Annotated in this window: 54 protein-coding genes and 1 pseudogene (1 of these 55 running past the window's edge); 20 read left to right on the forward strand and 35 right to left on the reverse strand. The window is 64.5% G+C overall.

Going from position 1 to position 54,419, the window contains the following annotated elements:
• The 3 genes in view from ACFQ2S_RS20110 to ACFQ2S_RS20120 are tightly spaced (at most 4 nt apart) and all read left to right on the forward strand, a layout consistent with a single transcriptional unit that may run on beyond the window.
• Positions 1-108 carry the 3' end of a response regulator gene (locus tag ACFQ2S_RS20110; protein WP_386077270.1) on the forward strand. 2,571 nt of this gene lie to the left of the window's left edge, so 108 of the gene's 2,679 nt are visible here — the last part of the coding sequence; the start codon falls outside the window, past its left edge; the stop codon is at positions 106-108.
• Complete coding sequence (locus ACFQ2S_RS20115) at positions 105-470, forward strand: response regulator (protein ID WP_386077271.1); 366 nt, start codon at positions 105-107, stop codon at positions 468-470. The genes ACFQ2S_RS20110 and ACFQ2S_RS20115 overlap by 4 nt, the downstream gene beginning before the upstream one ends.
• Positions 471-474: 4 nt before the next feature.
• A complete protein-coding gene (locus ACFQ2S_RS20120) occupies positions 475-1,995 on the forward strand; it encodes an adenylate/guanylate cyclase domain-containing protein (protein ID WP_386077273.1) in 1,521 nt (506 codons plus the stop codon).
• A gap of 91 nt (positions 1,996-2,086) precedes the next feature.
• Here ACFQ2S_RS20120 and ACFQ2S_RS20125 read toward each other — a convergent pair whose 3' ends face one another.
• The 3 genes from ACFQ2S_RS20125 to ACFQ2S_RS20135 are packed head-to-tail and all read right to left on the reverse strand — an operon-like array spanning position 2,087 to position 5,038.
• Positions 2,087-3,250 (reverse strand): M20 aminoacylase family protein, encoded by a 1,164-nt coding sequence (locus tag ACFQ2S_RS20125; protein ID WP_386077275.1) that lies wholly within the window; start codon positions 3,248-3,250, stop codon positions 2,087-2,089.
• A 2-nt stretch (positions 3,251-3,252) separates the two neighbouring features.
• The gene (locus ACFQ2S_RS20130; protein ID WP_386077277.1) at positions 3,253-3,720 is read right to left on the reverse strand and encodes an L-2-amino-thiazoline-4-carboxylic acid hydrolase; all 468 of its coding nucleotides are present in this window, start codon (positions 3,718-3,720) and stop codon (positions 3,253-3,255) included.
• 13 nt (positions 3,721-3,733) lie between these two features.
• Positions 3,734-5,038 (reverse strand): NAD(P)/FAD-dependent oxidoreductase, encoded by a 1,305-nt coding sequence (locus ACFQ2S_RS20135; protein ID WP_386077278.1) that lies wholly within the window; start codon positions 5,036-5,038, stop codon positions 3,734-3,736.
• 121 nt (positions 5,039-5,159) lie between these two features.
• On the opposite strand from ACFQ2S_RS20135, the gene ACFQ2S_RS20140 reads away from it, so the two are divergent.
• Positions 5,160-5,633 carry an Lrp/AsnC family transcriptional regulator gene (locus ACFQ2S_RS20140; protein ID WP_386077279.1) on the forward strand — a complete coding sequence of 158 codons (474 nt, stop codon included), beginning with the start codon at positions 5,160-5,162 and terminating at the stop codon, positions 5,631-5,633.
• 16 nt (positions 5,634-5,649) lie between these two features.
• Here ACFQ2S_RS20140 and ACFQ2S_RS20145 read toward each other — a convergent pair whose 3' ends face one another.
• The 12 genes from ACFQ2S_RS20145 to ACFQ2S_RS20200 all read right to left on the reverse strand — a co-directional run bounded on the left by ACFQ2S_RS20145 (position 5,650) and on the right by ACFQ2S_RS20200 (position 17,383).
• Positions 5,650-6,366 carry an ABC transporter ATP-binding protein gene (locus ACFQ2S_RS20145; protein ID WP_386077281.1) on the reverse strand — a complete coding sequence of 239 codons (717 nt, stop codon included), beginning with the start codon at positions 6,364-6,366 and terminating at the stop codon, positions 5,650-5,652.
• Complete coding sequence (locus tag ACFQ2S_RS20150) at positions 6,366-7,121, reverse strand: ABC transporter ATP-binding protein (protein WP_386077283.1); 756 nt, start codon at positions 7,119-7,121, stop codon at positions 6,366-6,368. The genes ACFQ2S_RS20145 and ACFQ2S_RS20150 overlap by 1 nt, the downstream gene beginning before the upstream one ends.
• Positions 7,118-8,116, reverse strand: coding sequence for a branched-chain amino acid ABC transporter permease (locus tag ACFQ2S_RS20155; RefSeq protein WP_386077284.1), 999 nt, complete (start codon positions 8,114-8,116; stop codon positions 7,118-7,120). The genes ACFQ2S_RS20150 and ACFQ2S_RS20155 overlap by 4 nt, the downstream gene beginning before the upstream one ends.
• Positions 8,109-9,023, reverse strand: a complete 915-nt coding sequence (locus tag ACFQ2S_RS20160; protein ID WP_386077286.1) for a branched-chain amino acid ABC transporter permease — start codon at positions 9,021-9,023, stop codon at positions 8,109-8,111. Before ACFQ2S_RS20160 ends, ACFQ2S_RS20155 begins: the two co-directional genes overlap by 8 nt.
• Positions 9,024-9,094: 71 nt before the next feature.
• On the reverse strand, positions 9,095-10,207 hold the full coding sequence (locus ACFQ2S_RS20165; protein ID WP_386077288.1) for an ABC transporter substrate-binding protein: 1,113 nt from the start codon (positions 10,205-10,207) through the stop codon (positions 9,095-9,097).
• A gap of 79 nt (positions 10,208-10,286) precedes the next feature.
• A complete protein-coding gene (locus ACFQ2S_RS20170; protein ID WP_386077290.1) occupies positions 10,287-10,808 on the reverse strand; it encodes an L-2-amino-thiazoline-4-carboxylic acid hydrolase in 522 nt (173 codons plus the stop codon).
• A gap of 94 nt (positions 10,809-10,902) precedes the next feature.
• The gene (locus tag ACFQ2S_RS20175) at positions 10,903-12,582 is read right to left on the reverse strand and encodes an aminotransferase class V-fold PLP-dependent enzyme (protein ID WP_386077291.1); all 1,680 of its coding nucleotides are present in this window, start codon (positions 12,580-12,582) and stop codon (positions 10,903-10,905) included.
• A gap of 493 nt (positions 12,583-13,075) precedes the next feature.
• Positions 13,076-13,657 (reverse strand): cupin domain-containing protein, encoded by a 582-nt coding sequence (locus tag ACFQ2S_RS20180; RefSeq protein ID WP_386077292.1) that lies wholly within the window; start codon positions 13,655-13,657, stop codon positions 13,076-13,078.
• A 23-nt stretch (positions 13,658-13,680) separates the two neighbouring features.
• The gene (locus ACFQ2S_RS20185) at positions 13,681-15,561 is read right to left on the reverse strand and encodes a TRAP transporter permease (protein WP_386077294.1); all 1,881 of its coding nucleotides are present in this window, start codon (positions 15,559-15,561) and stop codon (positions 13,681-13,683) included.
• Positions 15,562-15,625: 64 nt separating this feature from the next.
• A complete protein-coding gene (locus ACFQ2S_RS20190) occupies positions 15,626-16,552 on the reverse strand; it encodes a TAXI family TRAP transporter solute-binding subunit (protein ID WP_386077295.1) in 927 nt (308 codons plus the stop codon).
• A 69-nt stretch (positions 16,553-16,621) separates the two neighbouring features.
• The gene (locus ACFQ2S_RS20195; RefSeq protein ID WP_386077296.1) at positions 16,622-17,047 is read right to left on the reverse strand and encodes a hypothetical protein; all 426 of its coding nucleotides are present in this window, start codon (positions 17,045-17,047) and stop codon (positions 16,622-16,624) included.
• A 75-nt stretch (positions 17,048-17,122) separates the two neighbouring features.
• Positions 17,123-17,383 carry a hypothetical protein gene (locus ACFQ2S_RS20200; RefSeq protein WP_386077298.1) on the reverse strand — a complete coding sequence of 87 codons (261 nt, stop codon included), beginning with the start codon at positions 17,381-17,383 and terminating at the stop codon, positions 17,123-17,125.
• Positions 17,384-17,584: 201 nt separating this feature from the next.
• On the opposite strand from ACFQ2S_RS20200, the gene ACFQ2S_RS20205 reads away from it, so the two are divergent.
• From ACFQ2S_RS20205 to ACFQ2S_RS20255, 11 genes are all read left to right on the forward strand, one after another.
• The gene (locus ACFQ2S_RS20205; protein WP_386077299.1) at positions 17,585-18,118 is read left to right on the forward strand and encodes a cupin domain-containing protein; all 534 of its coding nucleotides are present in this window, start codon (positions 17,585-17,587) and stop codon (positions 18,116-18,118) included.
• A gap of 247 nt (positions 18,119-18,365) precedes the next feature.
• Positions 18,366-19,940 carry an ABC transporter substrate-binding protein gene (locus ACFQ2S_RS20210; protein ID WP_386077301.1) on the forward strand — a complete coding sequence of 525 codons (1,575 nt, stop codon included), beginning with the start codon at positions 18,366-18,368 and terminating at the stop codon, positions 19,938-19,940.
• 19 nt (positions 19,941-19,959) lie between these two features.
• On the forward strand, positions 19,960-20,934 hold the full coding sequence (locus tag ACFQ2S_RS20215) for an ABC transporter permease (RefSeq protein WP_386077303.1): 975 nt from the start codon (positions 19,960-19,962) through the stop codon (positions 20,932-20,934).
• A complete protein-coding gene (locus tag ACFQ2S_RS20220; RefSeq protein ID WP_386077305.1) occupies positions 20,934-21,839 on the forward strand; it encodes an ABC transporter permease in 906 nt (301 codons plus the stop codon). The genes ACFQ2S_RS20215 and ACFQ2S_RS20220 overlap by 1 nt, the downstream gene beginning before the upstream one ends.
• Complete coding sequence (locus ACFQ2S_RS20225) at positions 21,839-23,542, forward strand: dipeptide ABC transporter ATP-binding protein (protein WP_386077307.1); 1,704 nt, start codon at positions 21,839-21,841, stop codon at positions 23,540-23,542. The genes ACFQ2S_RS20220 and ACFQ2S_RS20225 overlap by 1 nt, the downstream gene beginning before the upstream one ends.
• A gap of 89 nt (positions 23,543-23,631) precedes the next feature.
• Positions 23,632-24,282 (forward strand): TetR/AcrR family transcriptional regulator, encoded by a 651-nt coding sequence (locus tag ACFQ2S_RS20230; protein ID WP_386077309.1) that lies wholly within the window; start codon positions 23,632-23,634, stop codon positions 24,280-24,282.
• A gap of 478 nt (positions 24,283-24,760) precedes the next feature.
• Positions 24,761-25,435: a CDP-alcohol phosphatidyltransferase family protein gene (locus ACFQ2S_RS20235; protein ID WP_386077311.1), complete on the forward strand. Its 675-nt coding sequence runs from the start codon at positions 24,761-24,763 to the stop codon at positions 25,433-25,435.
• 13 nt (positions 25,436-25,448) lie between these two features.
• Positions 25,449-26,636 carry an ABC transporter substrate-binding protein gene (locus ACFQ2S_RS20240; RefSeq protein ID WP_386077312.1) on the forward strand — a complete coding sequence of 396 codons (1,188 nt, stop codon included), beginning with the start codon at positions 25,449-25,451 and terminating at the stop codon, positions 26,634-26,636.
• The gene (locus tag ACFQ2S_RS20245; protein ID WP_386077314.1) at positions 26,633-28,348 is read left to right on the forward strand and encodes an ABC transporter permease; all 1,716 of its coding nucleotides are present in this window, start codon (positions 26,633-26,635) and stop codon (positions 28,346-28,348) included. The genes ACFQ2S_RS20240 and ACFQ2S_RS20245 overlap by 4 nt, the downstream gene beginning before the upstream one ends.
• Positions 28,345-29,007, forward strand: coding sequence for an ATP-binding cassette domain-containing protein (locus ACFQ2S_RS20250; protein WP_386077316.1), 663 nt, complete (start codon positions 28,345-28,347; stop codon positions 29,005-29,007). Before ACFQ2S_RS20245 ends, ACFQ2S_RS20250 begins: the two co-directional genes overlap by 4 nt.
• Positions 29,008-29,332: 325 nt before the next feature.
• Positions 29,333-30,367, forward strand: coding sequence for an alginate lyase family protein (locus ACFQ2S_RS20255; protein ID WP_386077317.1), 1,035 nt, complete (start codon positions 29,333-29,335; stop codon positions 30,365-30,367).
• An 11-nt stretch (positions 30,368-30,378) separates the two neighbouring features.
• On the opposite strand, the gene ACFQ2S_RS20260 is transcribed toward ACFQ2S_RS20255, so the two are convergent.
• The 8 genes from ACFQ2S_RS20260 to ACFQ2S_RS20295 form a co-directional block, all read right to left on the reverse strand.
• Positions 30,379-31,521, reverse strand: coding sequence for a M56 family metallopeptidase (locus ACFQ2S_RS20260; RefSeq protein ID WP_386077319.1), 1,143 nt, complete (start codon positions 31,519-31,521; stop codon positions 30,379-30,381).
• Entirely contained in the window at positions 31,511-31,903 is a 393-nt protein-coding gene (locus ACFQ2S_RS20265) for a BlaI/MecI/CopY family transcriptional regulator (RefSeq protein ID WP_089235532.1), read from the reverse strand. Before ACFQ2S_RS20265 ends, ACFQ2S_RS20260 begins: the two co-directional genes overlap by 11 nt.
• Positions 31,904-31,969: 66 nt before the next feature.
• Positions 31,970-32,245, reverse strand: coding sequence for a DUF2160 domain-containing protein (locus ACFQ2S_RS20270; RefSeq protein ID WP_386077320.1), 276 nt, complete (start codon positions 32,243-32,245; stop codon positions 31,970-31,972).
• A gap of 2 nt (positions 32,246-32,247) precedes the next feature.
• A complete protein-coding gene (locus ACFQ2S_RS20275; protein ID WP_386077322.1) occupies positions 32,248-33,045 on the reverse strand; it encodes a carbohydrate ABC transporter permease in 798 nt (265 codons plus the stop codon).
• Positions 33,046-33,055: 10 nt separating this feature from the next.
• Entirely contained in the window at positions 33,056-33,919 is an 864-nt protein-coding gene (locus ACFQ2S_RS20280; protein ID WP_089235534.1) for a carbohydrate ABC transporter permease, read from the reverse strand.
• The gene (locus tag ACFQ2S_RS20285) at positions 33,916-35,001 is read right to left on the reverse strand and encodes an ABC transporter ATP-binding protein (RefSeq protein WP_386077324.1); all 1,086 of its coding nucleotides are present in this window, start codon (positions 34,999-35,001) and stop codon (positions 33,916-33,918) included. The genes ACFQ2S_RS20280 and ACFQ2S_RS20285 overlap by 4 nt, the downstream gene beginning before the upstream one ends.
• A 7-nt stretch (positions 35,002-35,008) precedes the next feature.
• Positions 35,009-36,073 (reverse strand): ABC transporter ATP-binding protein, encoded by a 1,065-nt coding sequence (locus ACFQ2S_RS20290; RefSeq protein WP_386077325.1) that lies wholly within the window; start codon positions 36,071-36,073, stop codon positions 35,009-35,011.
• Between the two features lie 141 nt (positions 36,074-36,214).
• Positions 36,215-37,951 (reverse strand): ABC transporter substrate-binding protein, encoded by a 1,737-nt coding sequence (locus tag ACFQ2S_RS20295; protein WP_386077327.1) that lies wholly within the window; start codon positions 37,949-37,951, stop codon positions 36,215-36,217.
• Positions 37,952-38,191: 240 nt separating this feature from the next.
• On the opposite strand from ACFQ2S_RS20295, the gene ACFQ2S_RS20300 reads away from it, so the two are divergent.
• On the forward strand, positions 38,192-38,971 hold the full coding sequence (locus ACFQ2S_RS20300; protein ID WP_386077329.1) for a DeoR/GlpR family DNA-binding transcription regulator: 780 nt from the start codon (positions 38,192-38,194) through the stop codon (positions 38,969-38,971).
• Between the two features lie 284 nt (positions 38,972-39,255).
• A complete protein-coding gene (locus ACFQ2S_RS20305) occupies positions 39,256-39,393 on the forward strand; it encodes a hypothetical protein (RefSeq protein WP_386077359.1) in 138 nt (45 codons plus the stop codon).
• Positions 39,394-39,485: 92 nt separating this feature from the next.
• Here the strand turns inward: ACFQ2S_RS20305 and tkt are convergent, their stop codons facing one another.
• The 11 genes from tkt to ACFQ2S_RS20360 form a co-directional block, all read right to left on the reverse strand.
• Positions 39,486-41,495 (reverse strand): transketolase, encoded by a 2,010-nt coding sequence (tkt, locus tag ACFQ2S_RS20310; RefSeq protein ID WP_386077330.1) that lies wholly within the window; start codon positions 41,493-41,495, stop codon positions 39,486-39,488.
• 15 nt (positions 41,496-41,510) lie between these two features.
• Positions 41,511-42,464 carry a sugar phosphate isomerase/epimerase family protein gene (locus ACFQ2S_RS20315; protein ID WP_386077332.1) on the reverse strand — a complete coding sequence of 318 codons (954 nt, stop codon included), beginning with the start codon at positions 42,462-42,464 and terminating at the stop codon, positions 41,511-41,513.
• 29 nt (positions 42,465-42,493) lie between these two features.
• Positions 42,494-43,465 (reverse strand): D-2-hydroxyacid dehydrogenase, encoded by a 972-nt coding sequence (locus ACFQ2S_RS20320; protein ID WP_386077334.1) that lies wholly within the window; start codon positions 43,463-43,465, stop codon positions 42,494-42,496.
• Positions 43,466-43,598: 133 nt separating this feature from the next.
• Entirely contained in the window at positions 43,599-44,864 is a 1,266-nt protein-coding gene (gene otnK, locus ACFQ2S_RS20325; RefSeq protein WP_386077336.1) for a 3-oxo-tetronate kinase, read from the reverse strand.
• Between the two features lie 83 nt (positions 44,865-44,947).
• Positions 44,948-46,066 carry an isocitrate/isopropylmalate dehydrogenase family protein gene (locus ACFQ2S_RS20330; protein ID WP_386077337.1) on the reverse strand — a complete coding sequence of 373 codons (1,119 nt, stop codon included), beginning with the start codon at positions 46,064-46,066 and terminating at the stop codon, positions 44,948-44,950.
• Positions 46,067-46,082: 16 nt separating this feature from the next.
• Positions 46,083-46,730, reverse strand: a complete 648-nt coding sequence (gene otnC, locus ACFQ2S_RS20335; protein ID WP_386077339.1) for a 3-oxo-tetronate 4-phosphate decarboxylase — start codon at positions 46,728-46,730, stop codon at positions 46,083-46,085.
• The gene (locus ACFQ2S_RS20340; protein WP_386077341.1) at positions 46,727-47,524 is read right to left on the reverse strand and encodes an N-acyl homoserine lactonase family protein; all 798 of its coding nucleotides are present in this window, start codon (positions 47,522-47,524) and stop codon (positions 46,727-46,729) included. The genes otnC and ACFQ2S_RS20340 overlap by 4 nt, the downstream gene beginning before the upstream one ends.
• Positions 47,521-47,811, reverse strand: a complete 291-nt coding sequence (locus ACFQ2S_RS20345; RefSeq protein ID WP_386077343.1) for a putative quinol monooxygenase — start codon at positions 47,809-47,811, stop codon at positions 47,521-47,523. Before ACFQ2S_RS20345 ends, ACFQ2S_RS20340 begins: the two co-directional genes overlap by 4 nt.
• The gene (locus ACFQ2S_RS20350; RefSeq protein WP_386077345.1) at positions 47,811-49,322 is read right to left on the reverse strand and encodes a tripartite tricarboxylate transporter permease; all 1,512 of its coding nucleotides are present in this window, start codon (positions 49,320-49,322) and stop codon (positions 47,811-47,813) included. Before ACFQ2S_RS20350 ends, ACFQ2S_RS20345 begins: the two co-directional genes overlap by 1 nt.
• Position 49,323: 1 nt before the next feature.
• A complete protein-coding gene (locus ACFQ2S_RS20355; protein WP_386077346.1) occupies positions 49,324-50,073 on the reverse strand; it encodes a hypothetical protein in 750 nt (249 codons plus the stop codon).
• 68 nt (positions 50,074-50,141) lie between these two features.
• A complete protein-coding gene (locus ACFQ2S_RS20360; RefSeq protein WP_386077348.1) occupies positions 50,142-51,149 on the reverse strand; it encodes a Bug family tripartite tricarboxylate transporter substrate binding protein in 1,008 nt (335 codons plus the stop codon).
• Positions 51,150-51,335: 186 nt separating this feature from the next.
• On the opposite strand from ACFQ2S_RS20360, the gene ACFQ2S_RS20365 reads away from it, so the two are divergent.
• The 3 genes from ACFQ2S_RS20365 (at position 51,336) to ACFQ2S_RS20375 (ending at position 54,102) form a co-directional block, all read left to right on the forward strand.
• Entirely contained in the window at positions 51,336-52,367 is a 1,032-nt protein-coding gene (locus tag ACFQ2S_RS20365; protein WP_386077349.1) for a Gfo/Idh/MocA family protein, read from the forward strand.
• A 20-nt stretch (positions 52,368-52,387) separates the two neighbouring features.
• Positions 52,388-53,041, forward strand: coding sequence for a GntR family transcriptional regulator (locus tag ACFQ2S_RS20370; protein WP_386077351.1), 654 nt, complete (start codon positions 52,388-52,390; stop codon positions 53,039-53,041).
• Positions 53,042-53,187: 146 nt separating this feature from the next.
• Positions 53,188-54,102 carry an aldo/keto reductase gene (locus ACFQ2S_RS20375; RefSeq protein WP_386077353.1) on the forward strand — a complete coding sequence of 305 codons (915 nt, stop codon included), beginning with the start codon at positions 53,188-53,190 and terminating at the stop codon, positions 54,100-54,102.
• Positions 54,103-54,197: 95 nt separating this feature from the next.
• Here the strand turns inward: ACFQ2S_RS20375 and ACFQ2S_RS20380 are convergent.
• Positions 54,198-54,419, reverse strand: a pseudogene (locus ACFQ2S_RS20380) (hypothetical protein); the annotation flags it as partial.

Genomic DNA, 54,419 nt, shown 5'->3' on the forward strand with positions numbered 1-54,419 from the left:
GCGAGGGAGGTCGTCCAGAAGGGCGCGGACGGCCGGTCCGACCTGCTCGCTGCGATCCAGCGCCATGTCGGCCACGCCCCCGATACTGCAGGAGACACCCACCCATGACCAAGATCCTGATTGTCGAGGACAACGAGATGAATCTCGACATGCTGACACGCCGGCTGACACGCAAGGGCTTCGTCGTCGTCTCTGCCGGCGACGGCGCCGCCGGCGTCGCCCTTTGCCAGCAGGAAGCCCCTGATGTGGTGCTGATGGACATGAGCCTGCCGGTGATGGACGGCTGGACGGCAACCCGAACGCTCAAGGCCGACGCCGCGACCGCTGCAATCCCGGTCGTCGCACTGACCGCCCACGCAATGCAGGCCGACCGCGACAAGGCAATGGAAGCCGGTTGCGACGCCTTCGCCACCAAGCCGATCGACCTGCCGGATCTTCTGTCGACCATCGAACGCCTCGCGTCCGGCTGATCCCATGACCTTCGGCAACGAAATCCGCCGCAAGGCCCTTTTGATCCGCGTCGCCCAGCGGCTGTCCGGCCCGGCCGAGGCGATCGCCGGGTTCCAGGACATCGTGCTGGAGGAATTGCGCAAGTCCGGCCCCAACGACGCGCTGGCCGACGCGCTCAAGGTGCAGGTCGCCGCCCATGACCTCCTCGCCCGGGTCGAGGCCATCAAGAACGGCGACGAGCAGCCCACCGACAAGAACCGCCTGCGCCATGACCTTCGCACGCCGGTCAATGCGATCCTCGGCTATTCGGAACTGATCGTGGAGGATTTCGGCGACGAGATCTCGCCCTCTGTCCTGGCGGACATCCGCACCGTCATCGGCGAATGCGCCATTCTGGTGAGCCAGATCGACCGGGTGCTGGACGTGAATCCCGACAGCTCGATGACCGGGATCGACTCCCTGACCGCGCATTCGCTCGAACAGACCCTGTCGATCGCCCATCGCAACCGCGAGGAGATGAAGGGGCGCATCCTCGTGGTGGACGACACCGCCCAGAACCGCGACCTCCTGCAGCGCCAGCTGGTCCGGCAGGGCCACGAGGTGGTCGCCGCCGCATCGGGAACCGAGGCTCTCGCCATGGTCGCGCGCGAGGAATTCGACCTCGCGCTGGTGGACATCCTGATGCCAGACCTGAACGGAATCGAACTGCTGGCCCGCCTGAAGGCCAACGATGACTGGCGGCAGATCCCGGTGATCATGGTTTCGGGCCTCAACGAGATCCACGCCGTGACACGCTGCATCGAGGCCGGCGCCGAGGATTACCTCGAGAAGCCTGTCGACCAGGTTCTACTGAACAGCCGGGTGCGGGCCTGCCTGGAAAAGCGCCGCTGGCAATTGCGGGAACGGGAATACATCGCGCAGATCGAGTACGAGCGCGATCGCGCGGACGCCCTTTTGCACACCATGCTGCCAGCGCCGGTCATCCAGCGGCTGCGCGATGGCGAGGACGTGATCGCCGACAGGTTCGAAACCGCGACCGTCGTCTTTGCCGACATCGTCGATTTCACCCCGATGGCCGCCAGCATGCCACCGGCCGACCTTGTGAAGCGCCTGACCAGCGTCTTCCTCGCCTTCGACGACATCGCGCATCAGCACGGCATCGAGAAGATCAAGACCATCGGGGATGCCTATATGGCGGCCTGCGGCATCCCGGAACCTCGCGAGGACCACGCGCACCGTTCGCTCGACTTCGCCCGCGATCTCATCCGCGCAACCTCGGACCAGACCGAGGCCCTTTCGATCCGCGTCGGCATGCATTGCGGCCCGGTCATCGCCGGCCTCGTGGGCCGTGTCAGGTTCGTCTACGACATCTGGGGCGAAACGGTGAACCTCGCCAGCCGGCTGGAAGCCACCGGCGTGCCAGGGCGCATTCACCTGTCGGCCCCGGCATTTCGCCTTGTGGAGGACGCATTCGAAAGCGCCCCAGACACACGGGTGCAGACCCTGAAGGGCATCGGCGAGATTCAGACCTTCGTGGTCGATTGAGAGCGCCTCGCAAGGCCAGGGTCCGCACCGCGAGTGGGCACCTTCTCCGCTGGCCTCTGGATTGCGCCATGATCCGGACCGGCGGTCGAGGTCAGTTTCCGTTCAACCGGTCTCGAACGAGTTGCACCCAGTAGGAGCAGCCCCAGCCGATCACCGCGTCATTGAAGGCGTATTCCGGGTGGTGCAGGTTGGCGGACGAACCATTGCCGACGTTGATCATGCAGCCCGGCACCTTCTGCAGCATGAAGGCGAAATCCTCGCCCCCGAGGGTGGGTGTCATGCTCAGGGAAACGTTCTCAGCCCCAGCTACCGTGCGCGCGGCCTCGGCGGCGAATTCCGTCTCGAGGTCGTGGTTGACCAGAACCGGGTAACTGCGTTCGTAGCTCACCTGTCCTATGCAGGCATTGCCCGCCGCGATATTCTCCACGATCGTGCGCACCCGCGCTTCGACATGGTCACGCACCGTTTCGGACAGGGTCCGCACCGTCCCCTTCACCGTGATCTGCTGCGGAATGACGTTGAATGCGTCGCCCCCCTCAACGACACAGAGCGACACGACATGGGAATCGAACGGGTCGATGGAGCGTGCGCTCATCCCGTGAATCGCCTGGACGATGCCGGCCAGCGCGGGCATCGGGTCGACCGAATGGTGCGGCTGGGCGGCGTGCCCGCCCTTGCCGGTGATGGTGATGTCCAGCATGTCGACCGCGCCCATGTTGGGGCCCTTGCAGGTCGTGAACTGGCCCAGCGGCAGATTCGGCATGTTGTGCATCCCGTAGACCTCGTCGCAGGGCCAGCGGTCGAAGAGCCCGTCCTCGATCATCGCGAGCGCCCCTGCCCCGCCCTCTTCGGCCGGCTGGAAAATCACGATCACAGTGCCGTCGAAGGCCCGCGTCTCGGCCAGATGCCTTGCGGCGCCGAGAAGCATCGTAGTGTGGCCGTCATGGCCGCAGGCATGCATCTTGCCCGGCACCTTCGATGCAAAGGGAAGCCCCGTCGCCTCCTGAATCGGCAGGGCGTCCATGTCGGCGCGCAGCCCGATCGTCCGGCCCGCAGCCCGCCCCCGGATCACCCCCACGACGCCCGTCCGGCCGATCCCCTCGATCACCTCGTTGCAGCCCGCAGCGCGCAGGGCTCCAGCGACCTTGGCGGCGGTGCGGTGGGTCTCGTAGAGCAGCTCCGGATTTTCATGCAGATCGCGGCGAAAGGCCGTCAGCTCCGCGATCTCGCGCGATACCCAGTTCTCGACGGCCATGGTTATTTTCCCTTCATCCGATAGCGGAAATCACAATGGCTCGCGCCCTTCATGATCGTCTGCGTCCGGGTCAGTTCGATCTCGGGGTTGTAGCCCACGCAGAAGTCGCCATCGCGGTTGCACGAGAGCAGATGACCGATGTCTCCCACTCCCATTTCCTTGTACATCTCGGCGTAGCGACAGCGGGTGACGTTGAACTCCATCCGGTCGGGTTCGGTGACCATGACGTCCAGTTGCAGCGCGTCCTCCCTCGTCCAGTTCGGCAGGATCGCGGCGAAGTCGGCGAGGTCGGGCGCATGGTCCAGATCCTCAGCCATGCTCTTGCCCTGCTCGATGGCCGAGCGGGAGCAAGTCTCGCCGATCACTGCCTCGGCCTCCTCCTTCCCGGACCGTTCGACGAGCACGTCGTAGACATGTTTCAGGATCATCGCCTCGATCCGGCGGCGGACAAGAATGGGTATATCGTTCATCGAAGGGCTTTCCTCAGAGTTTCGGCTCGACACGGTCCTTCTGCTGCATCCAGAGCAGGTAGAAGGGAGCGACGCGTCGGGCGATCGGGTGGAATGGCAGCGGGCTCAGCTCGGTAAGGGGCAAGGCAAGGCCACGCGGGTCTTCGCCCTCGACAGCGCGGGCAATCTCGCGCCCGAGCGCGGTGCCGAGCGCCACCCCTCGCCCATTGCAGGCAAGCCAAGTCCAGCCATCGGGGCCGAGCTTGTGAACCCGCGGAAAGCGGTCCCAGTTCATCGAGAGGTAGCCGGACCAGACATGGGTCATCCTGGGCGGTGCGAGCTGCGGCAGGCTGTCGGCGAGGTTGTGCGCGGCCTTCTTAGCGACCCGCGCCGCGACATCCCCGCCACCGAGGATCGCGCCGCCCGTGATCAGGCGATTGCGTGCGTCATAGCGAAAGAACCGCAGGTCGCCGCGGGTATCCGACACGGCCTGCCGCCCCGGCAGCAAGGTGGCGCGCACTTCGTCCCCAAGCGGCTCGGTGGACATCTGCCAGGAGTGAACCGGCACGATGGAATGGGCGAGCCTGCGGGCGAGCGTTGGCACCAGTTCCCCGGTGTAGGCGTTGGTCGCAAGGATCAGCGCTCGGGCAGTGAGTGTACCACCCGGCGTCGTCACCACCCATTTCGCGCTGTCGTGGCGGAAATCCTGCACAGCGGTCTGTTCGTGGATCGCGCCGCCGCGCGCCTCCACCGCCGCCGCGAGGCCGCGAACATAGGCGAGCGGGTTGATGTGTCCGCCGCTTGGCGCAAGCATCCCGCCATACCATCTATCGGACCCAAGAAGGGCCGTGCTGGCCGCGTGGTCGAGATACTCGACCTCAAGCCCGAACCGTCGCCAGGCCGCGACGCGCTTCTGACTGAGCCGGGTGCGTCCCGGACTGTGGGCCGGCTGATACCAGCCGGTTTGTTCCGCCTCTGCGGCGATCCCCTCGTCGCGGATCAGGTCGAAGACCAGGCCTGCCGAGGCGCCGACCATCTCTGCAAAGCGCCGCCCGGTATCGCCGAAACGCTCCACCCACATGTCCGGCTCCGCGGCGGTGAGCGTGGGGATGACCTGGCCGTTGTTGCGGCCCGAGGCGCCCCAGCCGACGGCCTGCCCCTCGAGCAACGTCACCGCGCGTCCGGCCTTGGCAAGGTGCAACGCGGCGGAGAGGCCGGTGATGCCGGCGCCGATGATGACGGTGTCGCACTCTGCCGTGCCTTGGAAAGCGGGGGCCGGCGCACGCTCGGGCGCTGTGTCGATCCAGATCGAGCGGGGATGTTCTGCGGGAGTTGTCATGTCCTCAGCTTTCGTCAGACTCTGCCCGAGAAGTCCAGAATTTCGCCACTTCCCGGAAAATACTTCTATTCCGTCACCGTTCCATGGCAGGAACTGGTGGCGCCAAGCAGCGAGGGACCATATGAACGACGCCCGGTTCGACGAGATCGATCAACGCATCCTCCAGATTCTCCAGACCGACAGCGACGTGCCCATCGCCGAGATCGCCGACCGCGTCGGCCTGAGCCAGACCCCTGTCTGGCGTCGGATCAAGCGGATGGAGGCCACGGGCCTCATTCGCGCGCGGGTTGCCCTCGTCGATCAGAAACTCGTGGGTGTGCCGATGACGATCTTCATCGGCGTCACGGCCCCGCGCCACGCCATGGAATGGCTGGAGCAGTTCCGCACCCTGATCGAGGACATTCCCGAAGTGGTGGAAGCCTACCGCCTGACCGGGTCCACCGATTACATCATGAAGGTGGTGGTCCCCGACATCGCCACCTACGACGCGGTCTACAAGCGGCTGATCGACAGGCTGGAGTTCTCCACGGTCAACTCCTCCATCTCGATGGAAGAGCTCAAGTTCACAACGGCGGTGCCGACCCGGTATCTCTAACCCCGGCCAGCGGCTCTCACGCGGTCTCATGGACATGGCCGCCCAGATAGGCCTCGGCGATGCGCGGGTCGTCCGCGAGCGCGCTGGCCTCGCCCTCGATCACGATCCGGCCGTGCTCGATCACCGAGACATGGTCCGAGATCCGCAACGCCGCCTTGACGTTCTGCTCGACCAGCAGCACCGAATAGCCCTCTGAGCGGATCCGGGAGATCAGCTGGACAATCATGCTGACGAGCTTGGGCGCGAGGCCCAGCGAGGGCTCGTCGAGCAGCAGGACCTTCGGCTTGCGCATCAGCGCGCGACCGATGCAGAGCATCTGCTGCTCACCGCCCGACATGGAGCCTGCCTGCTGTTTCAGCCGCTCTTCCAGGCGCGGAAAGAGCGCGAGCACATGGTCCAGTTCCCGGCGCCCAAGCGGCCCGCCGCCGATCAGGAGGTTCTCCAGCACGGTCATGTTGGAGAAGATCTGCCGTCCTTCGGGCGCCTGCAGCACCCCACGATCGACGATCTCGTTGCTCTTGAGCTTGGAGATGTCCTCGCCCTCAAACAGGATTTCGCCGCCGGTGGCGTGGTAGATCCCCGAAATGCAGCGCATGAGGGAGGTCTTGCCGACCCCGTTCGCACCAAGCACCGAGACGATACCCTTTTCCGGCACGCGCACCGAGACGTCGCGCAGGATGTCCTGAACGCCGATCTTGAGGGAGAGGTTCCTGACCTCGAGAATGTCGGCCATCAATCGTCTCCTCCAAGGTAGGCTTCCAGCACGGCGGGATCCTTGCGGACCACGGCCGGCACGTCGTCGGCTATCTTGCGCCCCGAGGCCAGCACCACCAGCCGCTCGCAGACGCTCATCACCAGCCCCATGTCGTGCTCGACCAGCATGATGGTGAGGCCCTCGTCCTTGAGGCCGCGGATGAACCGGGCAAGCTCCGCCGTCTCCGCGTCGTTCATCCCCGCAGCCGGCTCGTCGAGGATCAGAAGCTCGGGCGCCATCGCCAGCGCGCGGGCGATCTCGAGATATTTCCGCTTGCCGTAGGAGAGGTTGGCCGCCAGATCGTCGGCATTGTCCGCAAGGCCAACCTTTTCCAGCATCTCCCAGCTCCGCTCGGAGATTTCCCGCGCCGTCTCCCCACCCCCGAAGAGCGCGGAGAACGGCCCGGTGCCGAGCATACCCAGTGCGCCGACGGAAATGTTGTCGAACACGGTCATGTTCGGAAACACCCGGAGATTCTGGAAAGTGCGCGACATGCCGCGATGGGCGATCTTGTGCGTCGGCAGGCCGGTGATCCGTTCGCCCTTGAACCGAACCTCGCCCGAGCTCGGCGGGGTAAAACCGGAGATCAGGTTGAACAGGGTCGTCTTGCCCGCCCCGTTGGGGCCTATCAGCCCGAAAAGGGCGCCCTTTTCCACCGACGTCGTTACGTCGTCTACCGCACGGAGGCCGCCGAAGACGCGGGTCAGGTGGTCGATTTCAAGCAGAGCCGTCATTTCCAGCCGATCCCCCTATGGCCGTCCGCCTCGGTCCAGCTTGCGCCGAGCAGGCGGCGGACGAAGTTGAGCGCCGAGACCTCGCCGAAGATCCCCTTTGGCAGGAACAGGATCGCGCCGAACATGACGAGGCCCACGATGATGTTGCGGATGTCTCCGACCGAGCGCAGCACCTCGGGCAGCAGGATGAGCAGCAGGGCGCCGATCAGCACCCCGGGCAGAGACCCGAGCCCGCCCACGACCACCATCGCGAGGATGAGAATGGACTGGGAGAAGTTGAAGTCGTTGGGCGAGATGTAGCCTGTGGTATAGGCCCAGAGCGCCCCGGCGATGCCCGCAAAGAAAGCGGAGATCACGAAGACCTGGATCTTCATCGCCGTGACGTTGATCCCCATGGCCGAGGCGCATTGATCGTCCTCGCGCAGCGACCGAAGGGCATTGCCATAGTAGGAATGGCTCAGCCGGCTCAGGATCACGATCGAGACGGAGGCGATTGTGGCCACGACGTAGTAGATGCCGATGTCGCTTTCGATCTCGAAGCCGAACAACCCGATGCCGGAGAACAGCAGCACACCGTTTGGTCCATTGGTCAGGCCGATCCAGTTCTGGAAGATCAGGAAGAGCATCTGACCCACCCCGAGCGTCGCCACGGCAAAGTAGATCGAGATCAGGCGCATGGTCGGGATCGCCACGAGAAGGGCGATAAGGGCCGAGGTGATCCCGGCGAGCGGCAGCCCCCAGGTGAAGCCGATGCCGTAATTTGCGCCGAGGATCGCGGCGACATAGGCCCCCACCCCGTAGAGCGAGGCATGCCCCAGGTGCAGCAACCCGGCGACCCCGGTCACGAGGTGCAGCGAGGCCGCCAACAGCATGAAGACGAAGGCAAGCGTCGCGATCTGGTAATAATAGCCCTTGCCGAAGCCCAGCAGGGCGGCCGGAACAACGCCGAATACGAGCAGGAGCAGAAGCCCCTTGATGAGAAGCGGCTTAGACACGTTCCCTCCTCGCCCCGAAAAGGCCCTGCGGAAAGAAGATCAGCGTGACGAGCAGGAAGGCATAGGCCACCATGTCGGACCAGACCGACGGCATGAAGCTCGTCGAGATGCTTTCCGACAGACCGAGGATGATCGCCGAGATCACCGCCCCGGGAATGGACGACAGCCCGCCCATGACCATGGCCACGAAGGCCTTGATACCCGGAGTGAAACCCATCGCCGGGAAAATTGCCCCGTAGTAGAGCCCGACCAGGATGCCGGCGAGCGCGCCCATGGCGGAGCCGATCACGAAGGTCAGGATGATCGTCCGATCGGTGTTGATCCCGCAGTATTTCGCGCCGAGCGCATTGTTCGACACGGCCCGGATCGACAGGCCGATGGCGGAGTATTTCAGAAGCCATTGCAGGCCGAACAGCATCGCCAGCGTCACGCCGAGGATGATCAGGTCGCCGTTGACGACGGTGATCGGCCCAATCTGGATCGGCGTGTTGATCAGGTACTCGAGATTGACCGACTGGAACTGGGAGCCAAAGATCAGCTCCATCGCCTCGCGGGCGATGATCGACATGGCGAGGGATGACATGAGCGTCGCCTCCCGCATGGCGCGGGACTTGAGCGAGGCTTCGTCCGAGAAGCGGCGGAACGGCTTGAAGGCGAGCCGTTCCAGGCCGAAACCGGCCAGCGCACCTGCGGCAAGGGCAATGAACAGCACCACGAACAGCGGCGGCGCCAGTGCCGTGATGGCCATCAGCCCCGCGAAGGCGCCGATGGTGTAGACCTCGCCATGTGCGAAGTTGACCACGTTCAGCACGCCGAAGATCAGCGTGAACCCGATCGCCATCAGGGCATAGATCATCCCGAGCGACAAGCCGATGGCCAGTTGTTGTAAGATGTAGGGATCGAGCACGTCGAGGTCCTTGCTTCAGTCTTCCGGAGGCCGGCCCGGGCGGCACTGCCCGGACCGGAGATCGCGATCGGTCACTCGAGTTCGACGAAAGCTCCGTCTTTCACGGTCGCCTTGGTCAGTTCCTTGAGCGGTTCGCCGTTCTCGTCGAAGGAGGTGTTGCCGGTCACACCCGGGAAGTCCTTGGTGGCGGCAACCGCATCGCGCAGGCTCTCGCGGGTCACTTCCGGATAGGCGGCGGCGACGGCGGCGAGCATGATGTTGACCGCGTCATAGGCCTGGGCGGGGAATTGGCCGGGGGCGTTGTCGTGTGTCTCGCTCCACTCGGAGACGAATTCCTGCACATTCGCATCCTCACGGGTCGGCAGGAAGGTGGCGGTCAGCCGGAGCCCCTCGGAGGCGTCGCCGGACAGCTCGATCAGCTTGTCGTTATAGGCGGCCGAGGTCGAGTAGACCGGGCTTTCGGCGCCAAGCTGCTTCATCTGCTTCATGAATTGCGCGCCGTCCTCGTAGAAGAAGCCGGTGTAGACCGCATCGGGCGACTGATCCTCGATCTTGGTGATGATCGACCGGAAGTCAGCCAGACCGCGATTGAAGAACTCGGTGTAGACGATCTCGCCGCCCATCTCCTCGAACGGCGTGGCAAAGCCCTTGACCACGGACTGGCCCCAGTCGGTCTGCTCGGCGATCACCGCCACCTTGGTGATGCCCTCGTCGATCATCCACTGCGCGTTGACCGCGCCTTCCTGGTCTTGGGTGGTGATGTTGCGGAACTGCCATTTCGAGATCTTCGCGAAATCGGGGTGCGAGGCGGTCTGCGACAGCTGGACCATTCCGGCCTTCGAATAGACCTGCGCGGCGGCCATCGAGACGGTCGAGGTGAAATCGCCCAGAACGCCGACGATCTCGTCGTTGTCGACGAACTTGCGCGCGATGGTCACGCCTTCCTTGGCGTCCGACCGGCTGTCCTCGTAGAGGATCTCGACCGGCACCGGGAGCGCACCCGAGGCGTTGAACTTCTCCAGCGCGATCTCGGCGGCATCGCGGAAATCCTGACCGTATTGCGCGGTGTTTCCGGTGAGTGGAAGCTGGTACCCGATCACGATCGAATCCTGGGCATGGGCGGCGAGCGGGGCAAGCGCGGCCGCGATTGCAAGTGCGGCGGTTGTTCTCCGGGTCAGTTTCATGGTTGTATCCTCTGCTGAACTGTCATGGGGATAAGTGGCGCCCCGTTCCCCGGGGCTGCCGGTTATTGTGGAACTGCGATCATTCGGCGGGCTCGGTGGCACCCGGCTCGACGATCAGGCGGCAGCAGCCGGTCCGGCCAGGCTTCCAGGTCTCGCCCTTGAAGACGAAGCCCGCGGCGCCGAACATGCCGGCGTCGATCCGGCCGGCCGCGTGGCAGAGCATCTCGAGCTCTTCGCCTTCGCGACCCTCTGCGACCCAGTTGTCCTTGAGCGGGCAGCGGTGGAACTGGATCTCCATGCCCTCCGCGTCGCATTTGCGCAGCTCGGGCGCGAACAGGTGGTCGCGGCAGGGAATGCCGGCCAGAAACTGCTCCGTCAGCCCCTCGACATTGGCTGGCCCGTGCGGCGCGAGCTTCTGGCCCATGTCTTCACCCAGCCGGAACGTGGCCTCGCCGATCAGCTCCACGGCCTTGTCTGCGCCCATCTCGTCCCGCAGCACGTCGAACATGTGCATGTAGAACTTCGCCCGCATCGCATAGGCGCCGGAAAGCTGCTCCAGCGTAATCTCGGGGGCGGCATCCGGTGTCGCGGTTTCGGTCATGGCTTGCTCCTGCTGTTGGTCGCGTCTCGCTGGACGTCTCTTAGGTGTGGGCGCATCCCGGATGGGCCCGGCATGCGGGAATGTTTCTCAAGGGTCAAAGCTCCGCCGCCGCATTTGCGCCAACTGCGTCAGAGCTCATCTCCTGAGGCATCCAGTAGTTCCGGAGCGCCTCGTACTGTGGATGGAGGAGGTCGCTGCAGCGCGGCACAGGCAAGGGACGGGTCCGGGCCAGATCCTCCGCTTCGCGCAGAAACTGCTGCAATTGCCCCATTTTCGCGCACCGCGCTCGTTTTTTCGCGCGCCAGAAATCGCCGAGAGAGGCCTGCTCCCTCCTCCCGGCGTCCAGATGCCGCCAGATCCCATGCGCCGTGTCCGCTTCGTAGGCCGGAAGGAACTTCAGACCGTTCTCGTGGATGAACAGGATCGCCTCGATCAGATAGTCGATCGTCTCGTCATCGTAGAAATAGTTGAGCCCGATCCGGACCCAGCCGGGGCGCAACATCCCATGGCCCCGCCGCACTGCCTCTTCGTGGCCCCAGGCACGGTCGGCCGGGATTTCCAGCAGGTGATGCGCATAGGGCCCCGCACAGGAGCAGCCGCCACGTGCCTGGATTCCGAACAGATCGTTGAGAAGCGCGACGACAAAGCCGTAATGCAGCAGCCTGCCCGCCACGCGGATGTTGAAGGACAGGACGCCGATCCGGTCCGACTCCGTCGGCCCGAGGATCTCGACCCCGGGAGCCGCGCTCAGCCGGTCGACGACCTTGCGAACGAGTGCGGTTTCGCGGCGTTCGATCTCTTCCGCCCCCACGGCTTGCTTGAGGGCCATGACGGCACCGGCGCGAATATCGCCGACGATCCCGGGCGTGCCCGCTTCCTCCCGCCGCTCGATATCGGAGACGTAGCAGTGACGGTCCGCCGTGACGTAGCTGACGGTGCCGCCGCCCGTGACACCGGGGCGCGCGAGGGTGAATAGCGCCTTGTCCGCCACCAGGACGCCGGATGCGCCCGGGCCGCCGATGAACTTGTGAGACGAATAGACGATGGCGTCGATCCGCGCGGTCGGATCCCCCTCTTCAAGATCCAGTCGCATCGGAAGGTAAGGTGCGGCGGCGGCGAAATCGCAGACGAACCTCGCTCCATGGGCGTGCAAAAGGCGTGCGACGGCACGCAGATCGGTCCGCACCCCCGTGACGTTGGAGGCTGCGGAGAACGCACCGATCTTGATTGGCGCGACCGGGTGGGCGGCGAGGCGGTCGGCGAGATGGCCAAGGTCGATCTGGCCGGCCGCGTCCAGCCGGATACGCTCCATCACCGCGCCGCTTTCCCGCCACGGCAGATCGTTCGAATGATGTTCGTAGGGTCCGACGAAGACCACCGGCGGCGCGACCGAGCGCGCAAGCTCCTCGATCCCCATGCCGCGCACCAGCCGGTCGATCGCCGCTGTCGCTCCGCTGCCGGCAAAGATCACCGCGTGCCGTTCGTCGGCGCCGACCGCCTCGGCAATCGTGCGGCGGGCCTCCTCGCGGAGGGCGGTGGCTTCGCGGCCGGTGTACGAAGTTTCGGTGTGGGTGTTGCCGTAGACAGGCAGCACCCGGTCAAGGATCACGTCCTCGACAAAACTCAACGCACGGCCGGAGGCGATGTAATCGACGTAGATCAGAGGACGCGGACCAAAGGGACCCGCAATTGCATCGCGCTCTCCCATGACGCTTTCGCGGATCAGCGCAATGAGATCCTCCTTGCCGGCGCCCTCCCGTGCGGTGTCGGCCATGGGCTCTTTGCCTGCGCCATTCGATCCGTCCGCCGCCTGAATCTCCATGAAGCCTGTCCCTGGATCTCTGATGTCACTTGATGCGCCATTCGATTGACCGAGAGAGAACCAACTTCCGCAATAGGATTAATATTTACATAGGTGGTCTACGTTATTTAACTTAATTAGTATTTTATACTATGGTAACGGCTTCTGTGAAGCCAAGAGAAAATCTTCACCCCGGATCTCAGGATAACGGGAAAAGTTCTTTCACAGCTGAAGGGGGGATACCGCAGGCGCCGCCGAACCGCCCAAGCGCGATCACCCCCAACCTGCCTCATGCCTGAGCAAGCCGGCACAACATGCAGGCACCAGGCGAACACGCTCGTACGAGATGGAGAATCACGAAATCGGCCCGCAATGAATTAGGGGCCGGCGCCAGGGGATAGCTGGAACCGCGTGGTGGGCGACGCCCGCGCCTACAGGCGCCACCCGGAAAATCGAAAGCCGTCTTCTAGCGCGGGGGAATGCCCTTGCGAGTTTCCTCCGTCGCATCGCGCTGCGTGACGCCGTCGATCAGGATGAAGGCGATGACGCAGGGCTCGTTGAACCGGTTCGACCAGGCGTGGTTGGTGCCGCGCTGGACCACGACGTCGCCTGCCTTGAGGTGCACGTCGTCCGCCTCGTCGTCCATCAGCATCATGATCTCGCCCGACAGCACGACGGCGTAGTCGAGGGAATCCGTGCGGTGCATGAAGGGATGGCGCGCCCCTTCGACGATATTGGCCCCTGCCCCCATTTCGGCAAAGGCTGCCTTTCCATCGAGCTTCGCCAAAACCTCCGGATCTTCGGGCAGGAACTCGACGCAGCGAAAGACGCTGCCGTTCTGTGGCGGGTGCAGGATAAACGGGCCTTCGCAGGTCTCGGTCGGCCCGTCGTATTCGGCCGGCGTGCTGTCGGAGAGCCAGAAGTTGGTGAGCCGCACGCCGGGGCGGTTGGGGCGTTCGAGGTAATGAAAGGCCGTCATGTCGGATTCGATGATGGCTTTGCCGGTCTCGTCATGTCCGGTGACGACGCGGCGGAACTGGCGATGCATGGTGAGTCTCCGTGGTGTGCAGGTCAGATTTCAGAAGGCTTCGGGCGGTCGCGCAGAACCACTGCCGCGAGCAGGACCGCGCCGGCCAATGCCGTGAACCAGCCCTGGAACAGCAGGCCGAACCCGGCGAGCAGCGCGGCCAGGCGCGACAGGCGGTCGAGCGGCGCGCGAAGGCAGCCGACGACGCCGATGGCGATGGCGACGATCCCGGCGGCGCCGGTCACGGCGGCCACGACGTTCTCGATCAGGCTGCCCTGCAAGAGCAGACCCGGCGCGAAGCAGAAGGCGAAGGGCAGCACGAAACTGGTGGTGGCGTAGGCCGCGGCGGTCCATCCGACCTTGTTGATATTCGCTCCCGCGATGCCGCCCGCCACATAGGCCGCGAGCGCCACGGGCGGTGTGATGGTCGAGATGCAGCCGTAGTAGAAGACGAAGAAATGCGCGGTGAGCGCCGGCACGCCCATCTTGACCAGCGCCGGCGCAACGACCGTGGCGAGGATCAGGTAGGCCGCCGTGGTGGGCAGGCCCATGCCGAGGATGATCGACGTCACCATCGTGAACAGCAGCGCCAGCAGCAGGCTTCCCTGCGAGGCGGCATCGATCAGGATCGCGATCTTGGAGCCGAGCCCGGTGATACCCAACGTGCCGGCGATGATGCCGGCCGCGGCACAGGCGGCGGAGATGGTGATGACGCCGAGGCTGCCGTCGGTGATGCCACCCGCCATCTTCTCGAACCAGTCCCGGTCAATCCGACGCCGGCTCAGGAGGTCGAGCCCGAGCAGCGCAACCATGCCCCAGAGCGACGCCTTGAATGGCGAATAGCCGGATAGCATCAGCGCGATGAGCACCGCGAAGGCGCCGACAAACGGAATGCCGTCGAGCAGGACGCGCGCCATTGGGCGCTCGTCGGTCGTGATGCCGGTCGAGGCGCCGATGCCGTTACGGACCCCCTGCAAGTGCACCACAATGAAGGCCGAACCGAAAAAAAGCAGCGCCGGCAGCAGCGCGGTCAGCATGACCTGCGTGTAGGGCACGCCCACGATTTCGGCCATGATGAAGGCGGCCGCGCCCATCACAGGCGGCATGAGCTGCCCGCCGGTCGAGGCAACAGCCTCGATGGCGCCGGCCTGGTGGGGGGCGTAGCCGTCGCGCTTCATGACCGGGATGGTGACTGTTCCGGTCACAGCCACGTTGCCCGCCGCGGAGCCCGAGACCATGCCGATCAGCGTGGAGAATAGCACCGCCGATTTCGCGGAGGCGGCCCGCAGGCCACGGGTCAGGCGCACCGATATCTCGAAGAAGAAATCCCCCGCACCGAAACGCGACAGCAATGCGCCGAAGATCGTGAAGGTGATGATGTAGGTCGCCGCCACCCCGATCGGGATACCGTAGACGCCCTGCGTGTCCGTGGTCAGGAACAGGACCATCCGCTCGAGGCTGTAGCCCCGCCCACTGAGCACGCCGGGCAACCAGGGGCTGAGGAACGGGTAGCAAAAGAACAGCAGTGCGATGGAGGCCAGGATCCACCCCACGGCGCGTCGTGCGGCCTCGAAAACCAGCACCATGAGGACGAGGCCCGCCCAGAAGTCCCCGGGCTCGGTCAGGCCGCCACTGAAGGCGATGGGCTTCCAGCGGATAAGCATCCAGTAGCTCGCGCCGAGCGCGGCCACAATCAGAATCGCGGACAGCAGGGCGTTCAGCCGGCTGCCTGCAAGGCGTTCCACCAACGGCCGCGTGGCGAAGAGCAGGCACAGGGCCAGCATCACGTGGATCAGCCGCATCGGCATGGTGGAGAGCGTCAGCATCCCTGACACCACGAGGAGGTGAAAGGCGCCGAAGAAAAAGGCCGCCAACCGGACAAGCCCGCCCTGCGGGCCGAGCCATGTTTCCGCAAGTTTCGTCATGGGGAGTGTCTCGCTGAGACGCAGGCGCGCGGGCCGGCGCGCGGGCCGGCTCGCGCGGTGCGATTTACTTGTTGAAGTAGCGCGCGGCGCCTTCGTGCAGCGGAATGGCGAGCTTGAGCGACATGGCCGGGTCGATCTGCTTGGCATTGGCATTCTCGGCCTGCATCTCGTCGAGATGATCGAAGATCGCCGCGGTGATCTTTTCCACCACGTCCGCATCCAGCGAGTTCGGCGCAACCAGCATGTTGTTGACGCCGATCACCGTGCCGGGCTCGGCGGTGCCATAAACATCGGCCGAGATCTCGACCGAGTGGTAGGTCGCATTCGCCTCGAGCGCCTTCTCCAGCATCCCTTCGGAGAAGGAGATGAACCGAAGGTCATTGCCGGCAGCGGCCTGCATCACCGCACCGGCGGGGTAGCCGGAGAGCGCGAAGGCCGCGTCGACATTGCCGTCCGCCAGCTGGCCGAAGCCGTCCGAGTAGGAGAGGAAGGACGGCGTCATGTCCTCCAGCGTCATGTCATGCAGCGGCAGCAGGAAGTTCAGGAACCCGAGCGTGCCGCCGCCCGCCGGCCCGACCGCGACCCGCTTGCCCTTGAGGTCCTCGATGGTCTGGATGTCCGAACCTTCGAGCACGATCATGTGCAGGACGCTGGGATGCAGGGCGCCCACCGCGCCAACATCGATTGGCCCGGAGCTGTAGGGGCCGGCACCTTTCACTGCGAGCGCCGCGAGATTGTTGTTGGTGATCGCGATCTCCACTTCGCCACTGTCGATCAGGCGCGGATTCTGGACCGAACCGCCGGTCACCACCGGCACCATGGAGATCCCGTCCCCTGCATATTTGTTCACGAGATTCGAGATCGACTGGCCCATCGGATAGAAGGCGCCACCGAGACTTGCCGTCCCGATCCGGAGCTCTTCGGCCGTGGCGGCAGCGCCCGCCAACACGACGGCCGCAACCGCGGCCAGCTGTCTGGTTACTTTGATCATGGTGTCCTCCCTTGGTCGCCCCGAAAGGTTAAGCGACAAAAACATATCGCGCAACTTTTTGTCGATTTTTTAACCGGCGCTCTGGTTAACGGCTGTGCTCAGACGAGGAATCCGAGGCTGAAAAAGGAAGACCGCGTAGCACAGCAGAGCAAAACGGCCGTTCCAGCGCCAGGTCAGCATGCTCGGCGCGATGCGGCAATCCGTCGAAATCAGCCACGTTGCGGTCGCGTTGGGCGGTGCCGACATGCTGAGCGCCGATCCCACGGAGAGGGAGGACACGATCCGGGTCGGGACCACGAGAGACTCCGACAGTTGGTGGACGTATTCACCGAAGAACACGACCAGCAGGATCGGGCTGAGCGCGATCAGGATCAGCAGCGACGCAAGAAGAACCAGGGGCGATACGGAGGACAGGCCGAGCCATTGGGCGACCTGATCGATCGGCAGGATCGAGCGCGGCGGCGCGGCCGATTGAGCCCGAGAGCCCCAATGCAACGGCGGTCCGCAGCAGCGACGGCGCGGCGCTCGCCAGCACCTTGCCAAGGCAATTCAGGCGTTTCAGGAGCGCTTTTAGATGCTGAAGAAGACCGCGAGATCCAGCGCCGAGAACACGTTGGTCTGCCCGTCGGCCTGCCAGAGGAACGGGATGGAGACCCGTACGGCGAGGAAAGCCAGCGCCCATTCCCGAACTTCGAACCGGGGCACCGCCGCCATGCACATGGCTATGAACCCGATCCGACCGACTGGCTCCGCTGAGCCCCATCCTGTCCCAAGGTGAACAAGCGCCGCGGACGCCGTCACCGACAGCGTGATCAGCGGAAGCGAGGTCACGAAAGCCTCCTCGCGAACCCGAGCAAGAAACATCGACAATTTGTTACAAAACGACGTTTCGTCGCATTAAGCATCGGAGCGCTGCGACCGAGGAGCCCTGCCATGCCCCAGTTCCACCTCTCCCTTCAGCGCGAAGCCGCACGTCCGGGTCAAATGGTCTAAGCGCAGGGCCTGTTCGGAGGGCTCTGGCCGCTGCGCGGAATGCCGGAGGTCGAGGGCGCGCCTCATTCGGATACCGCTGCGCCAGCCTTCCTGCAGGGCCGCGCCCGTATCCGCGCGACGCGCGGGGCAGCCCGATGGCTTCGATTCAGCCTGAGCCGAACGGCACCAGAGGGCGCGGACGTGCTCCATGCCAAAAAGGTCACCATCGACCAGAAACTGGCGCTGCTTCGGCTGGATACGGTGAGCTTTCCGCCGGGCGCCTGCGCCTGGCGCCATGTGCACCCCGGGCCGGGTCTCCGGCATCTGCTTCAGGGCGAACTCACCTTGCAGACAGATGACCACGACACCGTCGTGACCGCCGGCGACAGCTGGTTTGAGGCCGCCAACTCGCCGGTGCGGGCGACGGCCAGCGCTACCATGCCAAAAACCGGCTTCGTGCGGTTCCTGGTTCTGCCGGTGTCGCTTCAGGGCACGCCAAGCATCCGGATCCTCGACGCGGCAGACACCTCCAAGCCAACGCTTCAGGTAACCCACCGGAATCTGGATCAGGTGGTCCGACTGCCGTCCGGCTGATCAACCGAAGGGGATGTGCTCCGACATCGCGGGTCAGGTTCCACAAAGTCGATTGCGAGTGCGACTGGCCGGAGCGCAATGATCCCGCACTGCCCGACCGTCTCGGAGGTCTTGCCGCCGGGTCCGGCCTTGCCGATCTCTTCACAGGCAGAGGAGCAGTCACACTAGATCTGGAATGATGGTTCTGAATATGGATAAGTGCCCGGACACGTTGCCGCAGGCCGCGGCAGACCACAGAGAGGGCGTCATGTTCAGAACAACCTTTTCGGCAGCGGCAATCGCTGTGAGCACCACGGCATTGTCCGCATTTCCGGCCGCCGCGGAGAGTTTCAACTGGGCCGGCACAACCGACCCGCAGACGATGGACCCGCATGCCGTCAACGCCGCGCCGGTCCTGTCCTTCCTCAACAACATCTACGAGGGCCTCGTCCGCCGCGGACCCGACATGAGCGTGGAGCCCTCGCTCGCCACCTCCTGGGTGGCGCTTCCCGACGGCGCCGGCTGGCGGTTCACCCTGCGCGAAGGCGTCACGTTCCACGACGGCGCGGCCTTCAACGCCGACGACGTGATCTTTTCCTACGAGCGCGCCGCGTCGGAAGCCTCCGACGTCCGCTCCTGGTTTGCTCCGGTGACCGAGGTGGTGCGGGTCGACGATTTCACCGTCGACTTCCTGACCGCCGCGCCGAACCCGCTGTTCCCCGGCTCGATCGCCAACTTCATGATTCTCGACTCCGACTGGGCGACGGGCAACGGCGCCGAGCTTCCCGCGCGCGACGCCGAGAACTTCGCCACCCGTAACGCCAACGGCACCGGCCCCTTTTCGCTCGCCGGCCGCGATCCGGGCATCGAGACGCGCCTCGTGCCGAACGAAGGCTGGTGGGACACGGCCGAGCACAACCTGACCGAGGCGGTCTTCACCCCCATCGGCAACCCGGCCACCGGCCTTGCCGCGCTGCTGTCCGGCGAGATCGATTTCATCTCCCCGATCCCGCTGCAGGACATCGAGCAGGTGGAATCCCGCGACGGCTTCAAGGTTCTCTCGGGGCTGGAGACGCGGGTGATCATGCTCGGCTTCGGGCATGACCACGAGACGCTGAAGTATTCCGAGGAGACCACGGACGCCAACCCGTTCCTCGATGCGCGCGTCCGTCTTGCCGTGGCGCAGGCGATCGACGTGGCGACGATCGACCGGGTGATCATGCGCGATGCCGCCGAACCGGCGAGCCAGCTTCTGCCCGAGGGCCTGTCCGGCTGGTCCGCCGCGCACGCCGAGCGGCCCGCCTTCGACGCCGAGGCCGCCAAGGCCCTGCTCGCCGAGGCCGGCTACCCAGACGGATTCTCCTTTGGCCTGATGTGCCCGAACGACCGCTACATCAATGACGAGGCCGTCTGCCGCGCCGTCGCGTCCATGCTGGCGCGTGTCGGGATCGAGGCCAACGTGAACGCGATGCCGGTGCGTGGCTACTGGGACGAGCTGCGGTCGGACAATTTCGACATGTACCTGCTCGGCTGGTCGCCCGGCACCTTCGACGCGGAGCACCCGATCCGCTTCCTCGCCCACACCCCGAACGAGCGGCTGGGCACCTGGAACTTCGGCGGCTTCTCCAGCGCCCGGATCGACGAGTTGCTCGAACCGATCCAGCAGGAGATCGACGAGGCCGCCCGCCAGGCGATGATCGACGAGGTTGCCGGCATCCTGCAGGAGGAAGTCGCCTATGTGCCGCTCTACACCGAGCCGCTGATCTGGGCGATGAAGGAGAGCGTCGAGGTGGTTCAGCGCCCCGACAACTTCTTCATGCTGCGTTGGGTCACGGTCAACTGATCCGGGCGAGGCAGGAGCGATGGTCGCATTCATCCTGAAAAGGCTGGTCCAGTCCGTCTTCGTGATGCTGGCCGTCGCTTTCCTCGCCTTTTCGCTGTTCAAGTTCGTGGGCGACCCGATCAGCCAGATGACCGGAGTCGAGACGTCTATCGAGGACCAGGAACGCCTGCGCGAGGAGCTGGGTCTCAACGACCCGTTCTTCGTGCAGTTCGCCCGCTTCACCGGCGACATGCTACAGGGCGATTTCGGCTATTCCTTCCGCACCCGCGAACCGATCGGAGAGATGCTCCTGTCGCGGCTGCCTGCCACGCTGGAGCTGGGCACGGTAGCGCTGGTGATATCGCTGATCGTCGGCATTCCTGCGGGCGTCTACACGGCGCTCCGTCCGCGCGGGCTGGTCAGCCAGTCGATCCTGATCGCCACGCTGATCGGGGTGTCGATCCCGACCTTCGTGATCGGTATCCTGCTGATCTTCCTGTTCGGCGTGCAGCTGGGATGGCTGCCGACCTACGGCCGCGGCGGAACGGTCGATATCGGCTGGTGGCGCTCGTCGCTCTTCACCGTCGAGGGCTGGCGTTCGCTCGTCCTGCCGGCGCTCACGCTCGGCCTGTTCCAGCTCACCCTCACCATGCGCCTTGTCCGCGCGCAGATGATGGAGGTCATGCGCACCGACCACATCCGCTTCGCCATCGCCCGCGGCGTGCCGTGGCGCAGCATCCGCTACCGCCACGCGCTGTCGAACACCATGATTCCGGTGATCACCGTGATCGGGCTTCAGTTCGGCGGCGTGATCGCCTTTTCCATCGTCACCGAGAGCGTGTTCCAGTGGCCGGGCATGGGCCTGCTCTTCCTGGAATCCATTCGCTTCGTCGATATCCCCGTAATGAGCGTCTACCTCGTGGTGATCGCGTTCTTCTTCGTGATCATCAACCTGCTGGTCGACCTGCTCTACCTTGCCATCGACCCGCGCCTGCGGGTCCGGGAGAGCGTGTGATGCTGGGGCGCCTGATGCAATCCGAAGCGGTCTGGCTGTTCTCGCGCAGCCCCGCCGCGATCCTCGCCGCCATCGCAGCGGTCACGATCGTGCTCGGCGCGCTCTTCGCGCCGTGGATCGCACCGACCGATCCCTATGACCTCTCCTCCTTCTCGCTGATCGACGGGCTTCTTCCCCCGGTCTGGGAGGACGGCGGCGATCCGCGCTTCCTGCTCGGCACCGACGACCAGGGGCGGGACATGTTCTCCTCCATCCTCTACGGCGCGCGCCTGTCGTTGGCGATCGCCGGCATGGCCATGGCCATCGCGCTGGTTCTCGGGGTGGGGCTCGGCCTCGCCGCCGGCTATTACGGCGGTCGCTTCGACGCCGTCGTCATGCGCATCGCCGACGTGCAACTGGCGCTTCCGGCGATCCTGACCGCGCTGCTGATCGACGGCATCTCCCGCGGGATCCTGCCGCGCGACATGCACGACGACCTCCGCCTCGGCGTCATCACCGTTGCGATTGCCCTGTCCCTCTGGGTGAACTTCGCCCGCACCGCGCGCGCCTCCGTCTTCGTCGAGCGCAACAAGGATTACGTTCAAGCCGCGATCATGATGGGGCAGCACCCGCTGCGGATCATGGCGCGCCACATCCTGCCCAACATCCTCGGCCCGCTGCTCGTGATCGCCACGGTCGACCTCGCCTCCGCGATCCTGCTGGAGGCGACCCTTTCGTTTCTCGGCGTCGGGCTGCCTGCGGATTCCCCCTCGCTTGGCACGCTGATCCGGATCGGGATGCAGTACCTGCTGTCCGGCGAATGGTGGATCCTTTGGATCCCGACCCTGTTCCTCGTCGTGCTCGTCGTCGCCATCAACCTGCTCGGCGACTTCCTGCGCGACCTCTTCAACCCGAGTTTGCGCTGATGCTGGAAGTCGAGAATCTCACCGTCCGGTTCCGTCACCGGCAGGGCACCACGACGGCCGTCGAGGACGTCTCGCTGAACGTCGGCCGCGGCGAGATCCACGGGCTTGTCGGCGAATCCGGGGCCGGCAAGTCCACCATCGGCGCGGCAATCATGGGCCTGCTCCCCGCGGCGGGCGAGATCGCCTCCGGAGATCTTCGCCTCGACGACACCGACCTGCGTGCTCTCACGCCGATGGAGGCCCACCGCCTGCGCGGCAAACGCATCTCGATGATCTTCCAGGATCCGCAGACCAGCCTCGATCCGCTGATGACGGTCGAGGCCCAGCTGATCGAGACAATCCAGGCCCACGAGGACATCAGCGCCGAGGCCGCCCGGCAACGGGCCATCGAGTTGTTGGAAGAGATCGGCATCGCGCGAGCCGAAACCCGCATCCGCGCCTACCCGCACCAATTCTCCGGCGGCATGCGGCAGCGCGTGGTCATCGCGCTCGCGCTTTGCACCAACCCGGAACTGATCATCGCCGACGAGCCAACCACCGCGCTCGACGTGGCCGTGCAGGCGCAGGTGCTGGACCTGATCCGGCGGCTCGCCGACGCGCGCGGCGTGGGGTTCATCCTGATCACGCACGATATCGGCGTGATCGCGCAGGTCTCGGACCGGGTGACGGTGCTGCGCGGCGGGCGCGTGGTGGAACAGGGCCCGACCCCGCAGGTGCTCGGCGCCCCGGAACAACCATATACCAAGGCCCTCATGGCCGCCGTACCGCCGCTCGACCGCAAGCTCGACCGCTTCCGCCTGCCCCGCGTCGCGGGCGAGGAGGAGGAGGCGGCAGCGGCCAGCGCCGCGAAGGAGGCCGAGGACTGGCTGATGTCGGGAAGCGGAACCGGACTCGGTCCGGCGCTGGACCTGTCGGACATCACCGTGCGCTTCCGCGGCGAACGGCGCGGCTTTCTCGGCGCGCGGGAGGATTTCACTGCGCTGGACGGCGTTTCGCTGTCGGTCCGGCCCGGCACGGTGATGGGGCTGGTGGGCGAAAGCGGCTCCGGCAAGTCGACGCTGGCCAAGGTCGTCGCGGCGCTGGTGCAGCCGGCTTCTGGCGAGATGATGCTCGACGGCGCGCCGCTGCCGCCGATGCGCAGCCGCTCGCGCCATGACCCGTCCCGGCGCCTCGTGCAGATGGTGTTCCAGGATCCGTTCTCCAGCCTGAACGCGCGGCATCGCGTGCTCGGCATCCTGTCCGAACCGCTCCGCCTCTACGGTCTGGAGACGGACGCGGCCCGGCGCGAACGGCTTGTGCGCGCCATGCTGGCTCTGGTCGGCCTCCCGCCGGAGGCCGCAGATCGCTACCCCCACCAGTTCTCGGGCGGGCAGCGCCAGCGCATCGCCGTTGCCCGAGCGCTGCTTTCCCGCCCCGGCCTGCTGATCTGCGACGAGCCGACGAGCGCCCTCGACGTCTCAATTCAGGCGCAGGTCTTGAACCTCCTGAAGGACCTCCAAACCCGCTTCGGCCTGACGACACTGTTCATCAGCCACAACCTCGCCGTGGTGCGCCAGATGTCGGACGATATCGCGGTTCTGAAGGACGGATCACTCGTCGAGACCGGCCTGTCCGAGCCATTTTTCGCCGGCCCGCAAGCCACGTATTCGCAGGAGTTGCTGGCTCAGACGCCGACGGTGCGCTTCGGGCCACGGGCGGCCTGAGTGTATCTCTCAACCGCAGACCCGAGATATTGCGCGAACTGAATATGTCTCCTAACTTTGCAGCAACGGGTTCAGAGGCGGACGAGGGAATGCAGGCGACCGAAGAGACGACGCGACCGCGTGGGCGGCCGAGGAACGTGCCGAGGGACCAGGCACTGGACGCCGCGGTGCGGCTGTTCTGGGCCTCGGGCTATGACGCCGCCTCGATCGACCAGCTCTGCCGGGAGACCGGAATGCCCCGCGCCAGTCTCTACCAGGATTACGGCGGCAAGCAGGGCCTGTTCCTCGCCGCGATCGCCCATTACGTCGACACCCGGCTCAGGCCGATCGGCCAGGCGCTCGGCCCGGCCGGATCGCTGGAAGACGACCTTGCGCGCTTCTTCAAGGCGGTCGTCGCGCTGGCGACCAGCGACAGCCAGACGCCGGGTTGCCTGATCTCCTGCGTGCTGGCCGAAGTGGCTGGGGCGAACGACACCTTCCGCCAGGAGCTCGACCGCCGTTTCACGGCCCTCGAGAACCGCATCCACGAGCGCCTGTCGCATGGCGCCGACACCCCGGACAACGCCCGCGCGCTCGCGGGAATGCTGGCCGCCGTTGCGCGGGGCATGATGCTGCGCGCAAGAGCCGGCGCCACGGCTGCGGATCTCGAATCGATCGCGGACGTGACCCTTGTGACCGTTTTCGGGGAGAGGCCGTCACCACTTGGAGTCCGAGAATGCTCGGGGCCCGTGACTTCGTGATTTCGAGACCGCCCGGTTCACCCTTTGAGCTGAAGACTCACGGTGTTTCGCCGGGACCACGCTGTGGTAGCACTCCAGCAAACACCTAAAGTGGACCGGAACCGGGCAACGAACCCCGAAGAGAGCAAGCTCCGAACATGCAGGACACAAGAACGCAACGGACCGGAACCCGGAGCCTGGAAAGGCGTTCGACGCGTGACGTTCCGGGCAAACGGAAACGCGAGGAAATCGGAGCAGTGTCTCACGCTGTGTTGACAGGAAGAGCGCCAGTTATCAGACCCCTCGCTCTGAATATGAGCTATGACCCATTCGGGACTGACGCTTGTGGAGCGGCGTCGGACATGGCTGAAGGGAGCTGTGACGTGGAAAGACCTGCCCTCAACACGGTGCTGGCGAAAGCCAGGGCCTCGGCACGGCACCTGCCGGCCGGCCAAGCTCCCTGCCTTGCTGACCGACAGTCGCCCACCAGGACGCACGCATGATCGACGCCCGTATCCTTCCGCTTCAGCAGCGAATGCTCCACCCCCCAGCGCAACGCCTGGTCGACATCGGCGTGACGGCCGATCAGGTGACGCTGGCTGGGTTTGTCCTGGGTGCCATGAGCCTTCCGGCGCTGGCTTTCGGCGCCTATTGGCTCGCCCTCGCGCTGATCCTGCTGAACCGCCTGATGGACGGGCTAGACGGGGCGATTGCGCGGATCACTGAACCGACCGACCGCGGCGCATTTATCGACATCGCCTTCGATTTCGCCTTCTACGCGCTGGTGCCGCTCGGCTTTGCCGTTGCGGACCCCGACGCGAACGCGCTTGCCGCCGCCGCCCTGATCACCGCCTTCGTCGGCACCGGATCATCGTTCCTGGCCTTCGCGACCATCGCGGCCAAGCGGAAGATCTCGACCGAGACATACCCCTCCAAGGGCATCTACTACCTCGGTGGGCTGACGGAGGGGGCCGAAACGATCTCGGTTTTCGTGCTGATGTGCCTCGCCCCGTCGTTCTTTCCGGTTCTGGCCTACCTCTTCGCAACCGCCTGCGTGATGACGGCGTTCAGCCGCTGGTACCAGGGCTGGGTCATGCTCGCCCCGAGCGACACCATTTCACAATCGCGGCCAGAGACGCACCACACGCCGGCCCTGGTTCAGATCGATCGCTAGACGAGGTCCCCCAATGCTCCGCACCGCACTTCTTTCGCTTGCCGCAGCCATTGCGGCCAGCCCAACACTGGCCGACTGGCCGGAGACGCTCGAGGCCGCGCGCGGACAGACGGTCTACTGGAATGCCTGGGGCGGAGATGCCCGGACCAACGCCTTCATCTCCTGGGTGGGCGAGGAGACCGAGGAACGCTTCGGCGTCTCGGTCCAGCACGTTCGGCTGACCGACACGGCCGAGGCGGTGACCCGCGTTCTCTCGGAGCGTGCGGCGGGCCGGGACGAGGACGGCTCGGTGGACCTTATCTGGATCAACGGGCCGAACTTCCTGTCCATGAAAGAGCAGGACCTGCTGTTCGGCCCGTTCGTCTCCAGCCTGCCGAATGCACAATACCTCGACCTGTCGCCGGGCGCGGCCGCATCGCTCGACTTCACCGTGCCGGTCGATGGCATGGAGAGCCCCTGGCGGCTGGCGCGCTTCGTCTTCGCCTACGACAGCGACCGGATCGACTCCCCGCCAAAGACGATGGCCGATTTCCCGGACTGGGCCGCAGCCAACCCGGGCCGCTTCACCCACCCTGCCCCGTCCAACTTCATGGGCGCCACCTTCCTGAAACAGGCGCTGTTCGAGCTGGCGCCCGATCCGGCGCGACTGCTCGAACCGATAGACGACGCCGCATTCGCAGAGCACACCGAGCCTCTCTGGGCCTGGTATGACGCGCTGCGCCCGCACCTCTGGCGCGGCGGCGAGACCTTTCCGGAGAACGAAAGCGTGCAGCAGCAACTGCTGAACGACGGCGAGGTCGATATCGCGATGTCATTCGACCCGGCCTCGACCGCGGCGATGATCGCGCAGGGTCTGCTGCCGGAGAGCGCCCGGGTCTTCGTCCCCGAGGGAGGCTCCATCGGCAACGTGAGCTTCGTGGCCATTCCCTTTAACGCCGCGAATACCGAGGGCGCGCAGGTCGTCGCGAACTTCCTGCTCGACCCGGCGGTCCAGGCGAGGATGCAGAACATCGAGGTGATGGGGTCGTTTTCCGTGCTCGACCCCGCGCGGCTAGACGAGGAAGCCCGCGCTGCCTTCGACGCGCTTCCAACCGCGCCCGCGCTGCCGACGCTGGAGTCACTCGGCCCGACCCTGCCGGAACCGCACCCGAGCTGGATGACGCGGCTGACCGAGGAATGGGCGCGACGCTACACGAAATGAGATCCCTGGCCGGAGACGGATTCCTGCTGCGCGGGGCTGTGCTGGGCGGGGTGATCGCCGGCATCCTGCTGCCGATTGTGGTCGGCTTGTGGGAGACCGGCCGCGCTGGTTTCGGCCTGCTGCCCGCCATCGGCGCCGACGAGATATCCCTGGCGCCGTGGCGCGAACTCGCGGAGATGCCGGGCCTTGCCACGAGCCTCCGGCTGACGCTGGTCACCGGGATCGGCGCAACGCTCCTGTCGCTGCTGCTTGCCATCGGCTTTTGTGCCGCCGTTCACGGCCGGCTGAGCCAGCGCGCCGGCGGGCGCATCCTGACGCCCTTTCTCGCCGCGCCCCACGCGGCGATGGCGATCGGGCTGGCGTTCCTGCTGTCCCCCTCCGGCTGGATCGCCCGCGCCTTCGCCCCGGTGCTCGGATGGGACCGCCCGCCGATGCTGGCCACGGTCAACGACCCGTGGGGCGGCGCGCTGATCCTCGGGCTGATGGTCAAGGAGGTGCCGTTCCTGCTGCTCGTCATCCTTTCCGCCCTCAGCCAGCTGCCGGTGCGCGCGCACCTGACCGCCGGGCGGTCGCTCGGCTATGGGCGGGGGATCGTCTGGATCAAGGTGATCATGCCGCAGGTCTGGCCGCTGATCCGGCTGCCGGTGATGGTCGTGCTGGCCTATGCGCTGTCGGCGGTGGACATGGCGCTGATCCTCGGGCCGTCGAATCCGCCCACGCTCGCCGTCATGCTTCTGCGCCTGTTTTCCGACCCCGATCTGTCCCGCATCCTGCCCGCATCTGCTGGCGCGCTCCTGCAGGGTGTGCTGGTGGTGCTCGCCTTTGCGGCCCTCTTCGCGTTGGAGCGGCTGGTGAGGGCTGCAGGGCTCTGGTGGCTGCGCCGGGGCGGCCGTGGCGTGACGGCCGAGCCTGGCCTCCGGCTCGCGACCTGGTTCACCGGTGCGCTGTTGGCGCTCGGTGCACTGGCGATGGCCTCGCTGCTGCTCTGGTCGTTGGCCTGGCGATGGCCCTGGCCCGCGCTGCTGCCCGAGAGCTGGTCGCTGCGCGCCTGGAGCACCCCGGGCAGCGGCTGGGGCGCGGCGCTCGCCACGACCGTGATCCTCGCGGCGGGCAGCACTGCGGCGGCGCTCGCATTGGCGATCGCCTGGCTCGAGGGGGAGGATCGCGCCGGGACGCGCCGCGCCGGCTGGGCCAGCGCGCTGATCTACCTGCCGCTCCTGGTCCCGCAGATCGCGTTTCTCTACGGGTTGAACGTGGCCTTCCTCCGCCTCGGAGTCTCCGGGGATCTCGCCGCGGTGGTCTGGGCGCATACGCTCTTCGTCTTTCCCTATGTCATGATCGCGCTGTCCGATCCCTGGCGCGCGCTGGACCCGCGGCACCTGCGCGCCGCCGGATCGCTAGGGGCCGGCCCCTGGAGGCGGCTTTTCGCGGTCAAGCTTCCGATCCTGCTCACGCCGATCCTGACCGCCGCCGCGATCGGCGTGGCCGTCTCCGTGGCGCAATACCTTCCGACGCTCTTCATCGGCGCGGGGCGCGTCGCCTCGCTGACCACCGAAGCCGTCACCCTGTCCTCCTCCTCGGACCGGCGCATCACCGGGGTCTATGCGACACTTCAGGCCGGGCTTCCCTTCCTCGCCTATGCCGCCGCCTTCGCGATCCCGGCGCTCATGCACCGCAACCGGCGCGCCCTGACATCGGAAGGAATCGCATGACTCTGGAACTCCGCGATGTCGTAATCCGCGCGCGGGGCGAGGCCCCGCTGTTTCCGCCGACGAGCCTTGTCGCCGGTCCGGGCGAGATCGCCACGATCATCGGCCCCTCCGGCATCGGCAAGTCCACGCTGCTGGACGCGATCGGCGGGCATCTGACGCAGGGCTTCGCGCTGGAGGGCCGCGTTCTCCTCGATGGCCGGGATCTCCGTGGCCTGCCTGCGGAAGCGCGGCGCGTCGGGCTGATGTTCCAGGACTCGGTCCTGTTTCCGCATCTCTCGGTGGGCGACAACCTTGCCTTCGGGCTGACACGAAGGGTCCTTGGACGTGCAGCGCGGCGGCGTGCCGTCAACGAGGCGCTGGACGCGGCCGGGCTCCCTGGTCTCTACGACAGGGATCCCGCAACGCTTTCCGGTGGGCAGCGGTCCCGCGCGGCTCTGATGCGCACGCTGCTGGCCGAGCCACACGCCCTGTTGCTGGACGAGCCTTTTTCCAGGCTGGATGTCGCGCTCCGCGCCGAGATGCGGGCTTTCACCTTCAACCATATCCGCCAGCAAAATATCCCGGCCCTTATGGTCACCCATGACGTTGCCGATGCCGAAGCCGCCGCAGGACCGGTGATCGACCTGGCACCTTCGGGAGCGCCGAACCTGCAAACGTAATCTCCAGATCAGAGGTCGTATCCTGTCTGCCTTGCACGCGCGGCTGACGGCATTTCGGCAGCATTGCTTGTTCAGGAACATGGAGTGAAACTCGCTCCGCCATTTCAACGAAACGCCCGCGCCGACTCGATCGTGCGGGCGGCCAAGGAGGCAGTGTCTCGCCGATGTTCGAGCGTCCACGCGCCTCTGCAGTCACAATCGCCGTTCCCGTCGATGCTGACGATGCCGCCAACTGGTTGCGTCGGGTTGAGGTTGCGGGTCATGGATGAGGTGCAGAGCTCGCCGCGCAGGCCAACCTCCGGACCACCAACCAGCAGAGGCTCCAATGACCAGACACCTCGCCGCCCTCCTCGGACTCGGCATCGCAGCCCTGGCAGTTCACACGCCTACCGCGGCCGCGGAAACCTGCAGGGTCCGGGTCGAGCCGGTGGTCAGCCTCGGTTTCGCCAGCCGTTACAAGGCCGACAGCGAATCCAGGTCCGACATCGATCCGGACGGCGACGCCGAGGTGACCGCGGCCCTGAAGCCTGTCGACGACTTCATCCGTGACCTGTCGACCGAGGCCAACCAAATCCTCCTGCGACCGGACAATGTGGACCGCGCCGATTGTCTTGTCGCCGAACTGCGGCGTTGGGCGGATGCCGGCGCTTTGGGCGACCTTCAGACCTTCACTGCGCAGATTTCTGTCGGCGGGCGTTTTGCGGGGATCTCGCTGGCTTTTCTCCAGGTCCGAGACTTCGCCTCCCGACCCGGAGACATCGCCGCCGTGGACCGCTGGCTGCAGGAGGCCGCCCGAGAGGAACTGCGCTTCTGGGCAGAAGACGCAACTCCCGGCGCGCAGAAAGGCAACTTGCGGGCATGGTCCTCGCTCGGCGTGATTTCTACCGGGATCGCGACGGGTGACCCGGAGCTCATTTCCCGGGCGGCCGACGTCGTCGAGATGCTCCTTTGCACCGCCGAACCTGACGGCGGCCTGCCGCAGGAAATGCGGCGCGGGAAATACGCCCTGCACTACCAGTTGCACGCGATCACGCCGCTGGTCCTTTCCTCGACCCTGCTGCAAACCCGGGACGTCGACCTGAGCGGCAGTTGCGACGCGGCGCTGCAAAGGATCGTCGATTTCGCCGTGTCCGATCTCGAGACCGGCGCGAAGTCGGAGGCCTATTCCGGCAAGCGGCAGAGCTACTTCGACGGCACGGAGACCCTGCGCCCGCATGAACTCGCCTGGGCGGATCACTACCTGGAAATGTTCGACAACGCCGAACTTGAGCGCGTCGTTGCGCCGATGCGGCCGCTCAAGAACTCAAAGCTCGGTGGCAATCAGGACATCGTGCGCGAGCACCTGCTGCCGGGCCTATAGGCCGGCGACCTTTACGGAAGACTGGCGTCGCTGGCCGACACGAACAGTTCGGGTACATGGCTCGGCGACGCGTTGCGTTGGTCCAGCCGTTCCAGGTTGACGATCATGCTGAGCATGATGCGATCGTGACTCCATCCGGTGGGGCTCCGCAATAGCACGGCGCCAAGCACGAGACACAGGCACAGCAGCAGCCCGATACCCTTCCAGGCGTGCTGCCCCAGCGGCGACGGCGTGTGCCCGGTCAGGGCGACAATCCTGCGGCCGAGTTGGCTGTCCAGCGCCGGACCGCGGGGCGTTTCAACGAACCCGACGACAGGCCCGACCGGCACAAAAACAGACCGGCCGACACGAGCGCGGTTGGACGCCCGGATCAGGCTGCGGCAATACCCGCCGAGCACGACCGGATGGCGCAGCACCACGGCCTGATCACATGCCATTTCCCGTAGTTCCCGCATCTGCCGGCCGCATAGATGAAACGCGGGGTTCCAGAAGAAGAACGGCCGCAGCGCCTCGACCGCGAATTCATGCAGCAGGTCGAACTGGCGCAGATGCTGGAACTCGTGCGACAGCGTCAGTTGCAGGTCGCGGTTGTGTGCCAGCGCGTTCGCCGAGAGAACAACGTATCGGCGGCGCAGCCCGCAGGTGGAGAACGGCACGGTGGTTTCGTCCGAGATCAGCAATTCCAGGCGACCGAAACGGCGCCAGGGGTGGGCGCGTCTCAGCACCTGACGGAGCCGCAGGGCGGCCAGGCCGAGGCGCAGCGCCGACACCATGAGACCGAGCGCCAGAAACGCCAGCAGCGCCTGTGCCCAGAACGCGCTCTGTAGAAGGAAGGCGTCGGTCAGTTCTGTCCTGAGGCCCAGCAGGAACTCGAAACGCGACGCGCTCATCTCCAGATTGCCGCTCAGGTACTGGGCAAGGAGAATATCCGAGAAGTTGAGCTGCGCGGGTGCCGGGGTGCATGCCAGCCGGGCGATGAATGGCGCCACGATGACGGCGATGAAGATCCATTCCATCGCGCGGGCCTGCCCCATCAGCGCCTGGCCGAAGCGACCATGAGCGAAAATCCGGCGCATGGGCAACCAGACCGCCACCAGCGCGAGGAGCAGGATGTTCGCGTCTATCCACGCGTTCAGGATGTCTTCAATCGCCATCCCCGAGCCTTCTGTTCACCAGGTTGCGGATTTCTTCCAGGGACTCATCTGACAGCGTATCATCATCCACCAATCTGGCAACAAGCGCGGATGGGGTCGCGTCGAAGAGCTTGTTGGACAGGTTCTGCAGCGTCTGCTTCTGATAGGCGGCCTTCGGCACGGCCGGGCGATAGACAAGCGAACGATCCACCTTGGTCGACGTGAGAAAGCCCTTCCTGTCGAGGATCTTGAGGATCGTCGCGACGGAGGTGTAGGCCCGCTCGGTCTCGCGGTTGAGCGCAACATGGATATCGCGCACCGTTCCGCCGCCGATGTCCCAGACCACGTTCATGAATTCCAGTTCGACCTCTGTGAGCGTGCCGCTGTCCTGTTGTTTTCGCATAGGGTCTCCAAATGCTGGCGGCCCTGGGGGAGGCTGGGTCGCCGAAATCCTGTCTCCGATCTTTGCCTAGACCTTCCAGAAACAGAAGACCGCCCAGGCAAAGGCGACGGCAAGCGGCCCCCAGAGTGGCATTCCGAACAGCCCCAACCCGGCGAGAAGGATGTAGATCGATCCCAGGATCGTCATGAACAGGCGATCCCCCCGGGTGGTGGTGAGCCCGAAGACGCCTCGGCGCTCGTCTCCGCCGGGATGGCGAAGCTCAATCAGGGTCAGGACGCCCATGGCCGAGAAGATCCCGATGAAGAACAGGGCGGTCGGCAAGGTCCATGCCATCCAGCTCATGGTCAAACCCTCCCCATCGCGAAGCCCTTCGCGATGTAGTTTCGAACGAAATAGATCACGATGGCGCCGGGGATGATGGTCAGCGTTCCCGCGGCGGCCAGCAGCCCGAGTTCATATCCCGCCGAGGAGGCGGTCCGTGTCATCGTGGCGGCGATCGGCTTGGCCTCGACGGCGGTCAGCGTCTTGGCAAGCAGAAGTTCTACCCAGGAGAACATGAAGCAGAAGAACGCAGCCACGCCGACGCCGGCCTTGATCGACGGGATGAAGATCGTGGTGAAGAAGCGCGGGAAGGAGTAGCCATCGACGAAGGCCGTCTCGTCCAGTTCCTTGGGCACGCTCGACATAAAGCCCTCGAGGATCCAGACAGCCAGCGGGATGTTGAACAGGCAATGCGCCAGCGCCACGGCGAGATGCGTGTCGAAGAATCCGACTGCCGAATAGAGCTGGAAGAACGGCAGCGCGAAGACCGCGGCCGGAGCCATCCGGTTGGTCAGCAGCCAGAAGAACAGGTGCTTGTCGCCGAGGAACCGGTACCGCGAGAAGGCATAGGCGGCCGGAAGCGCCACCGTCACCGAGAGCACCGTGTTGATCGAGACGTAGATGATGGAGTTGATGTAGCCCCAGTACCAGGTCGGATCGGTGAAGATGGTGATGTAGTTTTCCCAGGTGAAGGTCTGCGGGAAGAGCGAGAAGCCCGCGAGGATCTCGTTCGTCGTCTTGAAGCTCATCGCCACGAGCCAATAGATCGGCAGCATCAGGAACAGGATGTAGACGATGGGTACGATGGACCGTTTCTGCATGCTTCCGCCCTCAGTTCAGGTCGTCCTTGGTCATCAGCGTGTAGAAGAGCCAGCTGACGCCAAGAGTGATTGCGAAGTAGATCAGGGACATGGCGGCTGCCGGCCCGAGGTCGAACTGCCCGAGCGCCATCTTCACGAGGTCGATGGACAGGAGCGTGGTGGAGTTGCCGGGGCCACCGCCGGTGAGAACGAAAGGCTCGGTGTAGATGTTGAAGCTGTCCATGAAGCGCAGAAGGATCGCGATGGTCAGCACCGTCTTCATCTTCGGCAGCTGGATGAAACGGAACACGGCCCAGTTGGACGCACCGTCGATCTTGGCCGCCTGGTAATAGGCGTCCGGGATCGAAACGAGCCCCGCATAGGCCAGGAGCACGACGAGCGAGGTCCAATGCCAGACATCCATCGTGACGATGGTGATCCAGGCCGCGAGCGGATCCTGCGTCATGTCGTAGTTGATGCCGAGCGTATGGTTCAGGAAATACCCCAGCAGGCCGATATCCGGCAGCGTGAAGATGTTCCACATCGCGCCGACCACGTTCCACGGGATCAGCATCGGCAGGGCCATCAGCACCAGGCAGACCGGCACCCAGAACCCCTGTCGTGGCATCGAGAGCGCGATGGCGATGCCCAGCGGCACCTCGATGACAAGGATCAGCCCGGTAAAGAGGAATTGGCGGCCGAGGGCGGCGTGGAACCGCTCGGACGTGAGGATCTGCTCGTACCAATCCAACCCCTGCCAGAAGAACAGGTTGTCGCCGAAGGTCTCCTGCACCGAGTAGTTGACCACCGTCATCATCGGGATCAGCGCGTTGAAGGCCACCAGCACAAGCACCGGCAGCACGAGGAACCATGCGCGTTGGTTTTCGGTTTTCATTGCGCCGCCTCCCCCGCGGTGGTCGCCAGCCAGCCGTCGCGATAGAGCCGCGTACGGTCCGGGCGGAAATTCAGGTGCACCGTCTCGCCCGTTTCGGGCGCGTTTTCCTTGATGATGGCGGCGACGCGGTCCTCCCCGACCTGCGTTTCCACGACGATGTGGCGGCCCACGTCGGAGACCTTGCGCACCACGGCCTCGACGCCGCTCTCGGCAAGGCTCACGAATTCCGGCCGCACGCCGATCTCTGTCCGCTTGCCCTCGCCGGGCACGATATCTCCCTCGAGGGGGATCTGCTGGCCCTGGAACAGCGCGGCGCCGTCCCGTGTCTCGCAGGGCAGGATGTTCATGCCCGGCGACCCGATGAAGTGACCGACGAAGGTATGGGCCGGCCTTTCGAACAGATCGACCGGCGTGCCGATCTGCACGATCTCGCCATCCTGCATCACCACGACCTGGTCGGCGAAGGTCAGCGCCTCGGTCTGGTCATGAGTGACGTAGATCATCGTGGCGCGGACCCGCTGGTGCAGCTCCTTGAGCTTGGAGCGCAGCTTCCACTTCAGGTGTGGGTCGATCACGGTCAGCGGTTCGTCGAACATCACCACGTTGACGTCCTCTCGCACCAGCCCGCGACCCATGGAGACCTTCTGCTTGTTGTCGGGCGAGAGCGCCGCGGCCTTGCGGTCGAGGATGTCGTTGACTTCGAGCATCTCCGCGATCTCGGCTACGCGGCGCGCCACGGTGGCCTCGTCCACGCCGCGATTGCGCAGCGGGAAGGCGAGATTGTCGCGCACGCTCATCGTGTCGTAGATCACCGGGAACTGGAACACCTGCGCGATGTTGCGCTGCGTCGGCGCCAGCTCGGTCACGTCCCGGTCGTCGAAAAGGATGCGGCCCTCCGAGGGCACGAGCAGACCGGAAATGATGTTCAGCAGGGTCGACTTTCCGCACCCCGACGGGCCCAGCAGCGCATAGGCGCCGCCATCCGTCCAGTCGAGGTCGATCATCTTGAGCGCGTAATCCTCCGGCGCTTTCGGATCGGGGTAGTAGCTGTGACGAAGCTTTGACAGTGTGATCTTTGCCATGTCGCCCTCACGCCACCCGGTTGCCGTCTGAGCCGAAGTAGTGACAGTGCGACGGCTCCATGAAGAACTCGTGCTCCTCACCAACCCGGAACGGGAAAACGCCAGAGGAGAGCGACACCCAGTTGTCGTCGCCGAACCTGAAGTGCGCGCTGCTTTCCGAGCCGCTCAGTTCCGTCACCAGCACCCGTCCGGTCAGCCGGACGCTGGCGCTCTCCGAGGGGCGCGGCAGGACGCGGTTCGGGCGGATCGCGACTGTGTACGGGCCATCGGGCAATCGCGCAGCCGCACCCGACAGGTGCCAACGCGCCTGATCTCCCAGCACGGCCTCGGAGCCCTGCTTGGTGATCTGGCCGAGGTTGATCGGCGGGTCGGAAAAGACACCGGCGGCGATGATATTGGCCGGCTTCCGGTAGATCTCGGCGGTCGGGCCGAACTGGGTGACGCGGCCGTCATACATCAACGCGGTCTTCCCGCCGAGCAGCAACGCCTCTTCGGGCTCGGAGGTGGCATAGACCACCACCGCGCCCCGACCGGCAAACAATTCGGGCAACTGGTCGCGCAGTTCCTCGCGCAACTTGTAATCCAGGTTGGCCAGTGGCTCGTCGAGAAAAACTGCGCGGCTCTCCTTGGCGATCGCACGGGCCAGCGCCGTGCGCTGCTGCTGACCGCCGGACAATTCATGCGGGCGGCGGTGAAGCATGGGCCGGAGCTGGAGGATATCGGCAGCCTCCTCGACACGGCCCTGGATCTCCGACTTGGCCATGCCGGCCACCTTGAGCGGCGAGGCGATGTTCTCGAACACCGTCATGTGCGGGTAGTTGATGAAGAACTGATGCACGAGGCTGATGTTGCGCTTTTGTGTGCTGAGCTTCGAAACGTCCTCGCCGTCCATCAGGATCTGTCCGGACGCCAGCGGGTCCAGGCCGGCCATCAGCTTGATCAACGAGGTCTTGCCCGCGCCCGTCTCACCAAGCAGGACGTTGAAATGTCCGGTTTCCAACGTCAGGGTCGTCTCCTTGATGTGGAGATTGGCGCCGACGCGCTTGGTCACGTTTCTGAGTTCGAGTGTCATGTTCTCCGTGCCCGTCTTGCGTCGAGGCCGCGCCCGCGCGGCGCAGGATATTCAAGGGATTGGGGGTGACCGCCCGCCACGAAAGCGAGCGGTCGGGGAAGACTCGGGCCGGATCATGGGCCGGCCCGAGCAATAGTCAGCCTATTGAGCGGCCCAGCGGGCAACCAGCTCGTCGTAGTTGACGGTCTCGCCCTGCGGCTTCTCGTTCTCGAGCTTGGGTTTCGGCGCGCCCGGCTGCGAAAGCCAGTACTCCGCATCCTGCTCCTCGTTGAGCCGAGGACCACAGCCGCCATAGACGTTGGCCTGCTCGTCGGCAGCCTGCATCCGGGCCATCACCTGGTCCATCTCGCTGGCAAGGCGATCCATCGCCTCCTGCGGGGAGAAGGCGCCCGAGTTCACATCACCAATCTGCTGCCACCAGAGCTGCGCGAGCTTCGGATAGTCAGGCACGTTGATGCCGGTGGGCGACCATGCCACGCGGTCCGGCGAGCGGTAGAACTCGACCAGGCCACCCAGCTTCGGCGCACGCTCGGAGAAGGACTCGTGGTTCACCGTGCTGTCGCGGATGAAGGTCAGGCCTACGTGCGACTTCTTGGTGTCGACGGTCTTGGAGACGACGAACTGAGCATAGAGCCAGGCCGCCTTGGCGCGATCTTCGGGGGTGGACTTGAGGATCGTCCAGGAGCCCACGTCCTGATAGCCGACCTTCTGGCCTTCTTCCCAATAAGGGCCGTGCGGGCTCGGCGCCATTCTCCACAACGGGTTGCCGTCGTCGTCGACGGTGTTGTTGCCTTCGGATTTCGGCTTCACCATGTCCGCGGTAAAGGCGGTGTACCAGAAGATCTGCTGGGCCACGTTGCCCTGGCTGAGCGCCGGCAGCGACTGGTAGAAGTCGTAGGAGGCCGCGCCCGGCGGGGCGTAGTTGCGGAGCCACTCGTCCCACTTGCGGATCGCGTAGACCGCGGCGGGCCCGTTCGTTGCGCCGCCACGCGTGACAGAGGCGCCGACCGGGTTACAGGTTCCCGCTTCCATGCGGATGCCCCATTCATCCACGGGGATGCCGTTGGGTTCGCCCTTGTCGCCGGCACCGGCCATCGACAGCCAGGCATCGGTCATCCGCCAGCCGAGGTCGGGCGCGCGCTTGCCGTAATCCATGTGACCATAGATCGTGGTGCCGTCGATTTCCTTGACGTCCTCGGAGAAGAACTGCGCGATGTCCTCGTAGGCGGACCAGTTCACCGGCACGCCGAGATCGTAACCATACTTTTCCTTGAAGGCGGCCTGCAGGTCCTCGCGGTCGAACCAGTCCTTGCGGAACCAGTAGAGGTTCGCGAATTGCTGGTCAGGCAGCTGGTAGAGGTCGCCATCCGGGCCGGTGGTGAACTGGATTCCCATGAAGTCTTCCAGATCCAGGCCGGGGTTGGTCACATCGGCGCCCGCGCCAGCCATCCAGTCGGACAGGTTGTAGGCGAGTTGCAGGCGGGAGTGGGTGCCGATCAGGTCGGAATCGTTGACATAGGCGTCGTACAGGTTCCGCTTCGTCTGCATCTGGGTCTGTACCGCCTGGACGACCTCTCCTTCGCCCAGAATCTGATGGTTCACCTTGATGCCGGTGATTTCCTCGAAGGCCTTGGTCAGCACTTCGGATTCATAGGAATGGGTCGGAATGCCTTCCGACAGGACGTTGATCTCCATTCCGCTGAAGGGCTCCGCCGCGGCGATGAACCACTTCATCTCCTCGAGTTGCTCTTCCTTGCTGAGCACGGATGGCTGGAATTCTTCATCGATCCATTTCTGTGCCGCCGCCTCATCGGCATGCGCCGATTGCACGGCCAAAATGGCCGGGAGCGCTACGGCCCCCAACAGATACTTGCGCATCCTGGTCTCCTCCCTGATGAACGCGTTTCCGGTCGTTGCCGGTGCACAAATCATGCTCATACGAACACGTGAGTTGTCAAACTAAAATCTTAGTATGATGACGAACATCAATTAATTAATTGTTTTAAATATATATTTTTACAAATCCTCTTATTCGATTGACGTCATTCGAACTTGAAGTGAAAACTTCCAGTTGGCCGAATAGACGAAGTGATTGTCTCTAAGACTCGGAGAGGCCCCATGTCCGGTAACGACAGGCTGCAAGCGATCATCGATCTCCTTCGAGCGGAGAACTCCGTCGAGACCGAAGATCTCGCGCGCCGATTCGAGGTGACCCCACAAACCATCCGCCGCGACCTGGCAGCCCTGGTGGAACGGGGCCTGGCCATCCGGACGCATGGCGGCGCCCGCCGCATGGCATCCACCTCGACGATCGCCTACGAAGATCGCCGACTGAAGCGCGCGAGAGAAAAGGAAGCCATTGGCCGCGTCGTCGCCGAAATGATCCCAGACGGCTGCTCGATCATGCTCAACATCGGCTCCACGACCGAACAGGTAGCGCAGGCCTTGAGCGACCATCGAGACCTCGTCGTCATCACAAACAACATCAATGTGGTCCACATTCTCAAGATGTCCCGTGTCGCCTCGCTCAAGATCGCGGGCGGCTCGGTCCGCCCTTCGGATGGCGCGATCATCGGGGGTGACGCCGTCGCCTTCATGGACAAGCACAAAGCGGATTTCGCGGTGATCGGATGTTCGTCGCTGGATCCCGATGGCGCAATACTGGATTTCGACGATCGCGAAGTCTCCGTTGCACGCGCGATACTCCGTAATGCCCGCAAGAAAATCCTGGTGGCCGATCGCTCCAAGTTCGACGTCGATGCCTCGGTGAGAATTTGCAGCCTCGATGAACTCGACCTCGTCGTCACGGATGGCCCGCCACCCGCGAGTTTCCTGCGGGCAGCACAGGCCTGCGAAACGCAGGTCATTTGTGCAATCGACTCCGTGCAATCGAGATGATTGCAGGCCTGTCGATGACCGCATCGCCTTAAGGCGCGCCAACACCCTGAACCATTCCAACCAGAAAATCGCCAGCCGGGCGGTCCAAACTGAGTTAGCTGGTCAAGTGGGCATGCTGGCACGCTACCTAGCCCCCTGCCCGGCCTCAAGCCAAGTTCATCTGACAAGACCGACCCGAAAGGTCGCATAGCGACCGGACCAGAAAAAGGGTGAAGTCCCTACTCGTATCTGATCGCGGTCGGGGTTGTTGCCTCCTGCGAGTTCCTGACGCCTTCCTGACGCCGATGGGTCACAAGAACAACACCCTGATCCTCGAGCCGGGCGGCTACGCTTTAGGCGAGTATTGGCGCATGGGGTTGCCGCTCGACAACCTCGTGGACGCCGTCACAACGCCAATGATCCTGCTTGTCTGGCGCTTGTAGAACTGCCGCAGACTTGCGCGCGGCACGAGCGGCTCTTCCTAACCGCGAAATGCTGCGCCGGAGGTCTCCTTACCTGTGGATCGCCGGCACTTTTATCCTGACATGCAAGGCGCCTCTCGGTTTGAGTGTCGCTCACACAGCTCAAGTGTCGTTCTGACGACAGTGTCCGCAGTCACTCCAAAGTGCTCGTAGAGCTGATCCTCCGGCGCCGATGCGCCGAATCCGGACATTCCCACGAAGGCACCGTCTTCGCCGATAAACCGCTCCCATCCAAGGTTGATGGCAGCCTCGACAGCAACGCGGACCGTGCCACGACCGATGATCGCGTCGCGATATGTCCTGTCTTGTTCGGCGAACGCTTCCCAGCAAGGAACGGAGACCACGGCAGTCGGCACGCCTTGCGCCTCCAACGTTGTCTGGGCCACGAGTGCGATCTGGACTTCCGAACCACTCGCGAAAAGGGTTACTTGGCGCGGCCCGGAAGCTTGTTGAAGCACGTAAGCGCCGCGTGAACAGGCGTTTTCCGCCCCGCTCTTTTCCCGAACCGTCGGCAGTGCCTGACGAGAAAAGATCATCGCGCTTGGCCCTGTACGCCTGCGCAATGCCAGCTCCCAACACTCTGCCGCCTCAACCCCGTCGGCAGGCCGGAATACATGCAGATTTGGGATGGCCCTGAGGCTGGCGAGGTATTCCACCGGCTGGTGTGTGGGGCCGTTTCGACCAATCCCGATCGAGTCATGGCTGAAGCCGAAGATCACCGGCAAGCCCATCAAGGCCGCCATGCGGATCGCATGGCGTTCGTAATCGGAGAAAACCAGGAACGTGATGCCGAATGGCCGGACGCCCCCGTGGGCGGCCATCCCGTTCATCATCGCCCCCATGGCGAACTCGCGCACACCATAGTGCAGATATCGCCCTGTGCGATCCTCTTTGGTGAATGGGGCCAACCTCCGCTTGTGCTTCGTAGCAGCCTCTAGATCTGGCGCGCCGCTGACGAGTTCGGGAACCGCGTCACTCAGTGCGTCAAGGATTTCGCCTGACGCGGCAACCGTTGGCTGGTTGAGCCGTGTCTCCGCAAAGTGGTGTTTGCAATCCGCGATCACGGCCTCCCACTTTGACGGTAATGTGCCCGACCACAGGCGTTCGAGTTCCGCCCTTTTCTCCGGTGCGGCAGTTCCGAAACGTGACTGCCATGCGACCCGTTCCGCGTTACCGCGCCTGCCCGCTTCGCGCCACGCAGAAAGAAGATCGTCTGGTATCTCGAACGGGCCATACGGCCAACCGAGCAAGCGTCGGGCTTGAACCGCGTCTTCCGGCACCAGTTTGCCACCGTGCGCAACTCGCAGGCCTGCAATCCGTGGTACCCCTTGGCCAATCTCGGTGTGGCAGACCACGAAGGATGGGCGCGGGTCCCTCTTGGCGAGCTGGATTGCCGCGTCGATGGCCTCGGGATCGTGGCCGTCACATTCTACAACATGCCACCCGGCGATCCGGAAACGGGCAGCCTGATCCTCACTTTCGGCCTGGTTCAGCTCGCCGTCATCCGTGATGTGATTGCTGTCGAACAGGAAGATCAGGTGACCGAGGCGCAGATGGCCCGCCAGCGCCAGCACCTCGGCTGCAATGCCCTCCATCAGGCAGCCATCGCCCACCAGCGCGTAAGTATAGTGGTTGCAGAGGTCCGGGCCGAACTTGGCGCGCAGCATCTCCTCGGCAACGGCCATCCCGACTGCGTTGGCTATCCCCTGCCCCAGTGGCCCGGTGGTCGTCTCGACCCCGGCTTCTGGATCGAATTCCGGATGTCCGGGACAATTAGACCCGAGCTGTCGGAAGTGCAGGATCTCGTTCATCGAGATTTTAGCGAAGCCGGCCAGATGGTTTGCAGAGTAAAGCAGCATCGATCCGTGGCCGTTGGACTGGATGAAGCGGTCCCTATCAGGCCAGAGCGGATCGGCGGTGTCGAACTTCAGGTGACGCGCATAGAGAGTCGTCACGATGTCAGCCGCCCCGAGAGGCGTACCGGGGTGGCCATCGCCGGCGTTCAGGATTGCATCGATGGCAAGGAATCGGATGGCATCGGCCATGCGGGCGAGATCGGGCACTATTCGGCCTCCTGATTAAAGAAGTTCGTTCAGCATCCGCATGGTCGATGTCGGATGCCGGCGCGCGTAGCGCTGAGCCATGTCCGCGGGATCAATGCGGGTGGCGATTTCCTTGAGCCTGTTGGCGATTGCCGCTGCGTCACTGAAGACCTGAGAGGCTTCGTGTTCCTTCGTCACGATGTCGAAGGCGATCCAGTCGTCGTAACCGAGTCGTTCCAGGGTGTAGAAAAGCTCCACAAACTCCCAGGTGTGCCAGGTGCCCGGCGTCAGGTCCCAGTCGCCACGCGTGTCGTTGTCGTTGATGTGGACATAGAACAGCCGGTTGCACTTCGCCAGCAAGGCCGCCGTGGCCGCCGGATTCTCGCCAGCAAGGAAACAGTGACCCGCATCCAAAGTTGCGCCGAGGTTGTCGGCGCCGACGATATTGGCGAACGCGATCAACTCGCCTGCGTTGCCGATCTGGCATCGAACCCGAGGCTCGTTGATCTTGTATTCGATGCAGACCTTGATGTCGCGGTTGTGGGCGCAGATCCTCTCGAAACACTCAGCGGAGTAATCCAGGGCAGCGATAGGGTCGAGCTCGAAAGGATAGTCGAAGCCCTCGTTGAGAGGGCAGTTGTGAAGCCGCGGCGCTCCAAGTTCAGCAGCCAGGTCCATCGCCCTCTTGGCGTCGTCTACGGCCGCCTGACGGTCTGCTGGGCTCTCGGCAGTCCATGCGCCGCGCAGCCATCGGTCATTGCGGACGGACGCGAAGTTGATTGCGGAGACGGCGAGGTTATTCCGCTTCAAGGCTTCACGTGTCGCCGGAATATCGGCCGTGTCCGCAGGATAACGGAGCTCCACCGCCCCGACCCCCTCCGCCGCGCCGGCGCGATCCAGGTGCGTCGGCGTATTGGCGGCATCCTGATAGACGAGAAAGCGGTTCTTCGTCTGGCCCAGAAAGAGCGTGATAATTGAGAGCTTGAGCATGGCCTTGTCCTCAGTAGCCTTGTGTCGGGTTAGCAGTCCTCGCCAACGACGTTGCGCGGCCTTCCGGCGGCGTAAGCCTCGATCAGGTCCACGAGTTGCTCCGCAAGCGCCTGCTGCGCTTGGTGGCTCGCCCATGCGACATGCGGGGTGACGATGGTGTCTGGCCGTCGGGCAAGTCGCATGAAGGCACTGTCGGGCGCCGGCGGCTCCGGCAGCGTCACATCGAGCCCGGCGCCGCTGACCAATCCGCGCTCGAGCGCCTCTTCGAGGTCGCTCTCGTCGATCAGCGGTCCGCGCGCTGTATTGACGATCAGAGGACGGCGTTCCATCGCTTCGAACTCCGGCATGGCCAGCAGCCCTCGCGTTGCCGGCGTCAGGGGACAGTGCAGCGTGAGAACGTCACTTCGAGCGAGAACCTCGCCCCACGGCGTGTAGAGCGGCCCAAGCCCGTCGACGCCCTTGTGGGCCGCAAAAAACACATTCATGCCGAAAGCCCGCGCCCGTGCGGCAACTTCCTGCCCCAGCGTTCCTTCGCCGATGATACCGAGCGTTGCTCCGGAAAGATCGCGGATCGGATGGTCGTGGAAACAGAACTGCCCGGCGTCCTGCCAGCGGCCCGCACGAACGTCGTCGCGGTAGGCGATGATGTTGCGGCGCAAGGACAGCATCAGCGCGAAGACGTGCTCCGGCACCGTCACCCCGGCATATCCCCTGATGTTGACGACGGTGATCCCGAGATCCCGGCAGGCTTCGGTGTCGATGCAATCGGTGCCCGTGGCGGCAACGGCGATCAGGCGCAGCGACTTCAGTTCGGAGAGCGCGTCACGCCCCAGCCGGACCTTGTTCACCACCGCGATCTCCACGTCGCGAAGGCGTTCGATCACTTCGTTCGGAGCCGTCGCGGCGAAATTTCTCCACTCATGGGGAAAAGAGGGAGAGCGGAGCTTGATGTCCGCCGCAAGTGTCGCCGAGTCGAGAAACGCAATCGTCCGGGTGAGCATTGGCCGCCCCCGCCTTAATGGATGCTTTATTAAATCCTTTAATGCATACATTATAAGATGCAATGCGACATTGCGACATGGCCGGCACCACGCAGGAACTATCTGATCCGCCAACGGCCGGCGGAGCCTGCATTCAGTTCAGAAGCGCGAATGCGCGTTCAAAGAAATCGGGGCCGCCAAAGTTGCCGGATTTCAGTGCCAATGCCAGCCGACGGCTGCCAAGTGCCTCGGTCCAAGGCACACCCGGCGCGATTTCCGGGCCGATGCGCAGGGCCGATATCTCGAGGGCCGAGACCACCGCTCCGGACGTCTCTCCGCCCGCGATGACGAAGCGGATGAATCCGGCATCTCGCAATCTCACGGCAATGGCGCTCAGCGCTTCCTCGACCATCGCGCCAGCACGTTCGGCGCCATGGCGTTCCTGCGTTCGACGCACCTCTTCGGGGTCCGCGGAGCCGTAGATCACAACCGGATGTGCCTCGGGCTGGGCCGATGCCCAGTCAACCGCATCTCCCACCACGTCGCCGCCTTCGGCAATCCGCTCGACATCCAGCTTGAACGTCGGCCAGGATTCCCCGGCCCGGGAAATCTGCCCACGCGTCGCCTCCGAACAACTTCCGGCCAATACCACGGAACGGCCCTCGACTTGCGGAATTTCCGGTGGAATGGCGGCCTTCAGCAGGCCCGCCGCCCTAAGGTTGTCAGGTATTCCAAGGGCGATCCCGGAACCGCCGGTTATAAGCACATGATCCGAGGCGGCACGCCCGATGCAGCGCAAGTCCCTGTCGGTTACGGCATCGGCGACACCGTAGGCCATACCACCCTGCCTCAGCGCCTCCACCCGCTCGGCAACGGTGTCCGCTCCGGCCATGACATCGGCCAGCGGTATCAGCCCCACGCTGCCATCCGTCTGCGCGGCCATCAGCCTGACAAGGTTGGCGTCCCGCATCGGCGTCAGCGGGTGATCCTTCATCGGGCTGTCGGAAAGCAGCCTGTCGCCAACGAACAGGTGCCCCTGATAGATCGTCCGGCCGTTGGCGGGGAACGCCGGGCAGACCAGCGCGAAATCCGTGCCAAGCCGCCGCCGCAAAGCATCCGCGACCGGCCCAATGTTCCCGGAAGGCGTGGAGTCGAAGGTCGAGCAATACTTGAACAGGATCTGCTGCGCGCCCTGACGGCGCAACCAGTCGAGCGCCGCAAGAGAGTGCTCGACCGCCTGGCCGACAGGCGCAGTGCGCGACTTCAGCGCCACCACGACGGCCTGCGCATCACCGATCTCCGTCGCGCTGTCCGGAACGCCGATCACCTGAGCAACGCGCATTCCTTCCTGGACCAAGGTGTTGGCAAGGTCCGTCGCACCGGTGAAATCGTCAGCGATCGCGCCAAGAATCATACCCATTCGGCTTCTTCCCGTTCAATGCCGGCAATACGGGCACCCGCGCTCCGCACTGCCAGGTCTGCCCTGCCCAATACGGTGCGGTCTCAGCCCGCCGCTCTGGACTGCGAAGGTGAGCCGATCTGGGCCAACACCTCGTCGGTGACCGCACGGGTCCCCATGTCACCGCCGAACTCCTTCGGGCGCAGTCGATTAGCATCGAAGCCCTCTTCGACGGCCCAGTCGATTACGTCGCTCGCACGCCCATAGGCGACGATCCCTGTCTTCTCGGCGAGATACTCCAGCATCAGCGCGCCGCTCAGGATGGCGGCTAACGGGTTTGCCTTGTCCTGTCCCATGATATCCGGCGCGCTGCCGTGCGCAGGCTGGAAAAGGCCTGTCTGGTCGCCGATCTCGGCGCAGGCCGCCATGCCCATGCCACCCACCAGCCCGCCGGCGAGGTCCGAGAGAATGTCGCCGAACATGTTTTCCATCACCAGAATGTCGAACTCCCAAGGGCGGCGGACGAGATCGAGCGCCTGGGCATCGACATAGTTGTAGCCGACCTCGGTCTCGGGATGCTCTTTGGCAACCTCGTCGAAGATCTTCCGGAAGAAGGCCATCGACGTAAATACATTGGCCTTGTCGACGCAGGTCAGTCGCGCCCGCTTGCCGCGCGCGCGTCGCTTCTCGGCGAGGCGGAAGGCAAACTTGTGCAGTTTCTCGGTTGTCGCCCTGGTGATCCGCAGGGTCTCCCGGACCTCTTCGTCTCCGACAACCACCGAACGCCCGTGCGCCGCGGCCGAATAGAAAAGCCCCTCGGTGCTTTCGCGCAGGATCACCAGATCGAGCCCTGCGGCACGCGGGTCGGCCAGCCGCTGCGGCGCATTCGGGTAGGCCTTCACGGGACGCATTCCGGCGTAGAGCCCGTAACGATCCCGAAGCCGCAGGTGCGGAGAGATCTCGGTGCCGTCGGCGTGCCGGATTGCCGGAAGGCCGATGGCTCCGAGGAAGATCGCATCGGCGTCGCCCGCGCGCTCCTCGCCGCCGGGCTCGATGTCCTGCCCGGTCTCGGCGAAATACCCGGCACCGGCCGAAATCTCGTCGAATTGCAGGGCCGGTGCACCGACCTGCCGGCACGCGGCCTGCGCGACTTGCATCGCGGCATCGGCGACGTCGATGCCAATCCCGTCGCCCTTGATAAGAGCTATGCGTGCCCCTGACATCATCCAGCTATCCTTTTCATTCCCAATCAATGTCGAACCTGCGGACAACCGCCGCGATCTGTTCGTCCGACAATCCGACGGCTCCCAGCCCGCGCGTCAGAAGCGCCAGTTTCGCCGTCTCTTCCAGTTCCTCGATTGCATAGGTCGCGGCCCAGATGTCCTTGCCGGCCACAACCGGGCCGTGGTTCGCCAGAACCACTGCAGACCGCTTGCCTGCAAGGCCCCGCACCGCGTCGCCCATCGCAGGATCGCCCGGCAGGATGAAAGGCAAACGCTGCACCTTTCCCAAACGCATGATCGCGTAGGGCGTGAGTGGCGGCAGCATGTTGTCCGGGTCAATGTCCGGCAACATCGACAGAGCGACCGAGTGGGTTGAATGCAGGTGCACAACCGCACCCGTCTGAGGGCGGGTTTCGTAAAAGGCGCTGTGGAGCGGGATTTCCTTTGTCGGCTGGTCGCCGGAAAGGAGTTTCATCTGAGCGTCCAGGCGGCTGATCCGCGCCGGATCAAGAAACCCCATCGAGCTGCCGGTCGGCGTCATCAGCAGCGTCCCGTCCGACAGGCGGGCCGAGATGTTGCCAGACGCGCCGCAGGTCAGGCCGCGGTCGAACATCGACTTCGCAATCCGGCAGATGTCCTCGCGCAGGCGGGCTTCCTCGCTCATCTGCGAACCTCCGCGATCGGACCCGGATCAAGCCGCAGGATGTGGTCCGCCGCACCGCGCGCAAAATACGCGTGGACGAGCGGGTCATGCCCGGGAACGATCAGTTCGGGCCCGCTGGCGAGATGCAGCAGAGTGTCGAAACCTTCCAGCATGTCCTGGAGATCGACGACGATGGGGAAGGGTTTGCGCGCAAACAGGTTCTCGTAGTAGTGCGCCGCGTCGGACGCGAGTACCAGCCACCCGGCGCTCGTGCGCACGCGCACCGCCTGAAGCCCCCGGCTGTGCCCCCCGATACGATGCACCGTCACGCCTTCCGCGATTTCGGCGTCGCCGTCGTGGAAGACCACCTGTCCGGAATACAGCCGCCGCACCGCCTCGCAGACATGGCCGGCGGTATAGGGCATCCGCAAGGTATCGTGGCACATGCAGGGGCCGGTGGCATAGGCCATCTCGGCGGCCTGCATGTGCAGGGTCGCATTGGGAAAAAGATGCAGCCCACCGGCGTGGTCGTAATGCAGATGCGTCACGATCACCTGGCCGATGTCGAGCGGCGCGATACCCAAAGGCTCCAGCGCCGCCCGCGGATCGAGGCGGATCGGACGGTCGCGCGACGCTGCCTCGGCGTCGTCGTAGCCGGTATCGACGAGAATGACCTCGTCGCCACGGCGCAGCAGCCACATGAAATAGTCCATCGCGTGCGGCGCATCGTGATTGTCATCGAAGATGAAGCTGTCGCCCCGGACGCGCGCGTTGCGATCGGCATACTTGATCGCGTGGACCTCCCAGTTGCTCATGACGCCACCCGCGAAAAGCAGCGCACCGATTTCCCGGCAATCATCGGCGCGACTGCCGCGTCGAACTCCTTGAAATGCGTCGCCTGAAGATGGGCATCGAAGGCCGTCCGGTCGTCGTAGAGTTCATAAAGGAACACCGTGTCGGGATGGTCGGGGTCGGTGCAGACATCGAACTGCCGGCAGCCAGACTCCAGTTCCAGCGAAAGGCGCGCGTTCTGCTCCATGAGGGGCATGAAGCCCTCCATTCGTTCGGGAGCAATTGTGAAAGTGACGGTCACGGCGTACATCAGGCAGTCCTCCCGCGCAGGCGCCCGAACGTCCGCTGAACGAGCGGTATCTGGCTGAGGATCAGGGCCACGTTCAGCGCCAGAAGAATTGCCGCGCCCGGGCGCGAGGCGAACACCGTCAGATCACCGTCCGACAGGAACAGCGAGCGCCGGAAGGTTTCATCGAACAACCCGCCGAGGATCACGCCGATCACCAGCGGCGCGATCGGAAAGGCCATCATGTTCATGAAGTACGCCACGAAGCCGACACCGAGCATCAGGTAGAGGTCATTGATCCCGCCGCCGACACTGAACGATCCGATGGTGGTCAGCACCATCACCACGGGCAGGAAGACGGTCTGCGGAATCCGCAGGATGCGGATGAACACGCGCGCCGTGAAAAGCCCCATGAGGAACATCGTGAGCGAGGCCAGAACGAGGATCGCCACGACCCGCAGGATGATCGCCGGATCGATGGTCGGCCCCGGGATCACGTTGTTGATCTTGAAGGCGCCCATCAGCGCGGCGGCGGGCGGTGACCCCGGGATGCCCAGCACCAGCAGCGGGATCAGCGCACCGCCGATGCAGGCGTTGTTCGCGGTTTCGGCAGACAGAAGCCCCTCGACCGACCCCTTTCCGAAGTTCTTTCCGTCGCTCGAAACGGTCTTGCCGACGCCATAGCTGACCCAGCCTGCGACGTCCTCTCCCACGCCCGGCAACGCGCCGACGCCCGTTCCGATCACGCCGGAGCGGGTGATCGTCGGCAGGTGGCGCCGGATTGCCGCAAGGTTCGGAACGATCCGGTCAGTCAGTTGCGCCATCTTGCCGACGTCGGCATGGCGCAAGCCGTCGATGACCTGTGGCACGGCAAAGGCTCCCATCAGGACGGGCACGACCTGGAAGCCGGACATCATGTAGGACCAGCCAAAGGTATATCGCGGCTCCGACAGCAGCGGGTCGAGGCCCACCATCGCCATCGCGAGGCCGATCAGGCCGGCGATCCAGCCCTTGACCACCAGGTCCTCGCTCATCAGCGTGCCGGACAGCAGGATTCCGAACAGCGCCAGAAGCGCCTTTTCGGGACTGGCGATGTTCTTGGAAACCAGCAGCAGCACCCAGACGAAGATCAGCAGCGCGAAGGTGCCGATCAGCGTGCCGATGAAACTCGCGGTCGTGGTCAGCCCAAGCGCCTCGCCGCCCCGCCCGGCCTTGGCAAGCGGATGCCCGTCCATCGCCGAGGCCGCGCTGGCCGCCGTGCCGGGAATGTTCAGCAGGATCGACGGATAGGAACCGCCGTAGATCGCCCCCACATAGGCGCCAAGCAGCGCGATCAGCGAGTAGTCCAGCGGTATCTTGTTGCCGAAGAACCCGGTCAGGATCGTCACCGCGAGCGTGGCCGTCAGGCCAGGCAGCGCGCCGAAGGTGATCCCCAGAAAGACCGAGGTCACGAGGTAGAGATAGGTGAGCGGGTCAACCACCAGGTCGGCGAAAGCGCTGCCAAAGCCTGCGAGTTGGGAAAGCACGAAGTCCACGTCAGTCCCTCCAGAGCGGGCGCAGCGACACGTAATAGTGGTATTCGATCTGCGAGAAGATCAGGCCGCCACGGTTCGGCACGTTCTGCCGGAAGCCGAAGGCCATCGCGCAGACCAGGATCAGCGGCGCGCAGACCGCGATCCACGGTGTGATCCGCATGATACGATCATCCCCGCAGGCCCGCAGCATCCAGACGGTCAGGCCGATCCACAGCAGGAGCGCAACCCAGTCGTCGCCATGTGCGTTCCATTCGGATTGCGGGAAGTGGAGCACCAGCGCCACGATGCCGGCAGTGGCGACGACCAGCGTGGCCAGCTTCATCCGGGCGGGTTCGCCGGCATGGTATCCATAGATCAGCGCCGTGATCAGAAGGCCCGACGAAATCGTGAAATCGACTCGGGGCACGAGCGCCGCGATGAAGGACAGGAAGATGATGGCGAGCGTGCCGAACCGCAGCGCCTCGGCCGGGTTCCAGCCCAGTCCGACGGCACTCAGCGCGTTCTTCGCACCGCCAGAGCGGATGGAGATCGACAGCAGGACCCCGGACAGGACCAGCATGCAGAGGAAGATTCCGAGCGGCACGATTGCCGCCGAATCGTACCAGTGGACGCCGCTTACGCCCCCCTGGGTCGCGGTCATGAACGGGATGTCCGAGGTCCGCCACAGGAAGAACACCGAAAGCAGCATGAGAACGAGGGAGGCCCAGAAGTCGCGGGCCCGCATGACTGCCTTTACTTCTTTGGTCTCCAAGTCCTGCCCCTCCCCGGCTTGAGCGGGGACGCAAGGCCGCGCCCCCGCTGACTTGTCTCGTGATGGCTTCAGGGTTTCTCGATTCCGAGCGATGCCGGATCGACCGTCGCCACGCCAAGCTCTTTCAGAGTATAGGCAAAGTTGCTCTCGAGCTTCGAGAACAGAGCTTGCGCTTCCTCGCCGGACTGCCCGCCGATGTCATAGTTATTGGCCTCGGCCCATTCCGCGACCGCATCGCCGACCATAGCGGCATCGAACGCCTCGGTCAGCTTGGCCTTGACCTCGTCGGAGGCCGAGTTGTGAACGGCAAAGCCGATGGCCTGCTTCAGCGGCAGGTATGCGTCCAAACCGTCATAGAGGTCGAAAGCGGACGGCACAGTCATGCCGGCGATCTCGGCCGTTTCCGGTGTCAGCATCGCGAGCGGCTTCAGTTCGCCACCTTCGATCAACGGGGCCTGCTCTGCCAGCGAGGTCACGACCAGGGCCACTTCACCCGCGATCGCGGCTTCCTGGCCCGGCGCCGACCCCTTGTAGGGCACGAACTTGAACTGGGCCCCGGCCCCTCTCTCGATTGCCAGCAGGTTCAGGTGGTGAATGGAACCGGCGCCCGATGCTGCGGCCGGAATGGTGCCCGGCGCCGCCTTGGCGGCATCGACCAACTCCTGCAAGGTGCTGTACGGGCTGCTCGCCGGCACCGAGATCAGGTCCGGCGAACCGCCGACGATGAACGGATACCAGTAGTCGAACTTCTTGTCCCAGCCGCCCTGCACCGCCGCCGTGACGTTGGATTCGGACAGGCCGACCAGCGTGTAGCCGTCATCGGGTTGGTTCATCACGTAGACCATACCGTTCGATCCCGCGACGCCGCCAGTCTGGTTGATGACGTTGACCGACACCGGAAGATGCTTCTCCATCTCCGCCATGATCATGCGGTTGATCGTATCGGTGCCCCCTCCGGCGCCCCACACCACCGCAGTGGTGATGTCCCGATAGGGATATTCCTGCGCCATGGCCAGCGAACCGACCCCGGCAACCAGCATTGCGGCCCCTGCGGCCACCCCGAACAAAATCTTCATCAACGCCTCCTCCCGGCAGTTGTGCGTTCTGTATTGCATTTTTTTGCGTATGCATTAATGATCACCTTGTCAACGACAGATTGCAAACGGCCGAAAATGCCGCAATGAAAGGGGAGGTGTCAGAGCAATGCCCGAGACAAGAGGTGGCTGCACTGGAGAAGGTGTTTCGCAGATGTGGGGCATGGCATGACCAACGGTGAATCCTTGCGCGTGGCCTGCGTCGGAGCAGGGTATTTCAGCCAGTTCCAATACGATAGCTGGGCACGTATTGACCGGGTCGAACTGGTTGGATCATGCAACCGGGACATCAACAAGGCGCGCAAGACAGGCCTGCCCGCCTACAACGACCTTGCCCTCATGCTCGAGGAAACCAGACCCGACATTCTCGACATAATCCTTCCGCCGATCGTCCACGCCGCGACCATTCGCACCGCCCTCGACGCCGGCATTCCGACGGTCATCTGCCAGAAACCCTTCTGCAACGACCTGGAAGAAGCGCGGCAGGTGGTCGCCGAAGCCCGGGAGGCCGGCGCGCGGATCGTCATTCACGAGAACTTCCGCTTCCAGCCCTGGTATCGCCGGATCAAGGCGGCGATCGAGGACGGAGCGGTGGGCGAGGTTCTTCAGGTCACCTTCCGGTTGCGGCCGGGCGACGGGCAAGGGCCGGACGCCTATCTCGACCGCCAACCCTACTTCCAGCAGATGGAGAAGTTCCTTGTCCGCGAGACGGGCATCCACTGGGTGGATACCTTCCGGTATCTTCTCGGCAATCCGCGTTCGGTCTATGCCGATCTGCGACAGATCAACCCCGCAATCGCGGGCGAGGACGCGGGCTATGTCCTGTGTGAACACGATGGTGGCGTGCGCGCACTGTTCGATGGTAACCGCTGCCTCGACCACGACGCCGAGAACCGGCGCCGTACGATGGGCGAAGCGCTGGTTGAAGGGACCGCAGGAACTATCACCCTGACAGGGGACGGTGCCGTGAGCCTGCGCCGGTTCGGAACCTCCGAAACCACCCAGCTGTTGCCGCCCGACACGACCAATGGATTTGGTGGCGATTGCGTGCACGCCTTGCAGAGCCATGTGGTATCGGGTCTTCTGGACGGCAAGCCGCTGGAAAACCTCGCCGAAGACTACCTTTCGGTGATGCGGATCGAGAAGGCGATCTACGACTCCGCCGATGGCGGCCGGAAAATCGTGTTGGAGGACAATTGAAGCAGCCGAAGGAAAAATCCGTGTCCAACACGGAGCGCGCAATCAGCGAACTGCGACGGCTGGTTTTTTCCGGCGAGTTGCCGGCAGGTTCCGATCATCTTGAGAGTGAGCTGGCAGAGCGGCTCGGCATGTCGAGAACGCCGGTCCGCGAGGCCGCGCGGACGCTCGAGAGCCAGGGGTTGCTCGAGATGCGCGCCCGCAAGGGCGTCCGCATTCTTCCCGTCTCGCTGGAAGACATGCGCGAGATTTACGATGTCCTGACCGAACTGGAGAGCCTCGCGGCGGAGCGTGCCGCCGAGCGAGGCTATTCGGAAGCCGAGTTGAAGGACCTGACCGGCGCAATCGCCGACATGAACAAGGCGCTCGACGCAAGCGAACTCGAAGCCTGGGCGGACGCCGACGACAGGTTTCACTCCGAACTCGTCCGGCTGGGCGGCAATTCCCGCGTGACGGCCATCACCGCGATGATGAGCGACCAGGTCCGCCGGGCGCGCGCCGTCACCCTGTTCATGCGACCCCTGCCCGTCCAGTCGAACCGCGACCACCAGCGCGTTTACGAGGCGATCCTAGGCGCCAGGCCGCAGGAAGCCCACGACCTGCACCGCGCCCACAGGCAACGGGCGCGCGACATGATCCTCGACCTGCTGAACCGGCACCGGCTGCGCCAGCTCTGAACTGGCCCAAGCGCGGTCAATGCGTTCCAGCATCCGCCCTGAATTGTCCGGCGATCCCCCGAGGTGCAAAGGACTCGTCCAAAATGACACCAAATATTCTGACAACTCTCGACGGAACCCCGGTTTCCGGTTTCTGTTTTGGCGCAATGCAGTTCGGCGGCGGCGCCGACCGCGGCGCATCGGACGCGATGTATGCGGCCTGCCGGTCCGCCAGGATCAACTTCTTCGACACCGCACATGGCTACACCAACGGCCTTTCCGAGACCTGGCTCGGCGAACTGGTGCGCCCCGAGCGCGAAAGAGTCTTCTTCGCCAGCAAGGTCGCAGGCGACGGCAACTCGAGTAAACAGAACATCCTTGCGCAATTCGAGGCCAGCCAGAAACGGCATCGCCTGGATTTCGTGGACGGACTCTACCTTCACCGCTGGGATCCGGACACGCCGCTGGAAGAAACGCTCGAGACGCTGGCGACGCTCCGCGACGCCGAAAAGATCCGTTTCGTCGGCGTCTCCAATCTCGCGGCCTGGCAGGTGATGAAAGCCGTCGCCGTGGCGGAAAGGTTCGATCTCAAGATCACCATGCTCCAACCGATGTACAACCTTGTGAAGCGGCAGGCCGAGACCGAACTCCTGCCGATGGCGAGGGATCAGGGGATTGCGGTTATGCCATATTCGCCGCTCGGGGGCGGACTGCTTACCGGAAAGTATCGGGAAAACGGCCATGGCCGCCTGTCCACTGACAAGGCCTACGCCGCCCGATATGCGGAAAAATGGATGCATGACACTGCAGCCGCCTTGGCCGAGCTTGCCGGGGAGGTCGGGCAATCACCGGCGACGCTCGCCGTTTCCTGGGTCGCAGGTCATCCGGGGGTGACAGCGCCGATCATCAGCGCAAGGTCCGTCGAGCAGCTGGCGCCGTCGCTCGCCGCTATTGGTTTCGAGTTGAATGAGACATTGTGGGCCCGGATGGCCGAACTTTCTCGCCCGCCGGAATCTTCGACGGGCCGCTCAGAAGAATGGAGTGCGCCATTTCGATTGGATACGTCAGGCGGCCTGTTTTGACCGGGCCGGGGCGTTTCTCTCTTCGAACTGGTCGGGGCTCAGGGTGATGTCAGACAGATTCGAGCTCGTCTCTACAAGGACAAGATGTCTGTCCCCTATACCGCGAGGAGTTGACGCCACTCGGCCAGAGCGGCGGCAGGGTTCTTCTTGAAGTTGGCTCTGGAGTAGAGGCTTCGCTCCGAGTTGAAATGTTTGAAGACCGAGGTGTCCTTGCCCCCTAAAACTGGGCCACTAATTTGGCCGAGGAAGGGGGACAGGAGATGGCTCGGAAGCGTTATTCGGACGAAGACATCCTGAAGCTGTTGCGCGAGATCGAA

Origin of the sequence: Tropicimonas aquimaris (assembly GCF_042676185.1) — a bacterium.
GTDB lineage: Bacteria > Pseudomonadota > Alphaproteobacteria > Rhodobacterales > Rhodobacteraceae > Tropicimonas > Tropicimonas aquimaris.

Coding starts and splice junctions, on each gene's coding strand:
- ACFQ2S_RS20135 (WP_386077278.1), bottom strand. CDS start 5,038: ATGACAACTCCCGCAGAACATCCCCGCTCGATCTGGATCGACACAGCG.
- ACFQ2S_RS20280 (WP_089235534.1), bottom strand. CDS start 33,919: ATGAAAACCGAAAACCAACGCGCATGGTTCCTCGTGCTGCCGGTGCTT.
- ACFQ2S_RS20115 (WP_386077271.1), top strand. CDS start 105: ATGACCAAGATCCTGATTGTCGAGGACAACGAGATGAATCTCGACATG.
- ACFQ2S_RS20145 (WP_386077281.1), bottom strand. CDS start 6,366: ATGGCCGACATTCTCGAGGTCAGGAACCTCTCCCTCAAGATCGGCGTT.
- ACFQ2S_RS20285 (WP_386077324.1), bottom strand. CDS start 35,001: ATGGCAAAGATCACACTGTCAAAGCTTCGTCACAGCTACTACCCCGAT.
- ACFQ2S_RS20345 (WP_386077343.1), bottom strand. CDS start 47,811: ATGTACGCCGTGACCGTCACTTTCACAATTGCTCCCGAACGAATGGAG.
- ACFQ2S_RS20150 (WP_386077283.1), bottom strand. CDS start 7,121: ATGACGGCTCTGCTTGAAATCGACCACCTGACCCGCGTCTTCGGCGGC.
- ACFQ2S_RS20185 (WP_386077294.1), bottom strand. CDS start 15,561: ATGACGAAACTTGCGGAAACATGGCTCGGCCCGCAGGGCGGGCTTGTC.
- ACFQ2S_RS20295 (WP_386077327.1), bottom strand. CDS start 37,951: ATGCGCAAGTATCTGTTGGGGGCCGTAGCGCTCCCGGCCATTTTGGCC.
- ACFQ2S_RS20175 (WP_386077291.1), bottom strand. CDS start 12,582: ATGGCCGACACCGCACGGGAGGGCGCCGGCAAGGAGGATCTCATTGCG.
- ACFQ2S_RS20225 (WP_386077307.1), top strand. CDS start 21,839: ATGCTGGAAGTCGAGAATCTCACCGTCCGGTTCCGTCACCGGCAGGGC.
- ACFQ2S_RS20305 (WP_386077359.1), top strand. CDS start 39,256: ATGGGTCACAAGAACAACACCCTGATCCTCGAGCCGGGCGGCTACGCT.
- ACFQ2S_RS20220 (WP_386077305.1), top strand. CDS start 20,934: ATGCTGGGGCGCCTGATGCAATCCGAAGCGGTCTGGCTGTTCTCGCGC.
- ACFQ2S_RS20120 (WP_386077273.1), top strand. CDS start 475: ATGACCTTCGGCAACGAAATCCGCCGCAAGGCCCTTTTGATCCGCGTC.
- ACFQ2S_RS20265 (WP_089235532.1), bottom strand. CDS start 31,903: ATGCGAAAACAACAGGACAGCGGCACGCTCACAGAGGTCGAACTGGAA.
- ACFQ2S_RS20230 (WP_386077309.1), top strand. CDS start 23,632: ATGCAGGCGACCGAAGAGACGACGCGACCGCGTGGGCGGCCGAGGAAC.
- ACFQ2S_RS20210 (WP_386077301.1), top strand. CDS start 18,366: ATGTTCAGAACAACCTTTTCGGCAGCGGCAATCGCTGTGAGCACCACG.
- ACFQ2S_RS20235 (WP_386077311.1), top strand. CDS start 24,761: ATGATCGACGCCCGTATCCTTCCGCTTCAGCAGCGAATGCTCCACCCC.
- ACFQ2S_RS20315 (WP_386077332.1), bottom strand. CDS start 42,464: ATGCTCAAGCTCTCAATTATCACGCTCTTTCTGGGCCAGACGAAGAAC.
- ACFQ2S_RS20365 (WP_386077349.1), top strand. CDS start 51,336: ATGACCAACGGTGAATCCTTGCGCGTGGCCTGCGTCGGAGCAGGGTAT.
- ACFQ2S_RS20260 (WP_386077319.1), bottom strand. CDS start 31,521: ATGGCGATTGAAGACATCCTGAACGCGTGGATAGACGCGAACATCCTG.
- ACFQ2S_RS20320 (WP_386077334.1), bottom strand. CDS start 43,465: ATGCTCACCCGGACGATTGCGTTTCTCGACTCGGCGACACTTGCGGCG.
- ACFQ2S_RS20300 (WP_386077329.1), top strand. CDS start 38,192: ATGTCCGGTAACGACAGGCTGCAAGCGATCATCGATCTCCTTCGAGCG.
- ACFQ2S_RS20330 (WP_386077337.1), bottom strand. CDS start 46,066: ATGTCAGGGGCACGCATAGCTCTTATCAAGGGCGACGGGATTGGCATC.
- ACFQ2S_RS20165 (WP_386077288.1), bottom strand. CDS start 10,207: ATGAAACTGACCCGGAGAACAACCGCCGCACTTGCAATCGCGGCCGCG.
- ACFQ2S_RS20180 (WP_386077292.1), bottom strand. CDS start 13,657: ATGCATCGCCAGTTCCGCCGCGTCGTCACCGGACATGACGAGACCGGC.
- ACFQ2S_RS20270 (WP_386077320.1), bottom strand. CDS start 32,245: ATGAGCTGGATGGCATGGACCTTGCCGACCGCCCTGTTCTTCATCGGG.
- ACFQ2S_RS20360 (WP_386077348.1), bottom strand. CDS start 51,149: ATGAAGATTTTGTTCGGGGTGGCCGCAGGGGCCGCAATGCTGGTTGCC.
- ACFQ2S_RS20250 (WP_386077316.1), top strand. CDS start 28,345: ATGACTCTGGAACTCCGCGATGTCGTAATCCGCGCGCGGGGCGAGGCC.
- ACFQ2S_RS20290 (WP_386077325.1), bottom strand. CDS start 36,073: ATGACACTCGAACTCAGAAACGTGACCAAGCGCGTCGGCGCCAATCTC.
- ACFQ2S_RS20240 (WP_386077312.1), top strand. CDS start 25,449: ATGCTCCGCACCGCACTTCTTTCGCTTGCCGCAGCCATTGCGGCCAGC.
- ACFQ2S_RS20140 (WP_386077279.1), top strand. CDS start 5,160: ATGAACGACGCCCGGTTCGACGAGATCGATCAACGCATCCTCCAGATT.
- ACFQ2S_RS20125 (WP_386077275.1), bottom strand. CDS start 3,250: ATGGCCGTCGAGAACTGGGTATCGCGCGAGATCGCGGAGCTGACGGCC.
- ACFQ2S_RS20245 (WP_386077314.1), top strand. CDS start 26,633: ATGAGATCCCTGGCCGGAGACGGATTCCTGCTGCGCGGGGCTGTGCTG.
- ACFQ2S_RS20340 (WP_386077341.1), bottom strand. CDS start 47,524: ATGAGCAACTGGGAGGTCCACGCGATCAAGTATGCCGATCGCAACGCG.
- ACFQ2S_RS20205 (WP_386077299.1), top strand. CDS start 17,585: ATGCCGGAGGTCGAGGGCGCGCCTCATTCGGATACCGCTGCGCCAGCC.
- ACFQ2S_RS20215 (WP_386077303.1), top strand. CDS start 19,960: ATGGTCGCATTCATCCTGAAAAGGCTGGTCCAGTCCGTCTTCGTGATG.
- ACFQ2S_RS20275 (WP_386077322.1), bottom strand. CDS start 33,045: ATGCAGAAACGGTCCATCGTACCCATCGTCTACATCCTGTTCCTGATG.
- ACFQ2S_RS20375 (WP_386077353.1), top strand. CDS start 53,188: ATGCAGTTCGGCGGCGGCGCCGACCGCGGCGCATCGGACGCGATGTAT.
- otnC (WP_386077339.1), bottom strand. CDS start 46,730: ATGAGCGAGGAAGCCCGCCTGCGCGAGGACATCTGCCGGATTGCGAAG.
- ACFQ2S_RS20190 (WP_386077295.1), bottom strand. CDS start 16,552: ATGATCAAAGTAACCAGACAGCTGGCCGCGGTTGCGGCCGTCGTGTTG.
- ACFQ2S_RS20130 (WP_386077277.1), bottom strand. CDS start 3,720: ATGAACGATATACCCATTCTTGTCCGCCGCCGGATCGAGGCGATGATC.
- ACFQ2S_RS20255 (WP_386077317.1), top strand. CDS start 29,333: ATGACCAGACACCTCGCCGCCCTCCTCGGACTCGGCATCGCAGCCCTG.
- ACFQ2S_RS20170 (WP_386077290.1), bottom strand. CDS start 10,808: ATGACCGAAACCGCGACACCGGATGCCGCCCCCGAGATTACGCTGGAG.
- otnK (WP_386077336.1), bottom strand. CDS start 44,864: ATGGGTATGATTCTTGGCGCGATCGCTGACGATTTCACCGGTGCGACG.